Consider the following 56,145-nt stretch of genomic DNA (forward strand, 5'->3'; position numbering starts at 1 on the left):
CAACTTGAAGTTTTCGTGCGTCCCCATCGTCTAGAGGCCTAGGACATCACCCTTTCACGGTGGCGACCGGGGTTCGAATCCCCGTGGGGACGCCAATTCTTGAAAACCCCGACCCTGGTCGGGGTTTTTCTTTGCCTGTGATTCCTGGGAAGGCCCTATCCACGCCATGCGTGGATGGCTTCACCCCGCTCATGGCTCAGAACCGCCGGTACATCCCGATCGACGCCGGTGCCGTCGGCGCAAACCCGAACTGTGCATACAACCGATGTGCCTCGCCGTCGGCCAGCAGGCTGACATACGCCGATGGCGGCAGGTTGGCCTGCATCCAGCCATCCAGGCGCCGCATCACCTCCTTGCCCAGTCCCTGCCCCTGCAACCGCGGCAGCACCGCGATGTCGCAGACCTGCAGATGGCAGCCGCCATCTCCCACGATGCGCCCCATCGCCACCAGCTCGGACCCTTGGTACGCGCACACGCCGAACAGCGTGTTCGGCAGCGCGCGCGTTGCCGCTTCCCGGCTCTTGGCACTGAGGCCTGCAAGCACACGCAACCGGCAGTAGTCCTCGACCGTGGGCACCGCTTCGCGGAACAGGCAGGTGACGGAATCGTTCATGCGGTATCTCCTGTGGGTCGGGCTATCCTGCCGCATCCACGTCGCAACCGCTGCGACCCTCGCCCGCAGAGTCCCCATGTGCTATTCCGCCCTGATCCGCGCCGACTACGCCAAGCTGGTGCGCGAGTTCGGCGCCATCCTGTCGCTGGAAGAGTTCGCCGAACTGTATGCGCACGATCCGGGCAAGAAACGGCCCAAGACCCCGAAGGCGATGGATGACGGGTTCGCCGGGGCACGTACCGAACAGGGCCGCGACATCGTGGCGAAGATCCAGCAATGGCACGCGCAGGAGCAACAGGCACTGGAGGCCGAACTGGCCCGCCAGCGCGAGCGGCGCGACATCGCCCATGCTGCCCTGGCCACCCGTCCCACCCAGAAGGCGCGCAACGACCTGCGCGTGGCCGGCAACCGCATCGAGCGCGCGCAAGCCCGGCTGGAAGACCTGCATCGGGTACAGCTGCTGCCGCGCGACAACCGCATTTTCCCCGGCACCTACGCGCCGGTGATGGTCAGCGAGCACGGCCAGCGCGTGATCCGCCCGATGCGCTACCAATGCCGGCTCCCGGACAAGCCGGCACGCAACGACGTGCTATACCCCGGCACCTACAACGCGAGGCGTGACAGCCTGGAAGGCTACTGGCGCGGTGCGTTCGGACTGCGCCACGGGGTGGTCGTGGTGCAGGCGTTCTACGAGCACGTGCCGCGCCACGCGATGGCGGGCCGCAGCCTGGAGGCCGGCGAGAAGGAACAGGACGTGGTACTCGAATTCCGTCCCGATCCGCCCCGCGACCTGCTGCTGGCCTGCCTCTGGGCGGAGTGGGAGGGGCCGGAAGGCCACCTGCTGTCATTTGCTACGATCACCGACGCTCCTCCCAGCGATGTCGCCGCTGCCGGGCATGACCGTGGCGTGGTACCGATCCGCAGGGAACACCTGGACGCCTGGCTCAATCCCGACCCGGAAGACCTCGCGCGCCAGTACCGCATCCTGGATGACCGCGAGGAGATCCGCTACGTGTACGAAGAAGCGGGTTGAGTGCCACGCCCTGGCGGCCAGCAGTGGGGGCTCAGGCCTTGACGCTGGTGCGGCCCACTGCACGCGCCAGTGCACGTGACAGATCGGCCGACAGGTACGGCTTGACCAGCAGCAGGCCGGCCAACATCGGCGCTGGCAGCTGCTCGGCCAGCATCCCGGTGGCCAGCACGAAGGGAATGCCACGCGCCGAAAGCGCCGCGGCGACAGGCTCGCTGGTTTCGTTGCGGGCCAGCCGGTAGTCCAGCAGGGCCACGTCCGGGGCACTCTGTTCCAGCAGCCGCAGGGCTTCGGACACACTCGCTGCGAGCCCGACCACGGTCGCACCGGCATGCACCAGCTGCATCTGCAGGAGGGCCGCGCTCATCTCGTCGTTCTCGACCACCAGCACCCTCAGGTCCTGCAACACTGTCATCGGCTACCGCTCCTGGTGGCAATTGCACAGGGAGTATAGCCACCAAGGGGCCGATACCGACAGGAACCGGCCTGATAGGCCATCCCCCTAGGCATCTCCCGCCCACCTCGGTTACACTCGCACGCTGCCTGCCGGTGTGGCGGAATGGTATACGCAGCTGACTCAAAATCAGCCGGGGGTGACCCCATGAAGGTTCGAGTCCTTTCACCGGCACCACTGCATCAAAGGCCAGGTCCCCGACCTGGCCTTTTGCATGTTGCGGGCCGGGACGCCCGGCACCGACGAGGATGCCAACGCCAGCCCCACCCACGCTCGCCGCGGCCCTGCCCGCGCGGCTGCGCGCCCTGCCCCTGGAATCGACCTGCCGCATCGCCGCGGTGAACCCGTCCATGACCTCGATCCGCCTTGGCAGGGCCCGGTGCCGGGCACGCAGGCAGCCCACGCGGACAGCGCTGCGTCCCCCTGTTGCCACACAACTGCGACCTCCGACAAGGTTATAGATAGACGTAGCGCACACTTTTCTTGCCAGCCTCACGTACTTCTGCCTATCGTGATCCCAGCTGGATCTGGGGGCGGGGGAATGCATGACGTTGCGTGCGGCACTGTTTTTCATGGTCGCGCATGCGCTCGTCATTGCCCTGATCGGCCCGCAGGACCCGGTGGGCTCGTACCTGATGCTGATCACCGCGCCGCTGCTGGCCGCGCTGGCCTGCGTGCGGCGGGCTCGGGGCAGCCGCCGGGCGGCGTGCAAATGGCGGACGCTGGGCGCTGCCGTCAGCCTGTTCGCGCTCGCCCTGCTGGCCCTGCTGTATCGCAACGTGGCCGGCCTCACCCCTGCGCAGATGACCGCTTCGTCGCTGATCCTGTACGTGTTCTACCGGATTCCACTGACCTACGTCGCTGCCAGCCCGGGTGGCGGCAACCGCTGGATCCGTGCGGTGGACCTGCTGATCATCACGCTGCTGTGGTTGCTGTACTTCGTGCATGCACGCGCGATGGCGCCGTTGAACAGCGCGCTGTGGACACACTGCCTGCAGACGATGAGCAGCGTGCAGAACAGCCTGGTGTTCTGCTTCGCGCTGATCCGCTTCCTGGCCGAGGACGATGCCGATCGTCGCGACTTCTTCCGCGCGCTGTCGATCTACGCGCTGGGCTACTTCCTGCTGGCGCTCTACATCACCACCTGGCAGCCGCAGGTGCCCGACGGCGGCTGGGGAGACCTGCTGATCAGCGCACTGTTCGTATCGCTGGCGGTGATGGCTGGCAGCACACGACGCCGACCGGCGCCCGGCGTACCCCGCAACCTGCGGCGCATTGTCGACGCCGCCGGGCCGCTGATGCTGCCGTTGCTGTTGATGATGGTGGCGCTGCTGGTTGCACGCCTGCAGCCGACGCTGGCCACCGTGGGTTTCATCGGCGCGATGCTCGGCTATGCCCTGCGCAGCGTGCTGACCCAGGTCCAGATCCAGCGCGAGCGCGACGAACTGGCGTTGCTGGCCCGCCGCGATCCGCTGACCGGGCTGGGCAACCGCCGCAGCTTCGATGAATCGCTCGGCAGCGCACATGGCCGTGCGCGCCGCCATGGCATGGGACTGGCGGTGCTGATGATCGACATCGACCACTTCAAGCGGCTCAACGATACGTACGGCCACCCCGTGGGCGATCGCCGCCTGCAGGCGGTCGCGGCCATCCTCGACGCCTGCCTGCAACGCGGTGATGACCTGCTGGCCCGCTACGGCGGCGAGGAGTTCATCGCGGCGCTGCCCACGCACGGCCTGGACCACGCCATTGGCCTGGCCGAGCGCCTGCGCACCGCCGTGGAAGCCGCTGCCCTGCCCGCCGCCGAGGCCCGGGTCACCATCAGCATCGGCGTGGCCTGGCAGGCCGCGCATGACCAGGGTGACCCGCGCAGCCTGGTCGAGCGCGCGGACCAGGCCCTGTACCGGGCCAAGCATGCCGGCCGCAACTGCGTGCACGCCGCCCCGGCCGTCGAGGCCGGGGAACAACAGGTCGACCGCCGCGCCTAGACCGCGCGCAGCACCGCCGCATGCGGCTGGCCGGCAACGCCATGGACGCGGAAGCTGGCCACGGTCTGCAGCAGCTGCGCCGACTGCTCTTCCATGCTGCGCGCCGCCGCCGAGGCTTCCTCGACCAGCGCGGCGTTCTGCTGGGTGCCCTGGTCGATCAGATCGACGGCCTGGTTCATCTGCTGGATGTCGTCGCTCTGCTGCTGCGCGGCCGTGCTGATCTCGGACATCAGCTCGCTGACCCGGCGCACGTTGGTGACGATCTCGTCCATGGTGCGTCCAGCGCTTTCGACCTGCGCGGTACCGGCGCCGACGTTGGCCACCGACGCATCGATCAACTGCTTGATCTCCTTGGCCGCGCTGGCAGAGCGCTGCGACAGTTCGCGAATCTCGGTGGCGACCACGGCGAAGCCACGGCCGTGTTCCCCTGCCCGCGCTGCTTCCACCGCCGCGTTCAACGCAAGGATGTTGGTCTGGAAGGCGATACCGTCGATCACGCCGATGATGTCGACGATGCGCCGCGAGGACGCGTTGATCACCGCCATGGTCTCGACCACCTCGTGCACAACGCTGCCGCCTCGCGCGGCGACATCGGCGGCGCCACCGGCCAGCTGGCTGGCCTGGCGCGCGTTGGTCGCAGTGCGCTGGACGGTCTCGGCCAGGCCCTTCATCGACACTGCGGTCTCCTCCAGTGACGCTGCCTGCTGCTCGGTGCGCTGTGACAGGTCGCCGTTGCCCTGCGCGATCTCGGTGGCGCCGACGGCAATGGTGTCGGCGGCGAATTTGATCTGGCCGATGATCGCGCCCATCGCCTCGACCAGCGCATTCACGCCCTCGCACAACTCGGCGATCGGGCCGTTCTTGTCGGCGGTGGCCACGCGCCGGGTCAGGTCGCCCTGCTTGGCAGCCGCCACCACCTCGCGGGTCTGCGCCACGGCGCGCTGCATGGCCTGGTTCTCATGCACCTGCGCGGTGATATCGGTGGCGTACTTGACCACCTTGAACGGCTTTCCGTTGAGGTCCAGGATCGGGTTGTAGGACGCCTGGATCCAGACCTCGCGCCCGCCCTTGCCGAGCCGCCGGTATTGGCCGGCATCGTATTCGCCACGGCCGAGCTTTTCCCAGAACTGGCGATACTCGGCACTGTCGCGATGGTTGGGCTCGATGAACAGCGCGTGGTGCTGCCCGCGCACCTCGTCCAGGCGGTAACCGGTGGCGGCCAGGAAGTTGTCGTTGGCCGACAGGATGTGCCCATCCATGCTGAATTCAATCACTGCCTGCGACTTGTCGATCGCCGCCAGCTGCCCGGCCGAGTCGGCCGCCTGCAGCTTCTGCGCCGTGATGTCGGTGGCGAACTTGACCACCTTGTACGGGCGCCCCTGCCGGTCCAGCACCGGGTTGTACGAGGCCTGGATCCAGATCTCGCGCTGGCCCTTGCCGAAACGCCGGTACTGGCCCGCGTCATATTCGCCGCGGCCCAGCCGCGCCCAGAAGTCGCGGTACTCGGCGCTGCGCGCGTGCTCCGGGTCGACGAACAGGGAATGGTGCTTGCCCTGGATCTCCTCCAGCCGGTAGCCCATCGCCTGCAGGAAGTTGTCGTTGGCCTGCAGGATGGTGCCATCGAGGGCGAACTCGATGACCGCCTGGACCCGGTGCAGCGCCGCGACCTGCGCCTCGAGTTCGGAACGGGCATCGGCCGCCGCATCGACGGCGGCGCGGGGATGGGGGGCCAGCGCGCCCAGCAGGGCACGCCACGGCGACCAGCGGGTATGCAGCTCGGCCGGCGCCTGCGCGCCTGCCGTGAAGCCTGGAATGAGCATTGTCTGATCCTCGGTGTCCGGTAAGCGGTTGCGACCCGACGGGCGGGATGCCCGGCGGCAACTTCAGTTGCTTGGGACTACAGGTGCCTGCAGGCACCCCGCGAGCGGCTGGCAAGCACGCCTGCTGCGGGCGCGGCCTGCATCCGGGAGCGGCGGAACACACAGCGCGGGCCACCCGTCAGGGGCAGCCTGGGGTCCTGCAGCGGGCGACGGGAGCGGGATCCAGAGGGAGTATCGGCGACGTGATCGTTGGCTTTAGCCGGATTACGCGACGTCCGTCGCAACTTCAGATGCAACGGCAGGGATGCGATAGACAATCGCGATCTTCATCACATTCCGCTCACGCACGCGGAAAGCGGGGATGCCGTTCAAGCAAGGAAGGTTTACATGACCAACGGGAGATTCCCGGCCCACGGGGAATGGCCAGCATGCAGCGGACTGCAGGACGTCACCTGACACGGAGATCGCATGTTCCCACGCTTGGCCAGCCTCCTGATCCTGGGCCTGTGCAGCGCCGGCGCGCTTGCCGCCGACGGCACCTATCGCCCGGCCTTCCAGCCGGACCAGCTGAAAGGACCACCACCCGGCCCCCCGAACCAGGTGATGGTGCTGGGCAGCCCGCATCTCTCCGGCCTGCCGAAGACCTTCACGCGGGAGCATCTCGAGCCGCTGCTGGAGCCGCTGCTGGCGCGCCTTCAGGCATGGCAACCGACGGCCATCGCGGTGGAGAACCTGTCCGGCATGCAATGCGACTTCATGCGGCGCAACCCCGCGCGCTACGCTGACAGTGTCGAGACCTACTGCATCGACCCGGCACCGGCCCACGCCGCGACCGGCCTGGACGTTCCCAGCGCCAATGCCGAGATGGAGCGCCTGCTCGCGGATTGGCCGAAAGCCCCGACACCGGCCCAGCGCCGCCGCCTCGCGGCCGTGTTCCTCGCCGCAGGCGAGAACGGTTCGGCCGTGGTGCAATGGCTGCGCCTGCCCAGCGATGAACGTCGCGCCGCAGACAGCCTGACGCCGGAGCTGGTGCAGTTCCTCGACAGGCGCTTGGCCAGGCGCGACGAGGCCGGCATGATCGCCGGCGTCCTCGCGGCACGCCTGGGCCTGGAACGGCTGTGGTCGGTGGATGACCACACCGCCGACACGCCTGTCCCGAAGGACCGGGAGAAGGCCTATGGCGCGGCGCTCCAGGCGGCCTGGGACAACCCGGCGACCACGGCGCGGTTCGTCGCCGACGAAGCGCTGCACGCCCACCTGTCCAAGCCCGACGGCCTGCTTGCGCTCTACCGCAACTACAACGCTGCGGACACGGCGATGACCGTCTACCACAGCGACTTCGGCGCGGCCCTGGGCGAGCCGTCACCCGAGGCCTTCGGGCGCAATTACCTGGGCTATTGGGAAACACGCAACCTGCGCATGGTCGCCAACATGCGCGACGTCCTCGGCCAGCATCCGGGCACCCGCATGCTCACCATTGTCGGTGCCTCGCACAAGGGCTACTACGAGGCCTACCTCAACCAGATGCATGATGTGCAGCTGGTCAGTACGGACGCCGTATTGCGCTGACGGCCGGGGTGCCGGCGCATGGCCGGGCCGCGCCGCCCCGGACATCCACTGCGCCAGCGGGCATCTCCAGCGGCCGCTGCCGCAGATCACTGCCTTCCAGCGCGCGCCATGCCGGCGCGTGCTGATGGATGCCGCGCTGGCATCGTGCCGGAGGCGATACGCCCACGATCACAGCGGCCATGCCGCCACAGCAACAGGCAGGCCGCAAACGTGCAGGCCAGACTGAGCAGCAGCAGCGCGAACGCTCCCCGCTGCAACACGGGCAACAACGCCTGTGCGTGCTGGTCGCCGTGCAGCTGTTCGGTACGCAGGCAAGCGGCCAGCGCCAGGCACCAGCCAATCAGGGCCGGGATGAACATGCGTACCGCAGCCGGGTTCCAGGCATTCATGGGGTCACCTGCGTGAGTGGAGATGCGCGCAGTATTCGCGCGCGTCCTCTCACAGGCTGAGATCAGTCCTCGGCGGCGTCGGGATCGTCACCCGGACGTTCGGACAACTCGCCCTGCACCTGCACGTTGTTGCGCCCCATCGCCTTGGCCCGGTAGCACTGGGCATCGGCCGCAGCGACCGCCTGGTCCACGCTCATCCCGCCCGCCAGGGGCGCAATGCCGATGCTGGCTCCGACCCGCAACCGGTGCTGGTCCCAGGGAATGGACAGCGCGGCCAGGGTCTGCAGCAGCTCGCCGCCGATGCGCGCCGCACGCCGCGGCGTGCAACCGGACAGGATGACCGCGAATTCGTCACCGCCCAACCGCGCCACCACGTCCGAATCGCGCACGCCGTGGCGCAGCACGCTGGCCACCGCCCACAGCACGGCATCGCCGGCCAGGTGGCCCCAGGTGTCATTGACCGGCTTGAAGCGATCGAGATCGATGTACATCAACGAAGCCGCCTGGCCGGTGCGCTCGACGCGGGTGATCGCCTGCTGCAGGTGCACCTCGAAGCCGCGGCGGTTGCTCAGTTCGGTCAGCGGGTCGATCTCGGCCAGGTGGCGCGCTTCGCGCTGGCGCGCGCGCTGCTGGGTGTCGTCGCGCAGCACCCACACCGCGCCGCGCACGTGGCCTTCGTCATCGCGCAGCCAGGCACGGGTCAGGTCCACCGGCACCGTGGCCGTCCCCAGCCGCAGCAGCAGGTCGGCGTGCAGGTCCACCGCATTGCTCTCCGGGTCCAGCAGCACCGACACGTCCAGCACCGAGCCGGGTGCGTACTCGGTGGTCAGCGCCAGCACGTCCTGCACCTTGTGCCCGGCCAGCGACAATGCGCCATCACCGGCCAGGGTGCGCACCGCAGCCGCATTGGCGTAATCGATGCGCCCGTCCAGGCTGACGCTGATCACCAGGTCGGCAACTGCGTCCAGGGTGATGCGGCTGCGCTGTTCACTTTCGAACAGGCGCTGCTCGCTGCTGCGCTGGGCGGTGATGTCCTGGATCTGCGACACGAAATGCAGCGGCTCGCCGTGCTCGTTGCGCACCAGCGACACCGACAGACGCGCCCAGATGATGCGGCCGTCGCGGTCGAGATAGCGCTTTTCCAGGTGGTAGTGGCTGCGCCGTCCCGCCAGCAGGTCCTGCACCAGGGCCAGATCGGTCTGCAGGTCATCGGGATGGGTCAGGCGCTGGAAATCGACCTGCAGCAGTTCCTCGCGCGGATAGCCCAGGATCCTGCACAACGCGTCGTTGACGTCCAGCCAGCGCCCCTCCAGCGAGACCAGCGCCATGCCCAGCGCGGCAGAGGTGAACGCGCCGGCGAACTTCTCCGCCGACAATCGTGCCTCCGCGCGCGCCTGCAGGATCTCGGTGATGTCGATGGCCATGCCGACATAGCCGATCCGCGCGCCCCCGGCACCGTCCATGCGGCTGATCGACAGGCGCACCTGGCGGGGCTGGCCATCCTTGCGCAGCAACGTCCACTGCCGCGAATAGGTCTGTCCATCGGCACGCGCACTGAGTGCTTCGAACACATCGGGACGGTTGCCGTCGGCATCGACCAGCGGTTGCATCCAGGCCGCCAGCTCGCCCGGATCGTGGAAAGCATCGAGCCGGCGCTGGCCGACCACGTCCACCGCGCTGTAGCCCAGCAGCCGCTCCGCCCCCGTGTTGAACAGAGTGATGGTGCCATCGGTATCGGTGGCGATCACCGCCACCTCATCGGACGCATCGACCACCGCCTGCAGGCGTTGCCGGGTCTCGGCCGCGTCCTGCCGCGCCTGCTGCAGCTCGGTCACGTCGGCGTGGGCACCGGCCATCCACAACGGCCTGCCCTGCCCGTCCCACTCGAACACCCGGCCACGGTCCTGGATCCAGATCCACTGGCCGTTCTTGTGGCGCATGCGCAGCAGGCAGGCGTAGTTGTCGCTGCGCCCTTCGAAATGGTCGTCCAGCGCCGCATCCGACAGCGCGATGTCATCGGGATGGACCAGTTTCAGGAAGGTCTTCTGGCAGATCGGTTCCAGCTCTTCCAGGCGGTAGCCGACGATCTCGGCCCAGCGCGCGTTGACCCGCATCTCGCCGGTCTGCACGTTCCACTCCCAGGTTCCCGCAGCGGTACCGTCGATGATCATCGCCAGGCGGCGACGCTCTTCCGCCAGCTCATGCAGGCGGCGCTCCAGCAGTCCATTGCCGTGGGTGCCCTGGCCCGCCATCAATCCGGTCCCCTGCCGGCACAGGCAGGCGCCGACCGCAGCAGGGTGCTGCGGCCGCCGGTACAGGCGACGGGTGGTGCTGGCGTCATGGCCCTCCCCAGCGACAGCGGGGTGGCCGAACGCCCCCCTCAGGCGCAAGTGTGCGCAATCACGGGGAAAACCGACAAGTCCCCCGCCACGAGTCAAGCGTGACGGGGGGCACGATCCTCAACTGCGCTTGGCGCGGGCGAAGGCCTCGGCCAGGGCGTTGTTGGCCGGCGGAGCAGACTGGGCGGGACGACCGCCCGCCCCCTGGCCCCGGTTCGGACCGCGGTTCTGGCCGCCTGCGTCGCGGCGCGGTCCCGGCGCCTGGCCGCGTTCATCACGCTGGCCCGGACGGCTGGTGGCCTGGCCGGGGGTGTCGTCCAGGCGACGGGTCAGGGCAATGCGCTTGCGCGCCACGTCGACCTCCAGCACCTTCACTTTGACGATGTCACCGGCCTTGACCACATCGCGCGGGTCCTTCACGAACGTATCGGAGAGCGCCGAAATGTGGATCAGGCCGTCCTGGTGGACGCCGATATCGACGAAGGCACCGAAAGCAGCCACGTTGCTGACCACGCCTTCCAGCACCATGCCTTCGCGCAGGTCCTTGATGTCCTCGACCCCCTCGGCGAAACGCGCCGCCTTGAACTCCGGGCGCGGGTCGCGGCCCGGCTTCTCCAGTTCCCTGAGGATGTCACGCACGGTCGGCACGCCGAAGGTGGCATCGGTGAACTGCTCGGCCTTCAGGCCGCGCAGGAAGCTGCCATCACCGATCAGCGCCTTGATCGGGCGCGCGGTGCTGGCCACGATGCGCTCGACCACCGGGTAGGCTTCTGGATGCACCGCCGAGGCGTCCAGCGGTTCATCCCCGTCGGCAATGCGCAGGAAGCCGGCGCACTGTTCAAAGGTCTTCTCGCCCAGGCGCGCGACCTTCAGCAGTTCCTTGCGACGCTTGAACGGCCCGTTCTCGTCACGATGGCGCACGATGTTCTCGGCCACCGTGGCCGACAGCCCGGACACCCGCGACAACAGTGCAGCCGAGGCGGTATTCACGTACACGCCCACGGCATTCACGCAGTCCTCGACCCGTGCATCCAGCGCCCGCGCCAAACGGTACTGGTCCACATCGTGCTGGTACTGGCCGACACCGATCGCCTTGGGATCGATCTTCACCAGTTCGGCCAGCGGGTCCTGCAGGCGGCGGGCGATCGATACCGCGCCCCGCAGCGACACGTCCAGCCCCGGGAACTCCCTGGCCGCGAACTCGGACGCCGAGTACACCGACGCCCCGGCCTCGCTGACCACCACCTTCTGCAGCTTCGGGTTGGCGCAGGCCTTGATCGCTTCACCGGCCAGCTTGTCGGTTTCGCGGCTGGCGGTACCGTTGCCGATCGCGATCAGTTCAACGTTGTGCTTCACGCACAGCTGCTTGATCGTCTGCAGTGACTGCTCCCACTGCCGGCGCGGTTCATGCGGATAGATGGTGTCGGTGGCGACCAGCTTGCCGGTGGCATCGACCACGGCGATCTTGCAGCCGGTGCGGATGCCCGGGTCCAGGCCGAGCACGGTCTTTGGACCGGCCGGCGCGGCCAGCAGCAGATCCTTCAGGTTGTCGCCGAACACCGCAATGGCCTCGGCCTCGGCCTTCTCGCGGGCCTGGTTGAACAGGTCCAGCAGCAGGTGCGTGTGCAGCTTGGCGCGCCAGGTGAGGCGGCAGGCATCCAGCAGCCAGCGGTCGGCCGCGCGGCCCTGGTCGGCGATGCCGGCCTTGCGTGCCACCCGACCCTCGGCGTACTGGTGGCCGGCCTCGGCATCGCTGCCCGGGTCCAGTTCCAGGAACAGGATCTCTTCGCGGCGCGCGCGGAACAGTGCCAGCAAGCGGTGCGAGGGAATCTTCGCCAGCGACTCGGCATGATCGAAATAGTCGCGGTACTTGGCGCCTTCGGTCTCCTTGCCCTCGACCACGCGGGCGCGGATCACCCCGGTCTCGCCCAGCCAGGTGCGCAGTTCACCGACCAGCGCGGCATCCTCGCCCCAGCGCTCCATCAGGATCGCACGCGCGCCTTCCAGCGCGGCCTTGGTGTCGGCCACACCCTTGTCGGTATCGACGAAGGTGGCCGCGAACGTCTGCGGGTCCTGCGTCGGGTCGGCCAGCAGGCCATCGGCCAGCGGCTCCAGCCCTGCCTCGCGGGCGATCTGTGCACGGGTGCGGCGCTTGGGCTTGTACGGCAGGTACAGATCTTCCAGCCGGCTCTTGGTATCGGCCGCCAGGATGTCGTTGCGCAGTTCATCGCTGAGCTTGCCCTGTTCGCCGATGCTGGCCAGCACGGCCGCGCGGCGGTCCTCCAGCTCGCGCAGGTAGGTCAGGCGCACCTCCAGGTTGCGCAGCTGGGTGTCGTCCAGGCCGCCGGTCACTTCCTTGCGGTAGCGCGCGATGAACGGAACGCTGGCGCCCTCGTCGAGCAGGCCGACGGCGGCGCGCACCTGGGCGGACTGGGCACCGATCTCGTCGGCGATGGTCTGGGCGATCTGCTGGGCGAGCGCGCTCTGAGCGTTCTTGGCGTCGTGCATTGCTTCAGGTCTGAACCGCGTTACGGGAAGACCCCATTCTGGCAATCCACGACGGAGCCGGACAAGGCATTGACAGGGCGCGAGGTTCAGCGGCGTCGCCGGAGTGGACGCCGGCATCCTGGCAAGGAGCGGGCTCGGACTGGCCCGGGGCTGGGATGCCGGCGCGGGCGCGCGATGGTGGGCGCGCCCTGCCGCGTGTTGCGAAGGTCAGCGGTAGTGGCGGGCGGCACGCTGCATGACGATGTCGTCACGCATGCCTTCCAGGGCCATCAGGCGGACCTTGCCGACACCCTGCAGTTCCATGAACCGCTCCGTGTAGAACTCCGGCCCCAGCGCGGTGTCGGCGCGGGATTTGCTGAAGCCGTAGGGCACCACGCCCTTCTCGCCGTCCTTGCTACCACCGACATAAAGAACGATTGCCATGTGATGTATTCCTCCAAATTGCTACTGCCTACTGCACTTGACGAGCGATGCTGCGAGCTCATCGAGGAAGAGCTTACCGCGTCGAACCTGACTGGAACGTCACGAAGGCTAATGACGATCGGTTGCATGCAGATGACTGCGGGATCGCAGCAGAATGCTTACGGATCTTTAACTTCCGGCTAACGAATCCAAGAGTGTTCCCGCCAACGGCGCAGCCCCTCGTGGGTGGTTTGGTTGGTCGCGGAAAGCCGGTTTGCTGTGGGCTGGCCGGGAGGGTGGGTAGGCCGGGGACGCCGTGAACCCATCCATGGGGGCTTGGCCGCGGCATCCATGCCGCGGACACCCCGCCCTACCCACCCTCCCGGCCGCTGACAGATTCCTGGTGGCTGCCTCCACCCACGGAGAAGAAAAAAAGATCAAAAGCAAAAGCAGCCTGGCCGGCTGCTTTGTTGCTACCTGTAGAGAGGGCCATGCTCGGCTGCGAGCAAGCGCAGCGCGCGACCCGCTTCTGCTGTTCTATTTCTTCTCCGTGGCTGGACGCGCACCGAAACTGTCAGGGGCCGGGCGGGATGGGTTCGCGGGACCGTTGGCGCCATGGATGGCGCCATCGAGCCCCCATGGACGGGTTTACGGCGTGTCCCGCGAACCCATCCTGCCCGGCCCAATCGCATGAAACGCATTCCGCGACCACGCCACGAGGGGCTGCGCCGTTGGCTGGAAACTACGGCCACCAGCCGTGCCCGAACCGGGCGAAATGATCGGCCGCGCGTTCGAACGGATTGCGCGCACTCACCCCGCCGCACAACAGGTACACCGGCAGGTACAACGGCCCCAGCACCATGTACTGGTACACGTGCGCACGTTCGTGATCATCCAGCCGGATCAGCGGTTCCACGCCCCACCCCGCCTGATGCGCATAGGTGCGGCAGGAAATGCCCAGGTCATGCCCGGTGTGCAGGATCACGTTGCCCAGGGTGATCGCCCCGCCGGGACCCCAAGGCCAGCGGTCGAACACCAGCGCGCAGTCACGCGCGCTCCAGCGCAGCGTCGCGCCACCGAGCATGCCGGCCAGCCCTCCGATCAGGCCCAGCAGGGTATTGGGCGATGTCCACGCCGCGCCCAGCACCTGCAGCGCGCGCAGCCACGTCGGCCAGGGCGTTGCTCCAGTCTTCAATCGGCCTCGTTGGGAATCAGGAGCCACAGGATCAGGTAGACCAGGATGCCAGGGAAGGCGGCGGAGGCCAGCGAAACCAGGACGTAGATCACCCGCAGCAGGGTCGCATTCCAGCCGAAGCGATGGGCAATGCCGCCCATCACGCCGGCAATCATGCGGTCGTTCAATGAACGTGACAGCGTGCGCGGCGTGGTGCTCATGGCGGTTCTCCTGGGCTACGGGGAAAGCAGTCGGGCATGGCTCGACTCTACACCGCCCCCCTGTCTACGGCGTGCGGTGGCGCAGCGCCTGCAGGCGCGCACCGAACCAGGCGGCAGCGGTCTGTTCAGGCTGCCCCGGGCACTGGATGCGATAGGCCTTGCCGCTCATGCTGCTCTGGCTGGCGGCGCGCTCGATGAACTGCTCGGCGCTGTCCACCATGTCCTTCTTCAGCAGGTAGTCGTACTTGCGCTGCAGGTGCGCGCGCGCATCGCTGCCGTCGTACCAGCGGCCATTGCGCTGGAACCGGCACTGGGAGCCGTCCAGGCTGGAGATCAGCTGGGCGATCTCCCGCCGCGCGTCTGCACCGGGTGCCGCCTGGGCGACCGGGGTGGCCAGCAGCAGCGCAGCCAGCAGCATTGAAATCCTGTGCGACATCATCATTCTCCCTGCCGTCGAGCATGGCTCGACGCTGCAAAAACGAAGCAGGCGCTACGCGTCGCGTGCCTTCAGCCACCCATCGATCGTAGCGGGGACTTCACGCTGCGCGCGACCGGACACGTAGATACCGATATGCCCGCCGCGGAAACTGGACTCGGTGTAGTCGTCCGTGCCCAAACGCCCACGCATCGCGCGCGAGGCGTCCGGCGGCACCAGATGGTCCTGCTCGGCGTAGATGTTCAGCACCGGCAGCGTCACCTGCGACAGATCCACCGCTTCCTCGCCGATCCGTACCGTGCCCTTCATCAGGCCGTTGGCCTGGTAGAACTGCTTGATGAAATCGCGGAACGCCTCGCCCGCCAGGTCCGGCGAATCGAAGATCCACTTCTCCATGCGCAGGAAGTCCTCCAGCGCCGCCTTGTCATCGAGGATGTCGAGCAGGCCGACGTACTTCTGCACGTTCAGGCGGAACGGCTTGAGCATCAGGTAGCTGGCGTTCATCAGGTCGGCCGGGATGTTGCCCAGCGTGTCGACCAGCAGGTCCACGTCCACCTGCCGCGCCCAGTGCGAAAGCATGTTGTCGGCGGTCTGGAAATCGACCGGGGTGACCATGGTGATCAGCTTGCCCAGCTTCCGCTGGCGCAACGCTGCGTAGCAGAGTGCGAACACGCCGCCCTGGCAGATGCCGAGCAGGTCGACCGGGCCACCACTGCGCGCACGCAGCGCATCAACCGCGCCGTCGATGTAGCGCAGCAGGTAGTCCTCCAGGGTCTGGAAGCGTTCGGAACGATCCGGGTAGCCCCAGTCCAGCACGTACACGTCCTGGCCCAGCGCCAGCAGCTTCTGGACCAGCGAACGGTCGGCCTGCAGGTCGACCATGTACGGCCGGTTGACCAGCGCGTAGACGATCAGCAGCGGCGTGCGCCGGGTCGGCGCCTGTTCGCCGACAAAGCGGTACAGCACCACCTTGCCGTCGCGCCAGACTTCCTCGCGCGCGGTCGCGCCATAGTCCACGTCTTCCACCTGCGGCAGCAGCTTCAGCCCTTCCATCAGCTTGCGCTGCATGGCCAGGGTTTCCTGCAGCAGATCATCGGCATTGAAGCCCAGTGGTCCCTTCATCGGTCACGCGCCCGTGCGGAAGTGCGAGGCGCGGCCTTCTTTGCAGACGTCTTTTCTGCAGCCGCCTTCTTCGCCGGTGCCGCCTTCTTCGCGGCCTTGCGTGCGACCGGCTTCACCTTCGCTGGCGCCGGCTGTGCCACGGGATCCACTTCGGCGGTCCCGGCCAGCACCGCCACCTGCGCCTGCAGGCGACGCAGGCTGCGCTCCAGCTCGGCGATGCGGCGGTGGGCGGCGTCCATCTCGCTGCGGGTCGGCAGGCCGATGCGCTCGCTCATCTGTTCCACCTCGCGCTGCAGCCCGGCGCGCAGGCGCATCTGCGCGTTGCCCAGCGAGGCGTACACCTGCTGGAACGGTTCGGACATGGCGACCTTGGCGTAGGCCTCCTCGGCCGCATCGATCCACAGGTCGAACATCGCACGCGCACTGGTCAGCTGGCTGCCCGGCTGTTCGTGCTGGGCCAGGCGCTGCTCGAACAGCGCGAAGGCCTCGTCCAGCGCCTGCTTGATCTGATCGACGTAGGCCCGCGAATGCTGCTGGTATTCCTCCTGCGCCCGCAGCAGGGCCTGCCAGCGTGCCTGGTGCTCGCGACCGGGGCCGAACGCCGGGCTCTGCAGCCACGGACCGGCCTGCAGCTGGAACTGCTGCAGCCATGCGGCGAATTCGGGCACGGCGGCGCCGGCATGGGTGCTGCCACGGGCACCCTGCAGCATCCACTGCAGCATGCCGTCGCCCTGCGCCTGCACCGCCTCGCGCCAGGCCTGGGCCACTTCAGCGCTGCTGGCGTCGCGGCCTGCGAAACGTGCGGCGACGTCCTGCATGGTGCCGTACCAGTTGCCCGCCTGTTCGCGGAAGCGCCGCACGGCATCTTCCGGTGCGCCCTGCGCCTGCTCGGGCAACAGCTGGCCCCACCAGTCGAACAACCGCTGCCAACTGCCGGGATCGTCACCGGCGGGTGCGCCGGGAGTGCTCGCATGGCGCAGGGCGTCGCCCCAGGCGCCGAAGTACTGCCGGGCCAGGGTTTCGAAATCGCTGCTGCCGGCGTCGTGGGCCGAGCTGGTCATCGCAGGCCTCCGCTGGGCTGGCTCATGGCTTGGGGATGCGCAGGGTCTTGCTGATCATCAGCGACCCGGACAGAGCGAACAACAGCACCATCGGATGCAGCTGCCAAGGGCCGATCTGCCACTGGCCGAACCAGATGTGGTCGCCGATTGCATCGGTGCCGGCAGCGATGGCCAGCACGATCACCAGCACCAGGCTGGTCGGGATCGGGGTGCCCTCGAAGTACGTGACCTTGCCCTCGTCGCCGCTCAACGCCTCGGCGGTGACGTTGTAGCGCGCCAGGCGGCTGACGCCGCAGCAGACGAAGTAGCTCAGCACCAGCCAGTCCCAGCCGCCCTGCATGCCGCAGGCATAGGCCAGCGCCGCCGGCGCCACGCCGAAGGAGATCACGTCGGACAGCGAGTCCAGCTCACGCCCCAGGGTCGAGCTGGACTTGCGCCAGCGCGCGATGCGGCCGTCGAGGGCGTCGAAGATGAAGGCCAACGGGATCAGCGCCATGCCGAAAAGCAGGTAGCCACGCTCGCCGTCCTGCAGGAAGCGCATGGCGGCAAACACCGCACCGGTGCCGCAGAAAGCATTGGCCAGGGTGAACCAGTCGGCCAGCTGGAATTCGCGCAGCATCGAGAAGTGACGTTTCATGGGGTCTCACGGAGCATCAAGGCCCACAGGTTACCGCGAGCGCCGCCGCTGGCGACAGCGCTGACGGGGCCCACCCTTCACCGCCCCCTCACCCGCCCTCACCGGCGGTGAATTTTTCGCCACCCATCTTGACAGCCTAGGGGGGTGGCGCCTGTCGCGGCTTATCCACAAAGTTGCCCACGCGTAATCCACACCCCCTGTGGACAACCGGATCTCACCGACTGCGACCGTGGACATTTCCTCATCACCCCACAGCGGGGTTTCCCTACTTCCCAAGCCGCGAGGTCGGCGCTATGGTCACCGGCGGGCCCGCCGCCACGTCCGATTCCTGGTGACCGGCGATGATGATGCCGGATGCTTCCACCTGCTGCTGGCGCAGCGGCCCTGAAGTGGTAGAGCCGGCCGCTGGCCGGCTGCCCCTGCCCTGACGTGGTAGAGCCGGCCGCTGGCCGGCTGCCCCTGCCCTTCCGGAATGCCGGCCGCCGGCACTACCCAGCGTGCACCCGCCGCCACCGGGCGAAACACATCACCTGCATCACCAGCATCGCCGCCAATCCGAGCGGCCACGCCCACCACAGGCCCGCCAGGCCGTGCCGCGCCTGCAGCCACATCGCCAGCGGCAGCTCCACCAGCACGACCGCCGTCATGCCCAGCAACGCTGGCCGCCATACCGTGCCGCTGCCGCGCATTACTCCCACCAGCACGGCGCTGACTCCCATCGCCAGTACGCCCCACACCACAGTGCGCAGCTGCGACGCAGCCAGCTCGCGCACTTCGGTCGCCGCCAGGATCAGCCCGGTCAGCCCGGGCGCCAGCACCACAACCAGCACCACCACCATGCCCAGCGTCGCCAGTCCAAGCAGCACCCCGGCGCGGGCGATGGCCGGCAGCCGTGCCGTCCGCCCAGCACCCACCGCATGCGCCGCGAGAATGGTGGCGGTGATCCCCAGCGACATCGCCGGCAGCTGCACCCAGCTCATCAGCTGGTTGACCACACCGTAGGCGGCCGTAGCGGTGTAGCCGTAGCGGTTGATCCAGGCCAGCAACACGATTTCGGCGATGGCCAGGCTGAGCATCTGCAGCGAAGACGGTAGGCCGATGCGCAGCATCGAACGGATGAGTACGCCATCGAAACGAATCGCACGCAGCAGCTCACGGCCCGGTGCCAGCGGATGCCCTATCCGGCGCCAGCGCCACAGCAGCCAGCCCAGGGCCAGCAGGGAGGCCAACGCCGCCGATACGGCCGCACTGGCTGCGCCCTGCCGTGGCAGGCCGGCCCATCCCAGAATCAGCAGCGGCGTGCACAGCAGGCCGATCAGGGTGGCCAACAGCAGCGCCTGCAGGGGCGTCTTCGCATCGCCCACCGCGCGACTCACGGCGGTGGCCAGCCACAGCAGGAAGAACGCAGGTGCAGCCAGCAGCAGCACGCGCGCGTAGACGATGGACTCGCCGAGGATCGGTGCCGGTGTGCCCAGCGCGGTCAGCAGGCGTGGCGCAACACCGCCGCCCACAGCCATCACCAGCACCGACAGCAGCAGGATCAGCGCCACCGCGCTGCCGGCCACCGCCCGCGCCTGTTGCGGCCGGTGCGCGCCCCAGGCCTGGCCGATCAGCACCATCGCGCCGGTCGCCAGGCCCATCACCAGGGCCAGCAGCAGGAAGAAGACCGGGAAGAATGCTGCCGCGGCGGCCACCGCCTGCGTCCCGAGCAGATGACCGAGGTAGATGTTGTCCAGCGTGCCTGCGGCCAGCTGCAGCGCGTTGGTCAGCAGCATCGGCAGCAGCAGGGCCAGGTAGGTGCGCCACAGAGGCGGCGCGGCCGGGGGCGTGGGATGTACAGGGGCGTTCATGGGGTTCTCTGGGCAAGGCGCTGCCCTGCCCGGCGTTTCCGCCAGCAAAGCAAGCACAGGGGAGCGGGCCGTGGCCCGCGATCAGGTGGCGCCGCCGCGCGACGACGGCGCGATGGTTCAGCCGTCGGCGCTGTCGAACGCCAGGCGCAGGGCGTGGTCGCGCACATCCCTGGGCCAGGAATGCAGCACCGCTTCCAGGCCCGCGCGGTCATGCGCGAACAGCATGCGGATGGCCTCCTCGAAGCCCGGCAGGTCACCGGCGATGGTCTGCAGGAAGTGATAGGCGCGCTCGGCATCGCGACGCCGGCGGTCCTTGTCCGCACCGGCGCGGCTGGCCGCCTCCACCAGTTTCCGCAGTGCCACCGAGGCGCCGCCCGGCTGCTCTGCCAGCCATGCCCAGTGGCGCGGCAGCAACGTCACTTCGCGCGCTACCACGCCCAGCTTCGGGCGGCCACGGCCACGCGGGGCCGCGGGTGCGTCTTCGGCAATGACCTCGGCATCCGTCTCCACGGCGGGAAACGCTGCACTTACCCGCGACAGCAGTTCTGCATCACTGCCGCGCGTATCGAAATCACGGGTATGGCCGGTGGCGTTGTCGAACACCAGCAACGGCCCGGCCGCGTTGCTGGCGCGCAGCTGCTTGAGGGCAAGCGCAGCCACTTCCGGGGTGCCGGAAGCGACCAGGCGATGGCCGTCGAAACAACTGAAAGGAGGAAGACGGGACGCAGGCATGGCAAGGGCATCAGAGGCGATGCACAAATATTGCCCGGGTAATTTGTCGACGTCAATATTGCCCGGGCATTAATTATCCGGAAAAGCGTGCCAGCCTCGGGTGGGCACCTCCCCGATTCGCCGGGTCACAGCCGACTGTAGGACCAACTGACCATGCGGCCGTCCTTGTACGGCATCACGCCGTGGAACGGGCGCGGGTCGGTGTCGAACACCAGCGGCAGGAAGTTGCGGTCGCCCTCCCACATCGGCAGCGTGTCCAGCTTGTCCAGGTCCACCCATTCCAGCGTGCCTTCATGGTTGCCGCCGTGCGGGGTGCCTTCGAAGGTGTCGATGACGAACACGAAGCCCAGCCAGTCTTCACCATGCTTGCCGAAACCCGGCCAGCTGAGGGTGCCGCGCAGGCGCATGCCGGTGCAGTCGATGCCGGCTTCCTCGGCGATCTCGCGACGCATGCTGGCGGCCACGTCCTCGTCCGCTTCGATCTTGCCGCCCAGCCCGTTGTACTTGCCCAGATGGTGGTCACCCGGACGGGTGTTGCGGTGGATCATCAGCACCTGGCGACGATCAGGCGACAGCACGTAGCCCAGGGTGGCGACGATCGGGGTGTACGGCATGGGGCGGCATCCAGCGGCAGGTCAGCCTTGGATTATGGCCGATCAGCGCACCAGCGACAGGCGGCGCTCGGCAGGCGCACCGGCGCCATCGGGGTCACGGCGCAGCGTGGCGACGCCGTGGCCGCGCTCGGCCAGGTATTCCAGCCACTTGCCGAGGAAGGTGTTCATCCGCATGCGATGGCTGATCAACTCCGCCGGTGGCGGATACAGGCCCATGGTGTCCTGCCAGCGACGGCCGACGTAGCAATGGGTGGTCTCGGCCTGGCGCGCATCACGGTACAGGCGGACGTAGGCCGACGGGTCCGGCTCACCGGTGACCGGGTCGGCCAGGTCGTAGGTCAGGCGCAGTTCCACCGTGTAGCGGTGGCATTCGATCACGTCCAGGCGCACATCCAGGCCGTCACCGATCGAGGAGATGTAGCTGCCCGCCACCAGTCCCGCCGGCTCGAACAGGCGTACCAGATGACGGTAGTTTTCCGCGTACAGGCCCATGAGCCAGCTCAGCCGGCTCAGGCGGGGAATGCGTTCGGTACGGGGCAAGGCTTGGGCCATGGGTCGATCCTACACGTTGGTGCTACAACGTGGGGGCGCCTCAACCCACAGCCAACCCGTCGGTCGCTTTCATCGCGGTAGTGCCGGCCGCTGGCCGGCAGCCCCCCAGCGCGGGAGTCGCTGCCACCTCGGTAGTGCCGGTCGCTGGCCGGCAGCCTCGCAGCGCGGGAGTCGCTGCCACCGCGGTAGTGCCGGCCGCTGGCCGGCAGCCCCGCAGCGCGGGGAAACGATCAATACAGCTCGCGCTGCAGCCCCAGCGTGGCCAGCACCTTGCTGGAAATCTCCTCGATCGAGGTATGGGTGGTGCTCAGGGTCGGGATCCGCTCCATCTGGAACATGGTCTCGGCCGCAGCCACCTCGCGCTTGCAGGTTTCCAGGTTGGCGTAGCGCGAGTTCGGACGGCGCTCCTGGCGGATCTGCTGCAGACGGTCCGGGTCGATGGTCAGGCCGAACAGCTTGCGCCGGTAGTTGCGCAGGCGAGGCGGCAGGCGGTCGCTTTCCAGGTCCTCGTCGGTCAGCGGGTAGTTGGCTGCGCGAACCCCGTAGTGCAGGGCCAGGTAGATGCAGGTCGGCGTCTTGCCGGCGCGCGACACCGCCACCAGGATCACGTCTGCATCGTCGTAGTTCACCGCAATGCCATCGTCATGGGTCAGGGCGAAGTTCATCGCGTTGATGCGGCGATGGTAGGTATCGAAATCGACCATGCCATGGGCCTGGCCGACCCGGGCCAGGCGCGGGCTGGCCAGTTCGCGCTCCAGCGGCTCGATGAACGGCGCGAACACATCCAGCATCAGGGCACCGCTGTCAGCCAGGATCAGGCTCAGGCTCTGGTCCACGCAGGAGTTCACCACGATCGGCCGGACCTGGTAGCGCTCCCCCGCCGCCTGGATCCGGGCACAGGCTTCACGCGCCTTTTCAGGGTCGTCGACAAATGACATCCGGTCGGTAATGAAGCTGAACCCGGAGAACTGGGTCAGCAGGCTATGCCCAATGGTTTCAGCGGTGATACCGGTTCCATCGGAAACGTAGAACACCGGACGGATGGTCGACATGCGCGCTTTTACCCCCTACGAAGCTTAAAAAGGCCGCCAGCACAAGCTTGTGCCGACGGTGCTCTGCCCGGCATCATATCGGCTTCTTCCTACGGACGCGGCCACTCAGCCCGCCTCGGGCGATGGCCAAACGGAGCATCGCGCTTGAACGAGAACATCCTGTGGTTGCACGAACTGCGTCTGGCCGATCTGGCCCGCGTAGGCGGCAAGAATTCGTCCCTGGGCGAGATGATCGGCAACCTGGCCGGTCTGGGCGTTTCGGTGCCGGGCGGTTATGCCACCACCGCTGAAGCCTTCAAGGACTTCATCGCGCACAACGACCTGTCCAAGCGCATCTTCGACAAGCTGGCCACGCTGGACGTCGAGGACGTCACTGCGCTGACCGCCGCCGGCAAGGAAATCCGCAGCTGGGTGATCGATGCACCGCTGCAGCCGCAGCTGGACCAGGACATCCGCACCGCCTACGCCAAGCTGAGCGCCGACAACGGCGGCGGCGACGTGGCCGTGGCCGTGCGTTCGTCGGCCACCGCCGAGGATCTGCCGGATGCCTCCTTCGCCGGCCAGCAGGAAACCTTCCTCAACGTCACCGGTGCCGACGACGTCGTGCACAAGGTCAAGGAAGTGTTCGCCTCGCTGTACAACGACCGTGCCATCGCCTACCGCGTGCACCACGGCTTCAAGCATGAGGACGTGTTCCTGTCCGCCGGCGTGCAGCTGATGGTGCGCTCGGGGGTCGGCTCCTCCGGCGTGCTGTTCACCCTGGATACCGAGTCCGGCTTCCGCGACGTGGTGTTCGTCACCTCCTCGTTCGGCCTGGGCGAAATGGTCGTGCAGGGCGCGGTCAACCCGGACGAATACTACGTCTACAAGCCCACCCTGCAGGCCGGCAAGCCGGCGATCCTGCGCCGCTCGCTCGGCAGCAAGGCGATCCGCATGGTGTATTCGGATGTTCCGGGTGAGCGCGTCAGGATCGAAGATACCCCGGCCGAACTGCGCAACACCTTCTCGATCAGCGACGAGGACGTGCAGGAACTGGCCAAGCAGGCGCTGGTGATCGAAAAGCACTACGGCCGCCCGATGGACATCGAGTGGGCCAAGGACGGTGTCAGCGGCAAGCTGTTCATCGTGCAGGCGCGCCCGGAAACGGTGAAGTCGCGCAGCCACGCCACCCAGATCGAGCGCTTCGCGCTGACCGAAAAGGGCGGCAACGTGCTGGCCGAGGGCCGCGCCGTCGGTGCCAAGATCGGTTCGGGCGTGGCCCGCGTGGTGAAGACGCTGGACGACATGAACCGCGTGCAGCCGGGCGACGTACTGATCGCCGACATGACCGATCCGGACTGGGAACCGGTGATGAAGCGCGCTTCGGCCATCGTCACCAACCGTGGTGGCCGCACCTGCCACGCCGCGATCATCGCGCGCGAGCTGGGCGTGCCGGCCGTGGTCGGCTCGGGCAACGCCACCAAGGTCGTCGAAGATGGCCAGCTGGTCACCGTCAGCTGCGCTGAAGGTGATACCGGCTTCATCTACGAAGGCAAGCTGAGCTTCGAGCGCACCACCACCGATCTGGGCAACATGCCGCCGGCACCGCTAAAGATCATGATGAACGTGGCCAACCCGGAACGTGCCTTCGACTTCGGCCAGCTGCCGAACGCCGGCATCGGCCTGGCCCGCCTGGAAATGATCATCGCCAGCCACATCGGCATCCACCCGAACGCGCTGCTGGAATACGACCGCCAGGACGCGGCAACGAAGAAGAAGATCGACGAGAAGATCGCCGGCTACGGTGACCCGGTCAGCTTCTACGTCGACCGCCTGGCCGAAGGCATCGCCACCCTCACCGCGTCGGTTGCACCGAACCCAGTGATCGTGCGCCTGTCGGACTTCAAGTCCAACGAGTACGCCAACCTGATCGGCGGCAGCAACTACGAGCCGCACGAAGAGAACCCGATGATCGGCTTCCGCGGCGCCAGCCGTTACGTCGACCCGAGCTTCTCGGCCGCCTTTGCGCTGGAGTGCAAGGCCGTGCTGCGCGTGCGCAACGAAATGGGCCTGGACAACCTGTGGGTCATGATTCCGTTCGTGCGCACCCTGGAAGAAGGCCGCAAGGTCGTCGAGGTGCTGGAGCAGAACGGCCTGAAGCAGGGCGAGAACGGCCTGAAGATCATCATGATGTGCGAAGTGCCGTCCAATGCACTGCTCGCCGATGAGTTCCTGGAGATCTTCGACGGCTTCTCGATCGGCTCCAACGACCTGACCCAGCTGAGCCTGGGCCTGGACCGCGACTCGTCGATCGTCGCGCACCTGTTCGACGAACGGAACCCGGCAGTGAAGAAGCTGCTGTCGATGGCGATCAAGGCTGCACGCGCCAAGGGCAAGTACGTCGGCATCTGCGGCCAGGGCCCGTCCGATCACCCGGATCTGGCCGAATGGCTGATGCAGGAAGGCATCGAGTCGGTGTCGCTGAACCCGGACACCGTGGTCGACACCTGGCTGCGCCTGGCCAAGCTGAAGGCCAACGGCTGATGCTGTGAGAGGCTGACGTCGCTTTCATCGACGTCCGCCCATACTGCTGCTGCACGCAAGCCCCGCCTTTGCGGGGCTTGCTGTTTCTGGCGTCACGCACGCCCTGCCCCACGCAGACATCGCTACGCAGCAAAGGACTTCCGCATGATCGCCGCCGCACCACCCGCCCCCGCCGCAACGCCCTGGTTCCACTCGCTCGACTGGGAGCGGCTGCTGGAAACCTACGGCGTGCCGTTGCTGGCCGCCATCGTAGTGCTGCTGGTGGGCCTGTGGGTGGCACGTCGCCTGTCCAATGCCATGCCGCGCGCCACCGCGCGCATGGGCGTGGACCCGATGCTGGGCAGCTTCCTGCGCAACGTGGTCTATGCCACCTCACTCGTGATCGTGGCGCTGCTGGCCATCGACACGCTCGGCGTGAAAATCACCCCGCTGCTGGCCGTGCTCGGCACGGCCGGTCTGGCGGTAGGCCTGGCATTGAAGGATTCGCTGTCCAACATCGCCTCGGGCGTGATGCTGGTGACGCTGCGACCGTTCCGCGTGGGCGATGTGGTGACCGTGGCCGGGCAGACCGGCACGGTGCGCGAAGTGCGCATCTTCCAGACCGTGCTCACCGGTGCCGACAACCAGCACACCACCATTCCGAACACGCTGATCACTGCCGCACCGATCATCAACCTCACCGCCGAACCGACGCGCCGCGTCGAGCTGGTGATCGGCATCGGCTATGAGGACAACATCCAGCTGGCACGCGATACCGCGCTGGCGTTGATGAAGGCCGACCCGCGCGTGCTGCAGACCCCCGCACCGGACGTGGTGGTCTACGAGCTGGGCGCGCACGCCATCAACCTCGGCATCCGCTGCTACGTGAAATCGGCCGACTGGTTTGGTACCAAGGTCACGCTGCTGGAGCAGCTGAAGCTGGGCTATGACAAGGCCGGCATCAACATCCCCTACCCGCAGCAGGACATGCATCTGTACCTGCACGGCAAGGATGGCGGCGTGGTTGAGGCCGACGCGTTGGTGCGCGACAAGCCGTGATCCGGCAGTGGAATGCCGGCCAGCGGCCGGTACTACCCCCTCGCCGCCTGACTGAAATGCCGGCCAGCGGCCGGCACTACCCCTCGCCGCCTGACTGAAATGCCGGCCAGCGGCCGGCACTACCCCCTCGCCGCCTGACTGAAATGCCGGCCAGCGGCCGGCACTACCCCCTCGCCGCCTGACTGGAATGCCGGCCAGCGGCCGGCACTACCCCCTCGCCGCCTGACTGAAATGCCGGCCAGCGGCCGGCACTATCCCCTCGCCGCCTGACTGAAATGCCTGCCAGCGGCCGGCACTACCCCCTCGCCACCTGACTGAAATGCCGGCCAGCGGCCGGCACTACCCCTCGCCCACTGGTAGTGCCGGCCGCTGGCCGGCAGCGCCCAGGATCAGGCCGCGACGCTCTCTTCCAGCGTCGGGTAATCGGTGAAGCCGACCGCGCCACCGCCAAAGAACGTCGCGCGATCCGGCGGATTCAGCGCCGCACCGGTACGCAGTCGCTCCGGCAGATCCGGGTTGGCGATGAACGGACGGCCGAAGCCGATCAGGTCAGCCCAGCCTTCCGCCAGTGCCTGCTCGGCGCGCTCGGCGGTGTACTTGCCGGCGTAGATCAGCGTACCCGGGTAGACCATGCGCAGCGCCTGCTTGAACGCCACCGGCATCAACGGTGCATCGTCCCAATCCGCTTCGGCAACGTGCAGGTAACCCACGCCCAGCTCACCCAGCAGATGCGCGGCCGCCAGATAGGTCGCCTGCGGCGTATCGTCCACCGCGCCCTGCAGCGTGGTCAGCGGCGCCAGGCGCACGCCGACGCGGTCACCGCCGGCCACCGCGACCACCGCCTGCACGACCTCGCGCAGGAACCGCAGCCGGTTCTGCAACGCGCCGCCATAGCCGTCAGTGCGCTGGTTGGCCTGCGAGTCGATGAACTGGTTGATCAGGTAGCCATTGGCACCGTGCAACTCCACGCCATCGAAGCCTGCGTCCAGCGCATTGCGCGCGGCCTGCGCGAAATCGGCGACGACGCCCGGAATCTCATCTTCGCGCAGCTCACGCGGCATCGAATGCTGGATCATTTCGCCCACCCCGGCTTCGGGACCTGCCCCGGTCGGGTCGACGAATACCTTCACGCCTTCCGCCAACAACGCCGACGACGACACCGGCGCGGCGCCACCCGGCTGCAGCGCCACGTGCGAGACCCGGCCGACATGCCACAGCTGGGCGTAGATGCGGCCACCGGCGGCGTGCACGGCGTCAGTCACCTGGCGCCAACCCTGCACCTGTTCCGGGCTGTGGATGCCCGGGGTCCAGGCGTAGCCCTGGCCCTGCGCGCTGATCTGGGTACCCTCGCTGACAATGAGGCCGGCGCCGGCACGCTGCGCGTAGTACGTGGCCATTTCGGCAGTGGGCACGTTGCCGGCCGACGAGCGCGAGCGGGTCATCGGCGGCATCACAATGCGGTTGGGCAACGTCAGCGCGCCCAGGCGGTGGGGAGTGAACAGCATGGCGGCAATCTCTTGCAGGGGACTGCCGGCAAGGATGGGGATGGCGGCGGCCACGCAACAGGCACGCACTGGCAAAACAGTTGTTCCCTCAAGGCAAGGATGGCCGGCCGGGGCTCAGAGCCCCTTCCTGCGGAACGGGCTCCGACCCCGAAGCCGGTTATAGCGTGGGTTCGATCAGCACGCCGCCATGCGCCACGCGGTCATAGCAGGTGCGTACCACGTCCTCACCATACTTGCGCTCCAGCCGGCGCACGATGAAGTGGCCGCGCGCCATGTCCTGGTAGTAGTCAGTGAACATGGTGTTCAGTGTTGCGCCGGCAGCGGCACCGACGATCGGCACCGCCTGCGCGGCGAACTTCTCGGTAACGACCACGCCAAAGCGCGCCGCCACCTTCTCCACCAGCTTCGCCAGCAGCTTGCCGGCTTCCTTCGGCGCCACGCCCAAGGTCAGGTCGCGGCCGGTCACCACCCGCCCGGCCAGCTCGGCCGAGAGATGGCGCATCACATCGGTCGTGAAGCCGCGGGCCAGGTAATAGCCCGTCTCGCTGGCGTCATCACGCGGCGAGTTGCCGCCCAGCGCGAATACCTCAAGGCACGCCTGGCGGGTGCTGAACTCGGACAGGTCAAAGCCCTCGCTGCGGGCCACGTCGGCCACCGCCCGCATCATGATCGTGGTCGATACCGGCAGTTCGATGAAAAGTGCCGCGAAGCCAAAGGCGCCTCCGACCGCGCCTGACGTCGCCGCCGCCACCTTGTGCCAGCGCGTGGATGCGCCCTTGCCAGGGGTGTTGTCCATGCTCCACAGGGCCGCCTGCGCGGACTTGGACAGCGCCGCCTGCACCGCACCGTGGATGCGGCCCGAGACCGCCTTGGGCAGCGCCTTCACCGCGAACTCCAGTGGCATGCCGACCAGGTTCGCCATGCGCGCGGTCAGGGTCGGCGCTTCCAGCAGCGCCACCGCCCGCTGCAGGTCGGACCAGTCGCGGGCGTCGTGGGCAATGTCGCGGGGAAGCAGGATCGGCTCGTTCATGGCGCCGATCTTAGCGCCCGGTAGTTGAACGGTTCGTCGCGGGTCACGCCAGAAGGGGCGGATCCGGTGCCTTGCCGGCCAGCGGCCGGCAACTACCCCTTGGCGTGTCACCCGGTGGCGTCGTTCAGGCAGCCGGCAACCCCGACAGCGCGCCCATGAACTGGCGGTAGTGGCGCAGTTCGGCGATCGAGTCGTGCACGTCGCTCAGCGCGGTGTGGTTGCTGTTCTTGCCGACGCCGGCAGCCACGCTCGGCGCCCAGCGCTTGGCCAGTTCCTTCACCGTGGACACGTCCAGGTTGCGGTAGTGGAAGTACTTCTCCAGCCTCGGCATCTGGCGGTGCAGGAAGCGGCGATCCTGGCAGATCGAGTTGCCGCACATCGGCGAAAGGCCTGCCGGGATCCACTGCGCCAGGAAGTTCACCGTCTGCGCTTCGGCCTGGCCCAGCGTGGTGGTGCTGTCCAGCACGCGCTGCCACAGGCCGGAACGGCGGTGCTGATTGCGGTTCCACTCGTCCATCGCTTCCAGCGTTTCCAGCGGGTGGTGGATGGCGAATTCCGGACCCTCGGCCAGCACGTTGAGCTGCGCGTCGGTGACCACGGTGGCGATCTCGATGATCGAATCGTTATCGGTATCCAACCCGGTCATTTCCAGGTCGATCCAGATCAGCCGCTCGTTGGCCGCGCCGTTGTCCGCCATGTGTCGCCTCGTTGCTGGGCAGGCGCACGGCCTACCGGTGAAGGAAAGGGGCACCCATCATACCCTGTCGCTCCTCAGCGCTCGCCGGCGTGGTCTTCCAGCAACAGCGGCGGCTTGCCGCGCTTGGCGCGGAAATAATTGGTCAGGCGCGTGCTCGCCTCCTTGGCCAGCACCCCGCCGTGGATTTCCACCCGGTGGTTGTGGCGCGCATCGCCCAGCAGGTCGAACACGCTGCCGCAGGCACCGGTCTTGGGGTCGCTGGCGCCGTAGACCAGGCGGGCAACGCGTGCATGCACGATCGCCATCGCGCACATCGCGCAGGGTTCCAGGGTCACGTACAGAGTGCTGCCCAGCAGCCGATGGTTGGCCAGCCGCGTGCCACCGGCCCGCATCGCCACGATCTCGGCATGCGCGCTGGGATCGTGCGAGGCGATGTTGAGGTTCCAGCCCTCGCCCAGCAGCTGGCCATCGGCGCCCACCAGTACCGCACCGACCGGAATCTCATCGAACTCGCGTTGCGCGCGCTCGGCCAGGGCCAGCGCGTGGCGCATCCAGCGTTCATCGGCGTCGTGCACCGGTACACCCAGGGCATCGGTCATGGCGGTTCTCGCGTGTCTGCAGGGCCAGGATGGCCGCTGGGGCCGCATTGTACGCCCGCGGCCGTGCAGGCGCCGCTAGCGTGCGTCGAAGCGCTCGCGGGCGGCGTCCAGTGCCGGGAAGTTGTGCTCGGCCCAACGGTCCAGAGCGGACAGCGTGTCAACCAGGCCACGCGCGACTTCGGTCAGCCGGTACTCCACATGCAGTGGCTTTTTGCCCAGCTCACACCGCTCGACCAGGCCATTGCGCTCCAGCTGCCGCAGGGTCTGGGTCAACACCTTCTGCGAGATGCCTTCGATCTTCCGCAGCAGCGCGCCATTGCGCAGCGGCCCCTGCGACAGTGCCGGCAACAGCAGCATCACCCACTTGCCGGAGATCAGCGCCAGCGCATCACGTGCCGAACAATCGGCGGCATAGACATCGCCCGGACAGGCCATGGTTACCTCAAGGTGCGTAATTGCCGGGGCACTCCGGCATCGCGAGGATGGTCGCACACTCCACCAACACCTCGCCCCATGCGCGCCCTGATCCTGCTTGCCCATCCCGAACCCCGCTCGTTCAACGCCTACCTGGCCGCGCAGGCCGCCGAACAGCTGCGCCATGACGCCCTGCAGGTGGACGTGGTCGACCTGTATGCGGAAGGCTTCGATCCGCTGGAAGCGACCCATCATCATGCAAGGCGCCTGCAGCCCGACCGCTTCGATGCCCAGCGCGAACAGCGTCATGGCGCCGAACAGGGCCGGCTACCCGCCGATGTGCAGCGCCATCTGCAGTTGCTGCGCGCTGCCGATCGGGTGATCCTGCAGTTCCCGCTGTGGTGGTTTTCGGCACCGGCAATCCTCAAGGGCTGGCTGGACCGCGTACTGGTCTACGGGCCGATGTACAACAGCCGCCTGCGCCACGAAGACGGCGCGATGCGCGGCAAGCGTGCCCTGCTCAGCGTCACCACCGGCGCTTCGGCGCGGGCCTGCGCGGTGGATGGCCGTGAGGGTGATACCCGCCTGTTGCTGTGGCCGTTGATGTACAGCCTGCGCTACGTCGGCTTCGATGTGATGGAACCGCATGTGGTGCACGGCGTGCGTTCCGGGCTGGCACCGGAGCGCGCGCAGGCACACGACGAGGCACTGGCTGCAGCAACGCACTACTACCGCGAACGCCTGGCGCACTGGACGCAGTGGCCCACCGTGCCCTTCAACGACAGCGCGGAATTCGAGGACGGCGTGGTGCTGCGCGCGGAGGCCACCACCTACAGCTCCTTCATCCGCCATCGCAACGCCGGATGAATCCAGGTCTGCACGCTGGATCGGGACGCGCGATACTACGTGCCCATTGAAAGCACCTTGGTGAACCCATGACCACCCTTCGCGCCTCGCGCGCCGACGACGGCGCCGCCCTCGTCGACCTCTGGCGCCGCGCCGTCGACGCCACCCACGACTTCCTCAGCGCAGAAGACCGCCAGGCCATCGACGCCGAAGTCGCCGGTTTCCTGCCGCTGGCGCCGATGACCGTGGCCGTCGACGCTCAGGACCGCCCCCTTGGCTTCATGCTGATCGATGGTACGCACATGGAAGCGCTGTTCATCGATCCTGACGTGCGCGGTACCGGTATCGGCCGGCGACTGCTGCAGCATGCGCTGGCCCTGCATCCGCAGCTCAGTACCGACGTCAACGAACAGAACGCGCAGGCCGTCGGCTTCTACCAGCGCATGGGCTTCGTCGAAACCGGACGTTCACCGCTGGATTCGCAGGGCCGCCCGTATCCACTGATCCATCTCCGGTACGACGGCTGAGATCAGCCCCGGCGGCGGGGGTCAATCCACGGGCGGGGCGTTTGCCTCGAATGCCGCTGAGTAGCGCACTTCGCCCTGCGCGATCGGCGGCACCAGAGAGACGGCCTGGAAGTACGCTGCTGGAACACCCGGCAGTACCAGGCCCGGTTCGGCATGGAACCCGAACCGCCCGTAGTAGGACGGCTCCCCCAGCACGACGCAGCCCTGCGCGCCCTGCCTACGCAATGCGTCGAGCGCCGCGTGCATCAGCGCTGCGCCAATGCCCTGCCCCTGGCATCCGGGCAGCACCGAGATGGGCCCCACGCCAAACCAGCCGGTGCTGCCATCGGTGATTGTCACCGGCGACAGGGCGATGTGCCCGACGACCTGCCCGTCCTTCTCGGCGACCAGCGAAAGATTCAGCTCTCCACGCGAACGCAGCGCATCGACAATGAACTGCTCGGTGTGGCTGCTGTGCGGCACATCGCGGAAGGCCGCCTCAGTGAGTGCGTGGATGCTTGCCCGATCTTTACTGGACTCAGGCCGAATCGTGTAATTCATGGCGCCCGTCTCTGTGATGGAAATGTGAATTATTGATTTGAATCACACATCTGCAGAAAAGCCTGCGTCGCACGCAACGCCAGCGAAAGCGCCGGATCGCCCACGGCGCAGGCGATACGCACGAGGTAGCACCCGCCGGCGCGTCAAAAACATGGCGCGCCTGGTGGCAATGGCTTGCCGGCACGCTCCATAATCGGAAAACCTGTCACCCAGGAAGGATATATGGACATGGACGCGCCATGCAGGACCGGGCCATGGATGTAGCACAGCGCGAACACAGGGGACGGCCGTTGTTGGCGTTGATCGCGCTATTGCCGCTGGCCGCGTGCTCACCTTATGCCGATGCCGAGCGCGACGTTGCTGCGGGTGGACGCGGCCTGGCCAGGCTCAACCCGGCGCCGAAGCAGGCCTACGAACTGGTGCTGACAGTGAAGGACGCACCGGGCCCGTTCGCGGTTGTTGAGGGCGTGGCCCAGTATGACGTCAGCAACTACGAAGACTGCGGGCGGGTCATCTGGTCCACCGGTACGGCCAGCCGCATCACCAGCCAGGAACCGGTGGAGCTGCGCAGGACGGGCGAGAACGAATACCGCGGTACGTTCTACCTCGACCGCATGCAGGACCAGGACTATTACGATCGCGGTACGTGCCACTGGACGCTGACCGGCGTTGGCGCGATGTTGCGTGCCACGACCGGCGAAGCTGATACGCGATTCCTTACGTTCATCGACAAGAAGCGCATGGACGCGGGATCGCCGTTGACTCTCTACTATCCGAAGACTGCTTATCCCCGCGCCGAGCTCGCTGCCAACTTCCCTGCCAGCGGCAAAGAAGATCCGTCGGCCTACAAGGAGGAACTGCGCGACGCGCTGTTCTCGACCACAACCACTGTGCGGACGCTCGCGCCATGAGCTGCCAGTGCCACATTTCCCCCTACACACCAGGAGGCCGACATTGCGCCACAAGATGATTCCGTGCCTTGCTCTGCTTCTGTTGACCGCCTGCCATCCGGAGACCGCCATGAACCAGGAACGTGCCGCTGCTGAAGCCGATGTCGCCCAGGGTGGGCGCGGCCTCGCCAAGCTCAACCCCAGCCCGCGCAAGGCCTATGAACTGGTACTGCGCCTGAAGGACGCCCCCGGCGATTTTGCGGTGGTCGAAGGCGTCGCACAGTACGACGTCACCAACGAAGACCAGTGCGGCCACATCGAGCCGGCCACCGGCACGGCCGCACGCATCACCAGCCAGGAGCCGGTGGAACTGCGCAAGGTCGCCGATGGCGAGTACCGGGGCACGCTCTATGTGGACCGCATGCTGGATGAGGACTACTACGGCCGCGGCGTGTGCCACTGGGAGTTCACTGGTGCTGGGGCGATGTTGAAGGCGACGGGCGCTGAAGAAGAGACCCGCTTCCTAACCTTCGTTGACGCCAAGCCACTGACCGAAGGTGGCGCGCATACGCTCTACTATCCGGATCTGGTCTATCCGAAGGCAGATCGCGTTCCCAATTTTCCCGCCAGTGGCGAGCCCGATCGCAGCAATTACGCCCCTGATCTTCAGGACAAGCTGTTTACGATCACCCTCTCCGCAAGTGAGGTGGCGCCGTGACCATCACCTCCCAGGATTACGCTGCGTTATCTGATGACGCCTACAAGGATCGGGCCGTCGGCCGACGTGAACCCGGCCAAGAAGAGAAAGTCACCTTAAACGGCCATGAGTACAAGATTCTTGAGCATGTCAATAATCGTCTCAACGGCTATCAAGGGACCGTCTATCAGCGCGTAGACAGCAAAGAGATCGTCATTGCGCATCGTGGCACCGAGCAGATAGCTCGCGACGCGATTCTGACCGATGGCGGCATGGTGGTTGCGCGCACCAATGTGCAGGCGCCGGACGCGATCGCGTTGACACAGAGAACACTCGAAACTGCCGCATTGCAGGGACGCTTGAATGGCGGACATGCCCCCCAGGTCACCGTCACCGGTCACTCCCTCGGCGGCGCGCTGGCCCAGATCACCTCGCACCATTTCAACGTCAAGGGCGAAACCTTCAACGCCTATGGCGCGGTCAGCCTCAGCTACCGCATCCCGGAAGGCGGCAACACCATGATCAACCATGTCATGGCCTCCGATCCGGTCAGCGCGGCGTCGCCGCACTTCGGCCAGGTGCGCATCTACGCCAGGCCGAACGAAATCAGCACGCTTGCCGCGAACGGCTTCAGCAATCACTCATTGCGCGCCCTGATCCCCGACCGGCCGATCATCGCCGCAGGCAGCTCGTTCGGCGCGCACAAGCTGGGCAACTTCCTCGGTGACGGCTCGGTGCTGCAACACCCGGAAACGCAGAAGCTGGCAAAAGACAACGCCAGGATGATCGAGGAGTACCGCGACGACGTTGAATCACTGCGCCGCGGTGTCACCCGCGCGGCGCGCGGCATTCCGGGCGGCGCCGTCGATCTGTACGACCACATCCGCGGCCCGCTGCAGCCCGGTGAGCCGGCACGTCGCGAAGCCGAGAAGAATGGCCATCACACCAGCATGCTGCGCATGGACGATCCCAACCATGTGGGCAACCCACTGTTCAACGACGCGATCCGTGGCGTGCATGCGCAGGACGTCCGCGTCGGCCGGGTACCGGACGTAATGAGCACGCAGCTGGCCGGCAGCCTGGCCGCCGAAATGCACGCAGCGGGCGGCAAGCGCATCGACGAAGTGGTCATGAATGCCGATGCCTCGCGCAGCTTCGCCGTGCAGGGCCAGGGCGGCGATCCCGCCCACCTTCGCGTGTCGGTGGATACAGCAGTGGCGATGAACACCCCACTGGAACAGAGCAGCCAGCGCATCGACCAGCAGGCCGCAGGCCAGCGGCTTGCGCTGGAGCGCGACCAACAGCTGGAACAGCAGCAGCATCAGACCCGCAGCCTGCAGGCCTGATGGCGGCGCGGGAGCCACTCACCCCGGCTCCCGCACCCTTCGGCACGCCGGCTCAGGGGCTGGAGGCCGCCATTGGCACGGCTCCTCCGGCAGTCACGAACGGATCCGGGCCGGAATCCGGGAATGCACCGCAGGCACGATCGCCGGGTGCCACCGGATCACAGGGCCACTGCGCGCGTGCGACCTTCTCGCGCAGCTCGAAGCGATCGCCGGTCCAGACCACGAACGCGATGTGCTCGCGGTTCCAGTCGCTGTAGGCGCGCGGACCGCCCTTCTGCGCCGTTTCCGGGTACTGCACGAACCAACGCAAGGCCGGGCCGTACTGCAACTTGCTGTGGTCCAGATTGAGCCGGCCCTCACGCGACAGCTGTCGCGCACGGTCGGCGTCCGTCACCGGCGGCATGGCCGGCAACGCATCGGCAGTCACATCCCGCGGCGCCGCGTCCCCGCGGACCTGGTACACGCGCTGTGCCACATAGGCCTCGCGGCAATCACCCGCTGGCACGCGGACCGGCTCCGCGCCGTACTCACCGCGGTTGGCGACCTGGTCGCTGCAGGTGAACGGCGCCGACACCAGATAGAACGTGCTGTCGGCATCGCGCCCTTCCAGCGAGCGCACCCAGATATCACCCATCCGCGCGATGAAATCCGGGCGTTGGCCGTAGCCCGGCACCGCCTTGAACCAGGCCTTCTGCCGCACCTCGCGCTCGCGCCAGGCGCGCGGCAAGTGGATGTCCTGCTCGGGCAGCGCGACCAGCAGCGCGGCCAGATGCGCCGGCATCGTGCCCTGGCAGGCGCCGATCAGCAGGTCGCCCTGGGTCGCCAGCCGCCCGGCCAGATCCACCGGGCAACGGGCACCGAGCGCCCGCCCGGTCGCCTGCTCGGGCGGCAACGGCACGATGGCCAATGCGGGCGGAGCGGGTGCTACCGCCGGAACGGTTGGCTCGACGGCGGCAGGCGGTGCAGCCACAGGCGCCGCCGCTGCGGGCGCAACGGGCGCGGGCGCCGGGTCCGAAGCCGGCGCCGGCTGCGTGTCCACCACGGGTGTCGCAGGGGGTATCACGGCAGCCGGTACTTCGGGAGCCGGCGCCACGACAACGGCGTCGGCCGCCGCGGGCGCTGTAACGGGCGCCGCCCCTGCAGGCGCGTCGACAGTTGCCTCTGCAGCGGGGTGCGTCTCCACGACGGGCGCCGCTGCCTCCTGAGCCTGTGCCGACGCTGCGGCAAGTCCAAGTGACAGCAGCCAGAGCGGCGGCAGGCGGCGCACGGATGCATTGCAGCGGGCCGCGGCGTGCCGGGCATTCGGGGGAACGATTCGCATGTGGTGTCCTTACGGGTGGGTTTCCATGTCGGCGCCACAGGGCGCCACGCGTCGTACGTAAAGCACCAGCGGGCACCCTGCCCGCCGGCATCGGTGTTACAGGGATCGAGAACGCTGCTCCTGCTCGCGGGCGAGCGCGGCCGCCGGGTCCTGCTGGGCGACGCTGGCCGCCAACTGCTGGCTGCTCTGCGCCAGCGGCTGCTGCGCCGCCTGTTCGCGATCGACCGAAGCGCGCAGCATGGCCGGGTCACCCAGCGCGCCCTGCACGGCAAACAACGTGCGGCCGTCGTTGCCAGCCAGGAGATGATCGATGCGCGACATCCCCGCCTTCTGCGCGCTCAGCGCCAGTGCGCCGGCTGCATTGTCCAGTTCCTGCACGCTGCGCAGACCGCTTTGCGGCCCCATCTGCTGCAGGTGCTGGCGCGCTCCCGAGAACAGCGTGTATCCCGGCTCGCCCGGTTGCGACATGTCGCGTCCCGTTGCCTGCTGGGCAGGCGCCCCCACTTCGCCGCGCTCCAGGCGCGCCATCACATCGGGGGTCAGCTTCTGTTGCCACACGTCAAAACGCTGCTGGCGGGCTTCGATGCCGTTGAGCGCGCCATTCAGGGCACGCGTGGCTTCGCGCACATCCTCGCGTGCCGCCTCCGGCACCCGCGTCTGCCACTGCCACACGGCAATGCGACCTGCGTGCTCGGGCTGCGCGGCCAGTTCCGGGTGATTCACCAGGTCCAGTTCCAGCGCCTTGCCGGCACGCTCATAGTTCTCCTTGCCGACCAGCGGCAGATAGCCGCGGCCGTGATACTTCAGCGCGTCGCCAGGCGCGTCGTTGCCCATGCGCCCGCCGTACATCAGCTCAGCCAGGTTTTCCGGGCGGCCACGCAGCGCTTCCTGGCGGGCGCTCTCCAGCGCAGCGTTGCCATTGCGCCACGCCGCTTCCACCGGGATCTGCGAGATGCCCCGGGTGAAGTTGAAACTCTCGTTGAGACGGCTCAAGCCCCGGGATTCATGCCCGGCCTGCGCCATGAAGTTGGCCAGTTCCCGGGACGAAGTCATGCCGGCCTCCGTGGCCTGCCGCAACAGCAACGACTCCCTATCCTGCGACACGGTGAAACTCCTGCTCGATCATCGTTGGATACTCCCGCCTCCTCACAGGCATGGCACTCAGGGCAAGCTCACGTCGGCGACGACGGACGGATCGAAATCCTCGAACCGCACCCGGCCAAGCTCGGCCGCGGAGAAATCGCGCGTGTGGGTCGCTTCGGTTTCGGTGTCCACCACCTTGCGCTGCACGCCATGCACCCAGCACGCCTGCTCGGCAGGTGCATACCGGAAGGTGTAGACGCTGCTCCAGCGTTCGCGGCTGCCGCCGTTGGTGATCACGCTGAACGCGCCGTCTTCAATCGTCACGTAGGCGAAGGGGTCACCGGCAATGCCACCGCGCGTTGAGCACGGCACCAGCTTGTCGTTGCGTGCCGCCAGCTGCCAGCGGCCCGTGGCATCGCCCAGCAGCAACAGCAGGACCCGGTTCGGTCCGTGCTCGCCGGGCAGCAAGCCCTCCGGAGGAGGTTGGTCGATCACCAGGAGCTGGTCCTGGAAACCATTGCCGGTCAGATCGCCGCGTACGGCTTCCAGCAGGTTCGCGCCGGACGGAACGAACGCCAGGGCATTGTCCATGTGCGTGCCACTCCCCTTCTCCATCCCCTGCAACTCCTTCAATCCCGTCTTGCCAGTTCCCGAGCGGAGGCCGGAAACGGGGCGATGCCCCGCACGTGCCCGGCGGCCGCCATGGCGGATGATAGCCCCGAGCCCACGGCAACCGCGATGGTGGCAAGCGTCACCCGCACTGCGGGGGGACACAGTCCTCATGGACGGAAAAGCTCCTGCGTTCGATGGCACCGGCGCGTCGGGATTTTGACGCGCACGCAGCTTACTTCGAGGAGGCGGGGCTCGTCGAAGGGGGCTTGGGATGAAAAGCGCACTTGATCACAAAAAAGTGCGGTTAGCGCGACTAGTTGCCGAATCGAAGGCTGATAGCAGCCGGAACGGATTGAAAGTGCAAAGCCCAACGGAACTGGCCGGCGGCTTTCACAAGAGTCAATGTCAGTCTGATCTGGAACTGCATCAGAGCCCGCAGGACCCTCCCTAAGGGATGCGTCGAGGCACGTTCTGCTCAGTCACTCCTGAAGACCAATCACAAGCAAGGAGCCCCTGCCGTGTCCGCAAACACACCTGTGGACGTACCAGGACACCAGGACACGCGCGCGGAATCCGACACCGTAGAACCCCGTTCGCGCCAACGGTATAGAAGTCGAGCATCAGCCTACTTACAGCTCAAGCACTGCTGGACTACAAGTACATCGTCATTCAAACGAATAAGCATCTATCAAGCGCATCTGACCGCTCAAATCTCAGCCACTTTGTCAGTTTTGCACTCCACACTCACTCGACAGGTCACAGCCTTCTGCCGGCCATACTTCTTCAACGCTGTAGTTCACCCTCTCACTAAAACGGGGAGACTGCACGCACTGTATACGACGTGGCATCCCTTCTGGGATGGATCGGCACAGTTCTTTTTGGCCGCCACCACTGCGAGAGCCTCCGAGGAACCAGTCCCCAAACCACCTGCCGCACCCGCTCTATTCTCCGAGGGCATCACCCAAGCGGCGCATTGGTTTCTGTATTTCAGGATCATCTTGCAGTCGCGCGCCCCATTCCTACCACATTGTCGCAAGGCCTCGGACTCAGCTAGAGCCTCGCTATCGCGACCGACTACATCACCCGCGTCGCTCGTAGTCTCAGAAAACGCTATGGCCCCCCATTGATCCATATAGCGCATCCGTGGTTTCGAAGCCCCCCCTCGCTCCGTCGCCCCGGTATTGGCGCCAGGAATCGGAGCGCACCCTTGAACACCCTGTCCTCCGATTGGGTAAAAGCCAGGCGGACAGTTTCCCTCTGCAGTAGCAGTTCCCACAAAGCCCCACCCACCCATGACCATGAGAGTAAAGAGAGCGAGCAGAACCTTACGCATATAGATACCTCTCATAGCTCTTGGATCAGTTGGGGTTATGCGCATTTCCACGGCTGCCCGCAGGGGTAGTACTGACGGCGGAGAAATTCGGCGCCGCAACTACGGTTCGGGTAGCACTCACTTCGCTGGGAGCGCTAGCTTGCGCAGGCGCGCTAGCCACCGAACCAGGTGGCTGTCCTTGCGGTCCGGGTTGCGCGGCAGGCGAACCACCGATCTGCGAATAGGCCATGAAGCTACCCAAGGTGCCTTGGAAGAACATCGCAGCCATCGGCGGCGAAGTGAGAATCAACGTCGTCAAAATCAAACCCATACCGCCCTGCTGCAAGGCCATGCTGGACATGCCTTCGGTGAAGTTCTCACCCATCAGGCTGCCGAGCAGGGTCGAGCCCCAGAAGGCCAGCGCAACCTTTGCAACCATCTTCATCGCGATCGCAGTCATTGCAGCCAACACCGCCATCGAAAACATCGTGCCTATGCCATACATCAGCCACTTCTGGAAAAGTTGCTTGGTCTGATCAAATAGCAGACAAAGAATGAACAATGGCCCAAGGCCAATGAACAGGGCTAATGCAACCTCATAGAGAAGCAACATGGAGCCCGCTGTCACTGCAGGTCCGCCGGTTCCCATGCCGATGAACCACATGGCCCGCGTCTTGGCGTTGTCCAAGGTCACATCACCCACCACGTCCAACGTGTCCACTGAAGCCAAGGCAAGCTGCATATAGCCAAGATTCTCATCGATGAGATCCTCCGGAGAGTCCTTCTTGCCGGTGATGACCTGAGTAATCTCGTTCTTCACATCCTTATTCAGGAACGTATGAAGGTCGCGACCGAACATGGCCATGGTAGTAGCTACCGACACGATCAACGCTGCCCTCGCCATGTTGGTGACAAGGATCATCATCGAGTCCCGGCTGCGACCCGTCGCTATCCGGAAGCCCTGGATAAGAACCCAAAGCGTCATGAGCGTCAGCGCGATGGCCCCAACCCACTTCATCATTCTCCCGAGCAATGCGATACCGAAATCCGCAATCTCCTTGTGGAGATAATCGAGGATCAGACGAAAGAACATGAAGTCGCCAACCGACGACGTCACGTGCAGGTTTTGCAGCATATCCAGCGCACTTGAACCAAACATGCCGCCCACCATCCCTAGACTCATGACTTCACCCAATAATTGAATACGACCCCGGAAGGCCGATTTCGGTATTACAGCGACAGTGCACCCTTGAGGGCCGCAGCCTTTACCACAGTTCCAAGCGGAGAGCGGGTACCTTTAAGTGCTCGTTCCGTCAGGAACTGCTGCTGGCTCTCCAGCGCGGAGATCTGGCGGTCATACATCTTTATCTGGGTTTCCCAGGCCGCAAAATCCGCCTTCATATAGGCATCGGACACCTGGGTATTCGCCATTGTCTCGGTCATCCCACCTTCAGTGGATGTCAGATTCCGGATGTCCTTGATCTTGTCGAGCACGGAACGCATTTGCGGCAGCGTATCCTGAACAACAGCAATGGTTTCATTGTACTTTTTGTTTTCAATCATCTGGATCGCTGCACATATCTGCTTCTGCTGCGCAGCGATGTCCCCCTTGGGGTTGAGCTTCATCGCCGAAAGCAGATCGCCGATGCCGCCGACCACCCCGAGACCGCATCGCTCAGCCACATTCCAATCCGCCTCAACAGGCGTCAGCTTGATGCCACCGGGCATATTAGGAGACGCAATGATCTGCTGGAATTTGGCAAGCTTCTGCAGCCAGTTCTGAGTGGTCTCGTAGAAGCGTTGGTACTGGAGGCCATACTCGGCGAATGCCTCTGCCTGCGACGCAAGGGTATGAACCTCCGTCATCGTGCCGTTGAAGAGATTCATACCGATCTCGACAACAGGAAGTGTGTAGGCCTGAACAGGAACAGCCATCATCCCGGCCAGTGACAGCGCCAGCATCGTGTTCCTGACGCGGTTGGTGGCACTTGATGATTTTCTGATACGAATGGCGGCCATGTTCTTCTCCATGAAATTCAAGGAATTCACGCTTTTCACACCGTCGGCAGCACTCATGCCGCGACCTCACTGTTGTTCGTTGACTTTCCCGAACCCTTCCGGTTCTTGTAGAAGTCTTCCAACCACTGTTCCGGCGTGAGCTCGTCCACGGTGATCCGGTTGCGGACTGCAGCGGTCTGCAACACCCGATGCATGATGTCGATGTTGTCGGTCGAGGCCGAGATCACTGAAAGGATGTCGTCCATGCCACGCAGGTTGAGCTGGCACACGCTGGAGGCATGACCCTGCTTGACCAGGAAGCAGCGCGAGCGCTCGTCCAGGGCGGTAACCACCCTGAACTCGGCCTCGGTCAGCTTCAGGCCATCCATGTAGTCGCTCTTGCTGGCATTCGGGTTCGGCAGCAGGATCAGCGTGGCGGTCTGTTCGATCAGCGCGGCGGAGATATCACTCTTCAGCGCGTCCTCCGGGCTCTGCGTTGCGAAGATGCCGAGACCATTCTGCTTACGGATGGTCTTCTGCTTGTTCTTCGCGAATTCCTTCAGGCCACCCTCGCCGTCCAGGATCTTCCAGAACTCGTCCATCACGTAGATCAGCGGACGACCATCGATCAACGACTCCAGGCGGTGCAGCAGGTAATTGATGACCGGCACGCGCACTTCGGGATTGTCGATGATGTCGGTGTAGTCGAAGCCGATGATGTTGGCCTTGCTCAGATCAACGGTGTCGACCGGATTGTCGAAGACCCAGCCCAGCGAGTTGCCCGAAGTCCAGCGGCGCATGCGCGCATAGAGCCCATCGTCGCCCATATTGGGCAGGCTCTTCTGGAAGTTGGTCATGCTGCGCAGGTGCATCGGCGTATCGAGCATGCTTTCCACTGCGCGGTAGATGTCCTCTTCCTCGCGCGCACTGTACTCACGCTTGCCGGCCAGTACCTTGATCAGGTCGGCCAGGAACTGCACGTTGGATTCATTGTTCTCGCACTGGAACGGGTTGAACCCGGTCGGCGCGCCGTTCTCCAGGGCCAGATAGTTACCACCGCAGGCGCGGACGAAAATCTCAGCACCACGGTCCTTGTCGAAGAAGAAGATGGTCGGTGACGGCTCGTACTTCTGAACCTGGCTGAGCAGGAAGTTGATCAGCGCGGTCTTACCGGTACCGGACTTACCAATCACCATGGTGTTGGCGATCGCCTTCTCGCCCAGCGAGTTCTCCGACGGATGGGTCGCGTGGAAATTGAAGTAGTACGGCTGGCCGTTGGTGGTCTGCAGCGTGGTGACGCAGTCGCCCCACGGGTTGTTGTGCTGCTTGCCGGTCGCGAAGTTGTGCAGCGGCGACAGGCCCAGGAAGTTCAGCGAGCTGACATTGGCCAGGCGGGTGCGGTAGCGCCAGTTGGCCGGCAGCTGCGAATAGAAGGACGAGGTAACCGCCAGGTCTTCCTTGGTCGACACGAAACCGGCATTGGACAGCTCGGCGCGCGTCGTGGCCACGTTCTGCGACAGCTTGGCCTGGCTGTCGCCGTAGACTGCCATGATGAAGTGGTACTCGCCCAGCACGAAATTACCCGACGACAGCTGATCCATCGCCTGGTCCAGCTCGACGATCTGGCTGACTGCCTTGTCACCGGAGGAGATCATCATGCCCTTGGTGCGGTCGAGCACCTTGAGTGCGTCCTGACGCCCCATCGGGCTGAACGAATGGGTGATGACGTACTCGTAGTCCAGGTACTTCAGGCCGTTGAGGATGCCCGGGTAAGTCCCCTCGGCATACTCCTTGATATTCAGGATGGCGCCGAAGTGGTTGGCACCATTGGGGGTATTGATGACGAAGTCACCGGTCTTGGACGAGAACATGTGCCGGCTGACCGGCAGGTAGTCCTTGATGGGTGCCGACAGCACCGGGACCGGCTCGTCAATGCGATTGATCAGGTAGCCGAACAGCTCCAGCGTTTCAGAGAACACCACGCCGTTCTTTGCCTCGTACATTCCGAGGCGGTACGGCGCATAGTCGCGGATGACGGCCTCGACGTTGCCGGCCAGCTCCATCAACTTTTCTACTGCCTGCTCCTGCTCGGCGCGCAGCTTGTCCACGTTCGCCGACTTCTCGACGAAGCGCTTACCCGCCACCACGGGGCGGTAGATCATGGTCAGGTACAGCTCGTTCTGCATGATGCGCTGTGAGGACAACATGCCCATGTACTGATCGGACACATCCTGGTTGAAGCGCTGCTTGTAGTTGCTCTTGCCCTTCAGGGTGCGGCGACGACGGATGTCATGCACCCAGAACGCCACGTTCACGAAATCGGGTGCGCGCAGCGTCTGCAGCAGGCGGTTAAACGTGTTGTGGCGATGCTCCAGCTCCCACTCCTCGCGGCCGACGAACGGCAGCCCTTCCAGATGCCAGGTCAGCAGGTAGTCGCCGCCCGTGGTCTTGACCACGTTCGGGGAGACATGCGACGACAACGGGATGAACTCACTGATGGAGGTGTCAGGGCTGAACATACGACTGCTTCCAAAGAGGTAGTGCCAAGGAGTTACAAAAGACCCGGCGGGCGCGGACGCCCGCCAGGCCGGATCCGGACCTCAATCCATTCGGGCCGGCTTGTCGCGGTAATGGTTGGGGTTGAATACCCACATGCCATCGTGCTCCTGCACGTTGCGGACTTTCAGCTTGAACATCAGGCGCAGGCCCAACAGGCGGAAGATCATTTCGTCACGCTTAGCCATCTGCCGCATGATGAAGACCGCCACCGGAATGGTGAGCAGGAACCAGAAGTTCGTGTACATGCTGAGCAGCAGCAACCCGCCTGCCACCATGAAAAATGGCAGGTAGGGCACGCCCAGGAACATTGCGGGGCGCGTGCAGCCGCGGAACACGACGTTCTTATGCACTGTAGTACTGGATCGCGTTGTTGATCAGGTAGTAAGTCGTGCTGCCGCCGGTGCACTTGCCGTCGCTGCCCTCGCCCAGCAGCATGCGCGCGATCTGGCCAGCGGCACCGATCAGCACGCCACCGATCAGGATCGGCGCGACGTCACCGATGCGCTTGTGCGCGAAGGCGATCTGGTAGCCGGCGAAGATCACCGCGATGGTCACGACGGCGATCGAGGCCATGTTCAGCAGGCCGTTGATGTTGGAGAAGAAACCGCAGACCTTCTTGTCGGTGCCGCCGAAGTCGGTGCCGGTGGCGAACACCTGCGGGGCGAACAGTGCGCCAACGAAGATCGTGGCCATCAGCAGGGTCTTCAGCGTGCGCTGGGCCTGGACGAGGTCGAGATTGGATCGCTTCATGGATTGATTTCCTTGTTGATGGACTAACACAACTGAATCGACCAGCCGGGGGACTGGCCGTACCACGACTTCGTCAGAACACGAAGGCCGCATCCCCTGCGGGAATCTGCTGCACCGGCGCAGCCTGCACCGGTGCGTTGAATGAATTGTCGCCACCGGCGACAGGCTGGTTGCGCTCGCTCCAGGGCCGCAGCATCACGGGCCCCTCATTGCCGGCGCCGGCAGCGCCTGGCAACTGCTGCGGCATGGCCATCGCCTGCGCAGCACCCTGCTGAGGCAGCTGCTGCGGCATGCCACCGGCCTGTTGCTGGGGATAGCTGGCCCCTTGGGTGGGCTGCACCTGGGGCTGCATCATCCTGTCCACTGAACCCAGCACCACCTTGGACAGCGCCTGGTCGGCGAGATTCAGCAGACTGCCCCGCGCCATCGCACCGGTGGACGGGTACACGACATAGGCGCGTGCGGGATCTTCCGACGGCACGTACACCGGACCATTGGACTGTGCAACGATGCGCGCCTGCGCCGGCGAAGCGAGCTGCGGATGATGCTCGACCTTCACTGTACGGCGCTCGCCGCGACTGACCACGTCGATCGGTGCGACACCATTGCTGGCGACCTGCTGGCCGCGGCGGATCGAGTCGTAGATCTTCTGCACGTAGCCGTGACGGAAGCCGGTCTCGAAGTTGCCCGAGTAGTAGCAACTGAAAGACTTGCCCCAGTCACCGCCGGAGCGCTTGTAGCACTCGGCGAGGATGCGCGAACCGGCCTGCAGGTTCGGGCACTGCTGGAAGGCCTTCTCGTAGGAATCCAGCCCGTACTTGCCCAGGTTGTAGCGATTGACCTGGGCCAGCCCGATCGAGAAGTTGTAGCCCTTCTCTTCCAGCATCCGTACCGTCGCAAGCGCTTCGTCCAGCGCCTTGGGCTGGCGCACCAGTGCACCGCCCACCACACCGATGGCGTAGGGATTGCGCGATGACTCGACGTTGATGACGTGCTGCATCACCTCCATCGATACGGCCATCTCCGGGCACGCCATCATTTCCAGTCCTGGCAGCATCCTTCAGCCCTCCTGCCCCTGGGCACGCCCAGGATTGAAGTCGATGCCGGTGATGTAGCGCGAACCGGCATGCGCCTTGATATGCACGACGATGTCGATGGTCATCATCAACAGCCGCTTGATCACGTTGAACTCCAGGCCCGAACCCTCGGCCGAAGCCTTCACCATCAGCGCCAGCTGGTCCCAGGTCTGTTCCGGACTGCCGGCGTGGCAGCTGGTGATCGACCCTGGGTGGCCGGACGCGCAGTTGCGGATGAAGTAGAACGCCTCGTCACCGCGCAGCTCGGCGAGGATGATGCGTTCGGGCTTCATACGCAGGCAGGCTTCCATGCAGCTCTTGGCGCTGACATTGCTGGTGCTTTGTCCACCCTTGGAATACAGCAGGTGCACGACATTGGGTTGGGTCAGAAACAGTTCGCGCGCGTCCTCGATCGTGACCAGGCGCTCGTTGTCCGGGATATGATTGACCAACGCTTTCATGAAGGTGGTCTTGCCGCTACCGGTCGCACCGGATACCACGATGTTCTTGCGGTACATCACCGCACGCCGGAAGAACTCGGCGTATTCGCGCGAATGGCGCAGCTCCAGCAGCTCACGATCCTGCTCGCTGATGCTGCCATCGCTTTCCAGGATCTGGTTGAAGAAACCATCTTCGTGATACTGGCTGAGCGACTTGGTGTGCTTGGACGGCAAACGGATGGTGATCGACACCTTCCCCGCGTCACAGGCCGGCGGAATCACGAACTGCGCACGCTGGCCGGTGGGGAACGTGAGCGACACCACCGGATCGGCATCGGTGATGCGCTGGCCGGTGTTGCTCTCGTTCACCACTGCCGTGCAGAACTGCCGGGCCCGCTCGAACGTCAGGCTCGGCACGTCCACCCGCTGCCACCCTGCCCGGGTTTCCAGGTACAGCTCGCCGGGACGGTTGATGCAGATTTCCGTCACTTCCGGAGAAGTCATGTACTCGGCGATGCCCAGCACTTCGTACTGATAGCGCAGGAAATCGCTGGAGACGAGGGCGAGGGGTGACACTTCGGCGTCCATGATCGTTCGTTGGGTTACCGGCGGGGGTTCAGCACGTTGGTGAAGTCAACGTCCTTTGCAACGTAGACGTTCACGATCGTGCCCTGGTTGATGGTGACGGTCGGCGGACGACGGGTGCTGCTGAGTGCCTCGTTGGCCAAGCGCTCCATCGTGCGGGCGGTGGCGCTTTCATAGGGCGACTGCACCGTCATGCCATTGTTGGCGATGGTGGTGGTCTCCGGGCCGTGCTCTGCGGCAGCGTACTTGAATGCATCGGAAATCAGGCTGATCATCAGCGCCGAGGCGATACGGCTGCCCCAGTGTGCGCTGTATTGGCCCGGATGACCGGCGCCACCCAGCTGATCCACGCCCGGGCTGGACATCGCAACGTCGATGCCATTCGGAGTGGTGATGCGATCCCAGATCACTTCCACACGCTTGCCAGTAGGTCCACCGCCATAGGCACCGTAGATCTTGGAGCCCTTCGGAAGCAGCAGGCTGCGGCCATTGATCGAGTACACCGGCTCGGTCAGCAGGCACGAGGTGTAGCCGGCGAGGTCGGTGATGATGCGGGTTTCCAGCACGCAGCGCAGGTAGGTGCCGCGCACCAGCAGCGCATCGGGGCTTTGGATGTAGGTAGCACTCGACACATCTTCAACGTCCGGGCCCCGGCGAATCTTCTGCTGACCCTGCTGGTTCGGCATCATGTTCGCAAGCAGGGCTTGACGGGTCTGCTCGTCAATTGCACTGCGCTGAGGCTGTGCGCGGCTCCCTGCCGCAAGCGCAGCGTCATCCACACCTGCCATGCGGCGTTCAAGCAGCGTCGGCCCACGAGGCTCCGCTACTTCCGGACGGGAAGCGACAGGCACCAGTTTCGGGCCATCATCCTGCGGCATCGGCGGGAGCATGGGAATCGGTTCGGCGGCAGCCGGCGGCGCTTGGGGCGGAGGAGCAACGTCCGGCAACGCCGGCGTGCTGGTACGTGCGACATCCGGCACCTTCTGTGCAGCGTCCTTGTCATCCTGGCCCTTGCGGAACAGCAGGAAGCCCATGACCACCAACAGCAGCACGATGCCACCGAGGAACAGCAGCGCCTTCCGGTTCAGCCGCTGCTCTTCGGCCGAGCGCAGCTGCGGCGCGGCCGCGTCCAGATCCGGCGCCGGCTCGGCCTGCGCCGTGCCGAAGTAGGGATTCGACGGCGCGTCCGCGGCACCCTGTGCGCCGTACGGGCTCTGGCTCTCGTCGCGTCCGTTGTTCGGGTCGTTTCCGGGAGTGTTCTGCTGGCTCATTTCTTCACGTTCCTTCGCAGGCCGACGACGAAGTCGCCGTGGCGGATGACCAGGTACGGGTGCGTCCCGTGCACGATCAGCGTATTGCCTTCAACCGTGGTGTTGACCACAAAGTCTTCACCGTATTCCGTTTCGCGACCAAACACGGCCGGGAAGATGCCGGTCTTGTACTCCGGCGAGTTCGGCAGTTTCAGGTAGGTGAAACGGCCATCGTCATAGGCGTTGACCGGGATCAGCCACCCCATCTTCTTCGCCTTGCTGGTCGAATAGGAGTAGTTGAAGTTGTACTGGCGGTCCTTGGCCAGTTCCGAGCTCAACAGCGGTTTGGCCTCTTCCTCCACCGCTTCCTGGGCGACACCGAACACGGTGTCGTTGGGATAGACGAAGGCGATCTTGTACTGCACGCCTGCACGACGGGCCTGCTCCAGCTGGCGCCAATCGGTGGCCACCACCTTCAGTTCGAAGATGTAGGAATGGGTCTCGGTGCGCACCATCATGTTGGTGTCGACGTCGACGTTCTTCGGCTTGAGGTAGAACACGTTCTCGCGACGGGTCAGTTCCCAGCCGCTGCTGAAGCCGGTGCTGTAGTCGAGGATCTTCTCGTTCGGGCTCAACTCGATCTGGGTGGTGAGGCCCAGGCCGGTGCGAACCGGATAGATACGGTCCTTCTCGTACTCGTAGTGGTCAACCGCCTGCGCCATCGCCGCTGCTGAGAACAGCAACGACAACATCGACAGCAGCGCCAGCGCGCTTCCCCTGATATTTCGACTACTCATCGGTTGCTTGCTCCATCAGCAGTTCCGGTGGAATTGTTCTGCGCCGGCCTCATGGCCGGCTGTCCGGGCATGGCCTGCCCCGGCATTGCTTGCCCCTGCACCGGCTGACCCGGCATCGGTTGGCCCTGTACAGGCTGTCCCGGCACTGCCTGGCCCGGTACCTGGCCGTTGGCTGGCACCGCGACCGGCTGGCCGGTGGCCGGGTCGATCATGGTGGCTGCGGCCGGATTGTTGGGATCGTAGACACCCTGTGCCTGCTGCGCCGCCTGTGCGGCCTGTTGCGCCTGCGCCTGCATGGCGCCGTCATCCGGCACCGGCACGCCACGCGAATAGTCGTTGTCGACGCGGTACTCGGTGACCTGGAAGGCCAGCGGATTGAGGATGCGATCCTGTTCGGACAACGCCAGGTTCTGGTTGTACTCGAAGCGCATCGTCACCAGCTGGTTGTCCAGGTAGGTAGAGACGCCGGTGCGCTTGTCCAGCAGGCTGCGCTGGATGCGCACCGAAGCGCCGCGGAAGCTGCCGTTCGGCTCGGCACCCAGTGGCGTGATGCTGAGGATCTTGACCCGGATGGCGCGCTCGCGACCGTACATCACGAACGGGTTCTGCGGATTGTTGCCGGCATAGCGGACACGCATGGACTGCGCCACCGGATCGGTGGACATCACGAACACCAGCTCCCAGTCACGCAGGCCCATCACCGCCGAGTCATACGATTCGCGGGCGAGCACGTACTGGGCGACGTTGCTGCGATTGATCGCTTCGTTGGTGGTGATCGTCTCGCCCTGGAAGGTGCCACTCAACCGCGCGACGGTCGCCGTACCCGTGTAGGCATCGGCCATCACCAGGAACGGCACCTTCTCCTTCAGCGGCAGCATGTAGTAGTAGCCGCCCGCCAGTGCGAGCGACATCAGCAACGAGCCTGTGGCGACCCACCATGCGCGCCGCTCGCTGCGGCGTGCCATGTCGGCCACGGTGATCTCGTAGCTGACCGCCTTGGCGACCGACTGCTCGACCTTGGGACTATTGCCGGGATCCTTCTTGCGGAACATGGATTCTTCCGTACTGCTGAAACATCAATGGGCGTGGCACCCCTGCGACAGGCGCGGGGAGCGGCACGTTCGATGATTTCGAGGTGGACTCAGGTGCCGCTGTTGGAATCAGCGCCCTGTGCCGACGCGGTCGGCGTCGAGCCAGCGCTCTGCACAACGATCTGGTTGCCAACGATGGAGACGGAGATGCCCTGCGCTGCGTAGGCCGCCGTCAGATCGATCACGGCCTGCTGAGCGTTGGTGGTGTCGATGTTGGAGACCGCGCCGTACAGGGTGAAGTCCGAGCTCAGGCGGTAATCCAGCGTGCGTCCGGAATCCTTGGCCCAGCGCTCGAGCATGGCTTTGAGCGTGCCATCCATCGGCGAGGCCTGGTAGACGTAACTGGAGTACAGCGGGATCTCGGTGGTTGCCGCAGCAAAGCGGTTCACCGGCTTCCAGCGGCCTCCGAAATCGGGAGCGGACTTGGTGGCGCAACCGGCCACCATCAACGCCGCCACTGCGGCGATGGACATTTTCGCGATAAACGCCTGATTCATACGGGCTTCACTTTGACGTACGAAAAAGCAGTCCCGAGCATTGGTCCCCTGGTCGTCCGGCGCTGCGTCGCGCACGCCGGAATCGGAGCGACGCACTGACTGGCAGCACACCCGCTCCGGCTCCCCTGCAGCCAACGGCTGCCAACCAAGTCGCGGGGCCGCCAGACACTGCCGACGACACACCCGCATACCTCACCAACGTCGAAACCATCCTTGTTTCATGGCACAAACTCCTGGCCACCCTGCTCTACAACATCTGCCATCCATCACACATTTCTGAACGACATGCACAGGGTCGCACAACCACGCGTCAATTCCATGTCAGACAAGTCTGAAAATCCATGAACAAATGCCAAATTCTTGACCGAAATCACGAATTCACCTTCATAACTGGGAATCAAGTTCACAAATTAAGCGTCGTGAATTAGACGTTCAGCATCGGAACATCCACCTTTGGTAGCAACCGGGCGGTGAAGTAGCGATCCTTGTAGTAGCGGATCTTGTCGCATTTCACCGGATGCGGAATGCCTTCGTACAGGAACACTTCCATGTCCGGCCCCATCGCCTTCAGCTCCTGCGGCAGCATCAGCGCGCGCCGCTCCTCGGTGAAGTTGTGGGTCTTCTCGCGGGCATGGGTAACGTTCTTCTTGCGCACCGTGGTGTAGCCCAGCATGTCCGAGTAGTCGTTGGCATCCTGCTGTTCACGCGGCGCGTACAGAATCTGCAGGGCGTGGTTGGTGATGATCGTGCGCGAGACCTCCCGCCCATAGGTGGCATCGAGCTGGGACATGCTCTGGATGATCGGCAACAGGCGGATGTTGTAGCCGGCCATGTAGGACACCGCCGAGGCGATGATCTCGACCTTGCCGATCGAGGTGAACTCGTCCATCAACAGCAGGCACTGGTACTTCAGGTCCGGGTTGGACTTGGGCAGTTCCTTGGTGTTGAGGTTGATCAGCTGGCTGAAGAACAGGTTGATGATCAGCCGGCTCTCGGCCAGCTTGTTCGGCTGGATGCCGATGTAGATGGTCATCTTCTTCTTGCGGACGTCGGTCAGCAGGAAGTCGTTGCTGCTGGTGGCCTTGTCCAGCACCGGGTTGATCCAGGGATTGAGCGGCTCCTTGAAGGTGCCCAGGATCGAGGCGAAGGTCTCATCGGCCTGCGACAGCATGTTGGCGAACGCCGACCGTGCGTTGGCACTGAGGAACGGCCGCTCCGACAGGGTCTTGAGGTACTTCTTCAGGTCGGTGCCATCACCCGAGGACAACCGGTACACCGCGCCGAGCGTGGGCGTGCCGGCGCCGCCCGGGAAACCGCTGCTGCGTTCGTCGTCCCAGTTCTCGAACAGGTACAGGGTAAAGGCCATGAAGGCGTTGCGTGCCTGGCTGACCCAGAACTTCTGGTCCTCGGCCCCGTCCGGATACAGCATCGCGGCGATGCTCATCAGGTCCGACACCCGAAAGGCCGGATCGTCGGAGACGTAGCTGAGCGGGTTCCAGCGGTGCGTGCGCCGGTCCTCGGCAAAGGGATTGAACAGGTAGATCTCCTGGCCCTGGCTGGCGCGCCAGCCGCTGGTCAGGTCGAAGTTCTCCTGCTTGATGTCCAGCACCACCAGCGATTCGCCGTACTCCAGCAGGTTCGGGATGACCACGCCTACGCCCTTGCCCGAGCGGGTCGGCGCGGCCAGGATCACGAACTGCTGGCCGTCCAGGCGCACCAGCTTGCCGCCATGGCTGCCGACCACGATGCTCTGCCCGGTCTTCTTGAACATGCCGTGCTTGGCCAGGTCGGCGCCGGTGGCGAAGCGCGCGTCGCCGTGCAGCGAGCGCTTGTCCTTCTTCAGCAGCAGCACCAGGCCGGCCACCAGCAGCACCAGCAGCGGCAGGCCGAAGCCCACGTAGCCGGCCCATTTGATCTTGCCCACGAAAGGCGCGACCTGCGGTTGGCCGATGGCGTGGACGTACTGGTAGTAGGTGTTCCAGGTGAACAGCTGGGTGTCCAGCCCGAGGAACAGCAAGGTCAAGTAGCCGGAAAACACGAAACCAAGCAGCAGGGTCGCCAGCGTGATGATGGCGATGAGCAGATACTTCTTACTGGGCAACACCCGAATCCTCCATGATGCGCACGCGGCGCGACGGCTAGCGGTGGCGCCAGCGCGACGCCTTCTTCCGCAGGTGGTTCTCGTTTTCCAGCCCGGGCTCCTCGCCCTCTTCACGCACCAGTTGCAGCAAGCGTTGGCGCGCTTCGGCCAGTGATATCAGGTCGGTCAGACGATCCCCATCGTCGGCGACGACCGCATGGCCGACCACATCGCCCGGAGCGTACACCGGCTCGTAGGACACCGCTACCAGCTGATAGCGGCCACGGGTTTCCAGCACGTGCCTGAATTCCTGCATCGCATTCCTCCTTGTCGGGGCAGCACTGTCCCCCCTGCCCCCCATCATGCCCGTCGCAGTGTCATCGGCGTATGCACAAGCGCTGCGGTTTTGCGCGAAACTGTCCGCGGATATCCAAGGAGACTGCAATGGACTGGGTAGCACTTGCACGCACGCTGGCCACCGAGGCCCACGCGGACCAGGTGGACAAAGCCGGCCAGCCTTACATCGGCCACGTGGCGCGGGTGGCAGCTGCGGTGCGCGGCGACGATGACGCCGAAGTGGTGGCCTGGCTGCATGACGTGGCCGAAGACTGCCCGGCGTTTGCCGCGCGGATCGAGGTCTTTCCCGCCCCGCTGCGGGAGGCGGTGCACCTGCTCAACCGTGACGCGGCCCCCGACGCGGACAGCTACTACGCGCGCATTGCCGCCCACCCGCTGGCACTGAAGGTGAAGCAGGCCGATCTGGAGGACAACGCCGATCCGCAGCGGCTGGCCATGCTCGACGCGGCGACGGCCGCGCGCCTGCACGGCAAGTACGCGCACGCCCGGGCAGCGCTGGGCATCTGAGCGGGCCGGGCGGTGCCGCGGAGGGCCGGCGTGTCACCGATCAAACGCTGATTTACCCTGAGTGTGGCTGCCCTTGTTGCGGTGCAGCAGTACAATGGAGGGCTCCCCGCCCCATCGCGCCCCCGCATGAGCCCCACCTCTTCCCTGGCTGCGCGGCTGACGCCCCGTCAGCGCACTCTGATCATCCTCGCCCTTTCACTGGGCGGCTTCGCCATCGGCACCAGCGAGTTCGCCAGCATGGGCCTGATGCTGGAGATCAGCCGTGGCCTGTCGATCTCCGAGACCCAGGTCGGCCACCTGATCAGCGCCTATGCCATCGGCGTGGTGGTCGGTGCGCCGATCCTCGCCTTCGTCGGTGCCAGTTTCCCGCGCCGCAAGCTGCTGCTGGCGTTGATGGGGTTCTACGCAGTGGGCAACCTCGCCAGCGCGCTGGCACCGAACTACGGCACCATGCTGGCGGCACGCTTCGTTGCCGGGCTGCCGCACGGTGCGTATTTCGGCGTGGCGATGCTGGTGGCCGCCGCGATCAGCCCCGCTGGCCAGCGTGGCCAAGCCATGTCCCGGGTTCTGCTGGGCCTGTCGATCGCGATCCTGGTCGGCAACCCGCTGACCACCTGGCTGGGCCAGCAGCTGAGCTGGCGCACAGCCTTTGCCCTGGTCAGCGTGCTGGCCATCGCCACCGTGGCGATGATCGCCCGCTTCCTGCTGCCGGATCCGGACGAAGTGCGCACCTCGCCGATGCGCGAGCTGCGCGCCTTCAACACGTCCCAGGTGTGGCTGGCGCTGGCGATCGGCGCGGTCGGCTTTGCCGGCATGTTCTGTGTGTTCACCTACCTGGCCCCCACCCTGGTGCAGGTCACCGGTGTGGCCGAATCGTGGATGCCGCTGGCGGTGGGCGTGTTCGGCATCGGCGCGATCATCGGCAACATCGCCGGTGGCTGGCTGGTGGACAGGTTTCACTTCAAGGCCGCCGCCGTGGTGCTGGTATGGTCGATCGTGATGCTGCTGCTGTATCCGCTGGCCGCACAGTCGGTGTGGACCATCGGCCCGATGATCATCGCCGTCGGCACCATGGGCGCGCTGGCGGCGGTACTGCAGACACGCCTGATGGACGTGGCCGGTGAAGCGCAGACGCTGGCGGCGGCCTCCAACCATGCTGCGTTCAATACTGCCAATGCACTTGGCCCTTGGCTGGGCGGCATGGCCATCAGCGCCGGCTTCAGCCCGGCCAGCACCGGCTATGTGGGTGCGGCCACCGCCATCGGCGGCCTGCTGCTGTGGTGCGTGGCGGTGACGCTGGACAAGAAGCGCAGGACCGCCGTCGCCGGCAGCCACTGAACATTGCGCCGGATCGTCAGTCGCTGCCTCTGCGGTGACGGCGATCCGGTCGCAGCAACGCTGTATCGCCGGCCGCCAAGGTCGGCCTCGCCAGTTCCCCACGCTTTACGCGCTCGAGCACCCGCCGCGAATTGGCCGCGCAGTCAATGCCGTCCGGCCGCGCCTGGATGTCCTGGACCAGCGCCAGCAGGTGCGCCCGGCTGTGCGCCAACCGTGCCTGCAGCGCCTCGATATCGGCCACCTTCTGCTGCAGACTCGAGATCAGCGCATCGTGCTGCCACTGGCCCAGGTGCGGCGGCAGCAGGGCACGGATCTCTTCCAGGCTGAAGCCGGCGCGCTGCGCGCCGGTGATCAGCTCCAGCAGCAGCACCGCCTGCTCCGGGTAGTCGCGGTAGCCGTTGGCCTGTCGCGGCACCACCAGCAGCCCAGCTTCTTCACCAGCAGCCCAGCTTCTTCATAGAAGCGGATGCGCGAGGCCGCCAGACCCGTGCGGCGGGCCAGCTCACCAATCTTCATCTGTATGAATCCTCGGCACCCAGGCCTGTTGACCTTCAATCAAACTTGAAGGTTAGCGTAGCGTCATTCCCCTGTCCTGGAGCTGTCCGATGTCGCTGTTCTCCCCACTGGTGTTGCCCTCCGGTGCCGTCGTCCGCAACCGCATCGCCAAGGCGGCGATGGAGGAAAACATGGCCGACGCCGATCACGCGCCCTCTGCGGCGCTGTTGCAGCTCTACCAGCGCTGGGCCGATGGCGGCGCCGGACTGATCATCACCGGCAACGTGATGGTCGATGGCCGCGCCATGACCGGCCCCGGCGGCGTGGTGCTGGAAGATGATCGCCATCTTGATCGCTTCATCGCCTGGGCGGACACGGCGCGCTCGCGGGGCGCGCAGATGTGGATGCAGATCAATCATCCCGGGCGGCAGATGCCGGCTGCACTCGGCCAACCCGCACTCGCTCCGTCCGCCGTCCCATTGCAGATGGGTGCGCTGTCCAAGCAGTTCGCCCCGCCCAAGGCGATGACCGAGGACGACATCGCGTCGGTGATCGCACGCTTCATCCGCAGTGCCGAGCTGGCCGAGCGCGCGGGATTCACTGGCGTGCAGATCCATGCCGCGCATGGCTACCTGCTCAGCCAGTTCCTGTCGCCACTGTCCAACCGCCGCGACGACCGCTGGGGCGGCAGCCTGCACAATCGTGCGCGGCTGTTGCTGGAGATCGTGCAGGGCGTGCGCGCTGCCGTGTCACCCGCCTTCGCCGTGGCGGTGAAGCTCAAC

Annotated in this window: 54 protein-coding genes, 2 tRNA genes and 1 pseudogene (1 of these 57 cut by a window edge); 15 read left to right on the plus strand and 42 right to left on the minus strand. The window is 65.8% G+C overall.

From position 1 onward, the window contains the following. Positions 1 to 19 precede the first annotated feature (19 nt). Positions 20 to 95: transfer RNA gene (locus BLS66_RS05790), tRNA-Glu, on the plus strand. Positions 96 to 196: 101 nt separating this feature from the next. Here BLS66_RS05790 and BLS66_RS05795 read toward each other — a convergent pair. Further along, entirely contained in the window at positions 197 to 613 is a 417-nt protein-coding gene (locus BLS66_RS05795; protein WP_053462922.1) for a GNAT family N-acetyltransferase, read from the minus strand. A gap of 76 nt (positions 614 to 689) precedes the next feature. On the opposite strand from BLS66_RS05795, the gene BLS66_RS05800 reads away from it, so the two are divergent. Next, on the plus strand, positions 690 to 1,646 hold the full coding sequence (locus BLS66_RS05800; RefSeq protein WP_053462921.1) for an SOS response-associated peptidase family protein: 957 nt from the start codon (positions 690 to 692) through the stop codon (positions 1,644 to 1,646). A gap of 31 nt (positions 1,647 to 1,677) precedes the next feature. On the opposite strand, the gene BLS66_RS05805 is transcribed toward BLS66_RS05800, so the two are convergent. Continuing rightward, positions 1,678 to 2,058 (minus strand): response regulator, encoded by a 381-nt coding sequence (locus BLS66_RS05805; RefSeq protein ID WP_049471469.1) that lies wholly within the window; start codon positions 2,056 to 2,058, stop codon positions 1,678 to 1,680. A 130-nt stretch (positions 2,059 to 2,188) separates the two neighbouring features. Between BLS66_RS05805 and BLS66_RS05810 the strand changes: the two genes are divergently transcribed. Next, a tRNA-Leu gene (locus tag BLS66_RS05810) sits at positions 2,189 to 2,274 on the plus strand. 368 nt (positions 2,275 to 2,642) lie between these two features. Next, on the plus strand, positions 2,643 to 4,085 hold the full coding sequence (locus BLS66_RS05815; protein ID WP_064238768.1) for a GGDEF domain-containing protein: 1,443 nt from the start codon (positions 2,643 to 2,645) through the stop codon (positions 4,083 to 4,085). Here the strand turns inward: BLS66_RS05815 and BLS66_RS05820 are convergent. Continuing rightward, positions 4,082 to 5,905 (minus strand): methyl-accepting chemotaxis protein, encoded by a 1,824-nt coding sequence (locus BLS66_RS05820; protein WP_074725383.1) that lies wholly within the window; start codon positions 5,903 to 5,905, stop codon positions 4,082 to 4,084. The two genes, BLS66_RS05815 and BLS66_RS05820, sit on opposite strands and share 4 nt — an antisense overlap. Positions 5,906 to 6,373: 468 nt before the next feature. On the opposite strand from BLS66_RS05820, the gene BLS66_RS05825 reads away from it, so the two are divergent. Beyond that, positions 6,374 to 7,474 carry a DUF5694 domain-containing protein gene (locus tag BLS66_RS05825; RefSeq protein ID WP_074725384.1) on the plus strand — a complete coding sequence of 367 codons (1,101 nt, stop codon included), beginning with the start codon at positions 6,374 to 6,376 and terminating at the stop codon, positions 7,472 to 7,474. Between the two features lie 86 nt (positions 7,475 to 7,560). On the opposite strand, the gene BLS66_RS05835 is transcribed toward BLS66_RS05825, so the two are convergent. From BLS66_RS05835 to ppsR, 15 genes are all read right to left on the minus strand, one after another. Continuing rightward, positions 7,561 to 7,863: a hypothetical protein gene (locus BLS66_RS05835; RefSeq protein WP_064238771.1), complete on the minus strand. Its 303-nt coding sequence runs from the start codon at positions 7,861 to 7,863 to the stop codon at positions 7,561 to 7,563. Between the two features lie 62 nt (positions 7,864 to 7,925). Continuing rightward, the gene (locus BLS66_RS05840; protein WP_049469873.1) at positions 7,926 to 10,115 is read right to left on the minus strand and encodes a PAS domain S-box protein; all 2,190 of its coding nucleotides are present in this window, start codon (positions 10,113 to 10,115) and stop codon (positions 7,926 to 7,928) included. Positions 10,116 to 10,322: 207 nt separating this feature from the next. Further along, entirely contained in the window at positions 10,323 to 12,710 is a 2,388-nt protein-coding gene (locus tag BLS66_RS05845) for a Tex family protein (protein WP_049468728.1), read from the minus strand. Positions 12,711 to 12,917: 207 nt separating this feature from the next. Beyond that, a complete protein-coding gene (locus tag BLS66_RS05850) occupies positions 12,918 to 13,133 on the minus strand; it encodes a hypothetical protein (RefSeq protein WP_005417149.1) in 216 nt (71 codons plus the stop codon). Positions 13,134 to 13,854: 721 nt separating this feature from the next. Next, positions 13,855 to 14,307 carry a hypothetical protein gene (locus BLS66_RS05855; protein WP_057494650.1) on the minus strand — a complete coding sequence of 151 codons (453 nt, stop codon included), beginning with the start codon at positions 14,305 to 14,307 and terminating at the stop codon, positions 13,855 to 13,857. Next, a complete protein-coding gene (locus BLS66_RS05860; protein ID WP_057494651.1) occupies positions 14,304 to 14,507 on the minus strand; it encodes a PspC domain-containing protein in 204 nt (67 codons plus the stop codon). Before BLS66_RS05860 ends, BLS66_RS05855 begins: the two co-directional genes overlap by 4 nt. Positions 14,508 to 14,571: 64 nt before the next feature. Beyond that, entirely contained in the window at positions 14,572 to 14,946 is a 375-nt protein-coding gene (locus BLS66_RS05865; RefSeq protein WP_370596843.1) for a YfeK family protein, read from the minus strand. Between the two features lie 51 nt (positions 14,947 to 14,997). Then, entirely contained in the window at positions 14,998 to 16,065 is a 1,068-nt protein-coding gene (gene phaC / locus BLS66_RS05870) for a class III poly(R)-hydroxyalkanoic acid synthase subunit PhaC (protein WP_074725385.1), read from the minus strand. Next, complete coding sequence (gene phaE / locus BLS66_RS05875; protein WP_074725386.1) at positions 16,062 to 17,126, minus strand: class III poly(R)-hydroxyalkanoic acid synthase subunit PhaE; 1,065 nt, start codon at positions 17,124 to 17,126, stop codon at positions 16,062 to 16,064. Before phaE ends, phaC begins: the two co-directional genes overlap by 4 nt. Before the next feature lie 22 nt (positions 17,127 to 17,148). Next, positions 17,149 to 17,763: a CDP-alcohol phosphatidyltransferase family protein gene (locus tag BLS66_RS05880; protein WP_049466577.1), complete on the minus strand. Its 615-nt coding sequence runs from the start codon at positions 17,761 to 17,763 to the stop codon at positions 17,149 to 17,151. Between the two features lie 488 nt (positions 17,764 to 18,251). Then, positions 18,252 to 19,613, minus strand: a complete 1,362-nt coding sequence (locus tag BLS66_RS05885; RefSeq protein WP_074725387.1) for an MATE family efflux transporter — start codon at positions 19,611 to 19,613, stop codon at positions 18,252 to 18,254. 117 nt (positions 19,614 to 19,730) lie between these two features. Next, positions 19,731 to 20,345, minus strand: coding sequence for a DUF2239 family protein (locus BLS66_RS05890; RefSeq protein ID WP_049466581.1), 615 nt, complete (start codon positions 20,343 to 20,345; stop codon positions 19,731 to 19,733). Positions 20,346 to 20,470: 125 nt separating this feature from the next. Then, complete coding sequence (locus tag BLS66_RS05895) at positions 20,471 to 20,959, minus strand: NUDIX hydrolase (RefSeq protein ID WP_049466582.1); 489 nt, start codon at positions 20,957 to 20,959, stop codon at positions 20,471 to 20,473. Positions 20,960 to 21,001: 42 nt separating this feature from the next. After that, positions 21,002 to 21,511, minus strand: a complete 510-nt coding sequence (locus tag BLS66_RS05900; protein WP_074725388.1) for a DUF1249 domain-containing protein — start codon at positions 21,509 to 21,511, stop codon at positions 21,002 to 21,004. A gap of 230 nt (positions 21,512 to 21,741) precedes the next feature. Beyond that, positions 21,742 to 22,563: a posphoenolpyruvate synthetase regulatory kinase/phosphorylase PpsR gene (ppsR, locus tag BLS66_RS05905; protein ID WP_049464808.1), complete on the minus strand. Its 822-nt coding sequence runs from the start codon at positions 22,561 to 22,563 to the stop codon at positions 21,742 to 21,744. 144 nt (positions 22,564 to 22,707) lie between these two features. Between ppsR and ppsA the strand changes: the two genes are divergently transcribed. Both ppsA and BLS66_RS05915 read left to right on the plus strand, forming a co-directional pair. Further along, positions 22,708 to 25,086, plus strand: a complete 2,379-nt coding sequence (gene ppsA / locus BLS66_RS05910) for a phosphoenolpyruvate synthase (protein ID WP_074725389.1) — start codon at positions 22,708 to 22,710, stop codon at positions 25,084 to 25,086. Between the two features lie 144 nt (positions 25,087 to 25,230). Further along, a complete protein-coding gene (locus BLS66_RS05915) occupies positions 25,231 to 26,124 on the plus strand; it encodes a mechanosensitive ion channel family protein (protein WP_074725390.1) in 894 nt (297 codons plus the stop codon). 389 nt (positions 26,125 to 26,513) lie between these two features. Here BLS66_RS05915 and BLS66_RS05920 read toward each other — a convergent pair whose 3' ends face one another. The 5 genes from BLS66_RS05920 to BLS66_RS05940 form a co-directional block, all read right to left on the minus strand. After that, positions 26,514 to 27,629: an alkene reductase gene (locus BLS66_RS05920; RefSeq protein WP_074725437.1), complete on the minus strand. Its 1,116-nt coding sequence runs from the start codon at positions 27,627 to 27,629 to the stop codon at positions 26,514 to 26,516. A gap of 157 nt (positions 27,630 to 27,786) precedes the next feature. Further along, entirely contained in the window at positions 27,787 to 28,659 is an 873-nt protein-coding gene (locus BLS66_RS05925) for an EcsC family protein (protein ID WP_074725391.1), read from the minus strand. A gap of 124 nt (positions 28,660 to 28,783) precedes the next feature. Continuing rightward, positions 28,784 to 29,356: an oligoribonuclease gene (orn, locus tag BLS66_RS05930; protein ID WP_053462697.1), complete on the minus strand. Its 573-nt coding sequence runs from the start codon at positions 29,354 to 29,356 to the stop codon at positions 28,784 to 28,786. 74 nt (positions 29,357 to 29,430) lie between these two features. Continuing rightward, on the minus strand, positions 29,431 to 29,955 hold the full coding sequence (gene tadA, locus BLS66_RS05935; protein ID WP_057494658.1) for a tRNA adenosine(34) deaminase TadA: 525 nt from the start codon (positions 29,953 to 29,955) through the stop codon (positions 29,431 to 29,433). Between the two features lie 75 nt (positions 29,956 to 30,030). Continuing rightward, positions 30,031 to 30,390 (minus strand): winged helix-turn-helix transcriptional regulator, encoded by a 360-nt coding sequence (locus tag BLS66_RS05940; RefSeq protein ID WP_057494659.1) that lies wholly within the window; start codon positions 30,388 to 30,390, stop codon positions 30,031 to 30,033. Between the two features lie 78 nt (positions 30,391 to 30,468). Here BLS66_RS05940 and BLS66_RS05945 point away from each other — a divergent pair, with 78 nt between their 5' ends. Together BLS66_RS05945 and BLS66_RS05950 are read left to right on the plus strand one after the other, a co-directional pair. Beyond that, a complete protein-coding gene (locus BLS66_RS05945) occupies positions 30,469 to 31,236 on the plus strand; it encodes an NAD(P)H-dependent oxidoreductase (RefSeq protein ID WP_074725392.1) in 768 nt (255 codons plus the stop codon). A gap of 68 nt (positions 31,237 to 31,304) precedes the next feature. Further along, entirely contained in the window at positions 31,305 to 31,742 is a 438-nt protein-coding gene (locus BLS66_RS05950) for an acetyltransferase (protein ID WP_074725393.1), read from the plus strand. Positions 31,743 to 31,763: 21 nt separating this feature from the next. Here BLS66_RS05950 and BLS66_RS05955 read toward each other — a convergent pair whose 3' ends face one another. Beyond that, entirely contained in the window at positions 31,764 to 32,282 is a 519-nt protein-coding gene (locus BLS66_RS05955) for a GNAT family N-acetyltransferase (protein WP_074725394.1), read from the minus strand. 254 nt (positions 32,283 to 32,536) lie between these two features. On the opposite strand from BLS66_RS05955, the gene BLS66_RS05960 reads away from it, so the two are divergent. From BLS66_RS05960 to BLS66_RS05970, 3 genes are read left to right on the plus strand one after another with little or no spacing between them, the layout of a single operon-like run. Further along, a complete protein-coding gene (locus BLS66_RS05960; RefSeq protein ID WP_074725438.1) occupies positions 32,537 to 33,193 on the plus strand; it encodes a hypothetical protein in 657 nt (218 codons plus the stop codon). 43 nt (positions 33,194 to 33,236) lie between these two features. Continuing rightward, entirely contained in the window at positions 33,237 to 33,890 is a 654-nt protein-coding gene (locus tag BLS66_RS05965; RefSeq protein WP_053462701.1) for a hypothetical protein, read from the plus strand. Beyond that, positions 33,887 to 35,215: an XVIPCD domain-containing protein gene (locus BLS66_RS05970; protein WP_074725395.1), complete on the plus strand. Its 1,329-nt coding sequence runs from the start codon at positions 33,887 to 33,889 to the stop codon at positions 35,213 to 35,215. The genes BLS66_RS05965 and BLS66_RS05970 overlap by 4 nt, the downstream gene beginning before the upstream one ends. A gap of 52 nt (positions 35,216 to 35,267) precedes the next feature. Here the strand turns inward: BLS66_RS05970 and BLS66_RS05975 are convergent, their stop codons facing one another. The 17 genes from BLS66_RS05975 to BLS66_RS06055 form a co-directional block, all read right to left on the minus strand. Continuing rightward, on the minus strand, positions 35,268 to 36,536 hold the full coding sequence (locus tag BLS66_RS05975; RefSeq protein ID WP_425513286.1) for a hypothetical protein: 1,269 nt from the start codon (positions 36,534 to 36,536) through the stop codon (positions 35,268 to 35,270). 96 nt (positions 36,537 to 36,632) lie between these two features. Next, a complete protein-coding gene (locus BLS66_RS05980; protein WP_074725397.1) occupies positions 36,633 to 37,640 on the minus strand; it encodes an XVIPCD domain-containing protein in 1,008 nt (335 codons plus the stop codon). Positions 37,641 to 37,697: 57 nt separating this feature from the next. Next, positions 37,698 to 38,234 (minus strand): hypothetical protein, encoded by a 537-nt coding sequence (locus BLS66_RS05985; RefSeq protein WP_049408130.1) that lies wholly within the window; start codon positions 38,232 to 38,234, stop codon positions 37,698 to 37,700. A 793-nt stretch (positions 38,235 to 39,027) separates the two neighbouring features. Next, entirely contained in the window at positions 39,028 to 39,609 is a 582-nt protein-coding gene (locus tag BLS66_RS21045) for a DUF4189 domain-containing protein (RefSeq protein WP_143025129.1), read from the minus strand. After that, complete coding sequence (locus BLS66_RS05995) at positions 39,590 to 40,702, minus strand: TrbL/VirB6 family protein (RefSeq protein WP_244152957.1); 1,113 nt, start codon at positions 40,700 to 40,702, stop codon at positions 39,590 to 39,592. Before BLS66_RS05995 ends, BLS66_RS21045 begins: the two co-directional genes overlap by 20 nt. 71 nt (positions 40,703 to 40,773) lie before the next feature. Beyond that, positions 40,774 to 41,619: a hypothetical protein gene (locus tag BLS66_RS06000; protein ID WP_074725398.1), complete on the minus strand. Its 846-nt coding sequence runs from the start codon at positions 41,617 to 41,619 to the stop codon at positions 40,774 to 40,776. After that, positions 41,616 to 44,060, minus strand: a complete 2,445-nt coding sequence (locus tag BLS66_RS06005) for a VirB4 family type IV secretion/conjugal transfer ATPase (RefSeq protein WP_074725399.1) — start codon at positions 44,058 to 44,060, stop codon at positions 41,616 to 41,618. The genes BLS66_RS06000 and BLS66_RS06005 overlap by 4 nt, the downstream gene beginning before the upstream one ends. 81 nt (positions 44,061 to 44,141) lie before the next feature. Then, the gene (locus BLS66_RS06010) at positions 44,142 to 44,450 is read right to left on the minus strand and encodes a VirB3 family type IV secretion system protein (protein WP_019660289.1); all 309 of its coding nucleotides are present in this window, start codon (positions 44,448 to 44,450) and stop codon (positions 44,142 to 44,144) included. Continuing rightward, the gene (locus BLS66_RS06015; protein WP_049444299.1) at positions 44,443 to 44,850 is read right to left on the minus strand and encodes a TrbC/VirB2 family protein; all 408 of its coding nucleotides are present in this window, start codon (positions 44,848 to 44,850) and stop codon (positions 44,443 to 44,445) included. Before BLS66_RS06015 ends, BLS66_RS06010 begins: the two co-directional genes overlap by 8 nt. Positions 44,851 to 44,923: 73 nt before the next feature. Continuing rightward, positions 44,924 to 45,907 carry a lytic transglycosylase domain-containing protein gene (locus BLS66_RS21050; protein WP_074725400.1) on the minus strand — a complete coding sequence of 328 codons (984 nt, stop codon included), beginning with the start codon at positions 45,905 to 45,907 and terminating at the stop codon, positions 44,924 to 44,926. A 3-nt stretch (positions 45,908 to 45,910) separates the two neighbouring features. Then, positions 45,911 to 46,954, minus strand: a complete 1,044-nt coding sequence (gene virB11, locus BLS66_RS06025) for a P-type DNA transfer ATPase VirB11 (RefSeq protein ID WP_049471359.1) — start codon at positions 46,952 to 46,954, stop codon at positions 45,911 to 45,913. A 14-nt stretch (positions 46,955 to 46,968) separates the two neighbouring features. After that, a complete protein-coding gene (locus BLS66_RS06030) occupies positions 46,969 to 48,222 on the minus strand; it encodes a TrbI/VirB10 family protein (protein WP_074725401.1) in 1,254 nt (417 codons plus the stop codon). Continuing rightward, positions 48,219 to 48,998 (minus strand): TrbG/VirB9 family P-type conjugative transfer protein, encoded by a 780-nt coding sequence (locus BLS66_RS06035; RefSeq protein WP_014037652.1) that lies wholly within the window; start codon positions 48,996 to 48,998, stop codon positions 48,219 to 48,221. The genes BLS66_RS06030 and BLS66_RS06035 overlap by 4 nt, the downstream gene beginning before the upstream one ends. After that, positions 48,995 to 50,050, minus strand: a complete 1,056-nt coding sequence (locus tag BLS66_RS06040; RefSeq protein WP_074725402.1) for a VirB8 family type IV secretion system protein — start codon at positions 50,048 to 50,050, stop codon at positions 48,995 to 48,997. Before BLS66_RS06040 ends, BLS66_RS06035 begins: the two co-directional genes overlap by 4 nt. Before the next feature lie 89 nt (positions 50,051 to 50,139). Then, on the minus strand, positions 50,140 to 50,586 hold the full coding sequence (locus BLS66_RS06045; RefSeq protein ID WP_012480646.1) for a hypothetical protein: 447 nt from the start codon (positions 50,584 to 50,586) through the stop codon (positions 50,140 to 50,142). 424 nt (positions 50,587 to 51,010) lie between these two features. After that, a complete protein-coding gene (locus BLS66_RS06050) occupies positions 51,011 to 52,690 on the minus strand; it encodes a type IV secretory system conjugative DNA transfer family protein (protein ID WP_053462705.1) in 1,680 nt (559 codons plus the stop codon). Positions 52,691 to 52,724: 34 nt separating this feature from the next. Next, positions 52,725 to 52,982, minus strand: a complete 258-nt coding sequence (locus BLS66_RS06055) for a hypothetical protein (RefSeq protein WP_005417248.1) — start codon at positions 52,980 to 52,982, stop codon at positions 52,725 to 52,727. Between the two features lie 128 nt (positions 52,983 to 53,110). Between BLS66_RS06055 and BLS66_RS06060 the strand changes: the two genes are divergently transcribed. Both BLS66_RS06060 and BLS66_RS06065 read left to right on the plus strand, forming a co-directional pair. Next, positions 53,111 to 53,530: an HD domain-containing protein gene (locus BLS66_RS06060; protein ID WP_057494668.1), complete on the plus strand. Its 420-nt coding sequence runs from the start codon at positions 53,111 to 53,113 to the stop codon at positions 53,528 to 53,530. Between the two features lie 126 nt (positions 53,531 to 53,656). Then, positions 53,657 to 54,868: an MFS transporter gene (locus tag BLS66_RS06065; protein WP_057494669.1), complete on the plus strand. Its 1,212-nt coding sequence runs from the start codon at positions 53,657 to 53,659 to the stop codon at positions 54,866 to 54,868. Positions 54,869 to 54,884: 16 nt separating this feature from the next. On the opposite strand, the pseudogene BLS66_RS06070 reads toward BLS66_RS06065, so the two are convergent. Beyond that, a pseudogene (locus BLS66_RS06070) lies at positions 54,885 to 55,384 on the minus strand (MerR family transcriptional regulator). 89 nt (positions 55,385 to 55,473) lie between these two features. Between BLS66_RS06070 and BLS66_RS06075 the strand changes: the two are divergent. After that, positions 55,474 to 56,145 carry the 5' portion of an NADH:flavin oxidoreductase/NADH oxidase family protein gene (locus tag BLS66_RS06075; RefSeq protein ID WP_053506468.1) on the plus strand. Its footprint extends 567 nt past the window's final position, so 672 of the gene's 1,239 nt are visible here — the first part of the coding sequence; its start codon is at positions 55,474 to 55,476; its stop codon lies off the right edge, out of view.

It is taken from the genome of Stenotrophomonas pavanii (genome assembly GCF_900101175.1).
Taxonomy (GTDB): Bacteria; Pseudomonadota; Gammaproteobacteria; order Xanthomonadales; family Xanthomonadaceae; genus Stenotrophomonas; species Stenotrophomonas pavanii.

What these genes read in the sequence shown, in the direction of transcription:
- BLS66_RS05950 (WP_074725393.1), top strand. Translation starts at nt 31,305, where the DNA reads ATGACCACCCTTCGCGCCTCGCGCGCCGACGACGGCGCCGCCCTCGTC.
- BLS66_RS06030 (WP_074725401.1), bottom strand. Translation starts at nt 48,222, where the DNA reads ATGAGCCAGCAGAACACTCCCGGAAACGACCCGAACAACGGACGCGAC.
- BLS66_RS05850 (WP_005417149.1), bottom strand. Translation starts at nt 13,133, where the DNA reads ATGGCAATCGTTCTTTATGTCGGTGGTAGCAAGGACGGCGAGAAGGGC.
- BLS66_RS05815 (WP_064238768.1), top strand. Translation starts at nt 2,643, where the DNA reads ATGACGTTGCGTGCGGCACTGTTTTTCATGGTCGCGCATGCGCTCGTC.
- BLS66_RS05795 (WP_053462922.1), bottom strand. Translation starts at nt 613, where the DNA reads ATGAACGATTCCGTCACCTGCCTGTTCCGCGAAGCGGTGCCCACGGTC.
- BLS66_RS21050 (WP_074725400.1), bottom strand. Translation starts at nt 45,907, where the DNA reads ATGCTGCCAGGACTGGAAATGATGGCGTGCCCGGAGATGGCCGTATCG.
- BLS66_RS05940 (WP_057494659.1), bottom strand. Translation starts at nt 30,390, where the DNA reads ATGGCCTGTCCGGGCGATGTCTATGCCGCCGATTGTTCGGCACGTGAT.
- BLS66_RS05975 (WP_425513286.1), bottom strand. Translation starts at nt 36,536, where the DNA reads ATGCGAATCGTTCCCCCGAATGCCCGGCACGCCGCGGCCCGCTGCAAT.
- BLS66_RS05890 (WP_049466581.1), bottom strand. Translation starts at nt 20,345, where the DNA reads ATGCCTGCGTCCCGTCTTCCTCCTTTCAGTTGTTTCGACGGCCATCGC.
- BLS66_RS05880 (WP_049466577.1), bottom strand. Translation starts at nt 17,763, where the DNA reads ATGAAACGTCACTTCTCGATGCTGCGCGAATTCCAGCTGGCCGACTGG.
- ppsR (WP_049464808.1), bottom strand. Translation starts at nt 22,563, where the DNA reads ATGTCGACCATCCGTCCGGTGTTCTACGTTTCCGATGGAACCGGTATC.
- BLS66_RS06060 (WP_057494668.1), top strand. Translation starts at nt 53,111, where the DNA reads ATGGACTGGGTAGCACTTGCACGCACGCTGGCCACCGAGGCCCACGCG.
- BLS66_RS05865 (WP_370596843.1), bottom strand. Translation starts at nt 14,946, where the DNA reads ATGATGTCGCACAGGATTTCAATGCTGCTGGCTGCGCTGCTGCTGGCC.
- BLS66_RS05885 (WP_074725387.1), bottom strand. Translation starts at nt 19,613, where the DNA reads ATGAACGCCCCTGTACATCCCACGCCCCCGGCCGCGCCGCCTCTGTGG.
- BLS66_RS05960 (WP_074725438.1), top strand. Translation starts at nt 32,537, where the DNA reads ATGGATGTAGCACAGCGCGAACACAGGGGACGGCCGTTGTTGGCGTTG.
- phaE (WP_074725386.1), bottom strand. Translation starts at nt 17,126, where the DNA reads ATGACCAGCTCGGCCCACGACGCCGGCAGCAGCGATTTCGAAACCCTG.
- BLS66_RS05955 (WP_074725394.1), bottom strand. Translation starts at nt 32,282, where the DNA reads ATGAATTACACGATTCGGCCTGAGTCCAGTAAAGATCGGGCAAGCATC.
- BLS66_RS05820 (WP_074725383.1), bottom strand. Translation starts at nt 5,905, where the DNA reads ATGCTCATTCCAGGCTTCACGGCAGGCGCGCAGGCGCCGGCCGAGCTG.
- BLS66_RS05895 (WP_049466582.1), bottom strand. Translation starts at nt 20,959, where the DNA reads ATGCCGTACACCCCGATCGTCGCCACCCTGGGCTACGTGCTGTCGCCT.
- BLS66_RS05915 (WP_074725390.1), top strand. Translation starts at nt 25,231, where the DNA reads ATGATCGCCGCCGCACCACCCGCCCCCGCCGCAACGCCCTGGTTCCAC.
- BLS66_RS05835 (WP_064238771.1), bottom strand. Translation starts at nt 7,863, where the DNA reads ATGAATGCCTGGAACCCGGCTGCGGTACGCATGTTCATCCCGGCCCTG.
- phaC (WP_074725385.1), bottom strand. Translation starts at nt 16,065, where the DNA reads ATGAAGGGACCACTGGGCTTCAATGCCGATGATCTGCTGCAGGAAACC.
- BLS66_RS21045 (WP_143025129.1), bottom strand. Translation starts at nt 39,609, where the DNA reads ATGCGCATAACCCCAACTGATCCAAGAGCTATGAGAGGTATCTATATG.
- BLS66_RS05800 (WP_053462921.1), top strand. Translation starts at nt 690, where the DNA reads ATGTGCTATTCCGCCCTGATCCGCGCCGACTACGCCAAGCTGGTGCGC.
- BLS66_RS05995 (WP_244152957.1), bottom strand. Translation starts at nt 40,702, where the DNA reads ATGTTTGGTTCAAGTGCGCTGGATATGCTGCAAAACCTGCACGTGACG.
- BLS66_RS05920 (WP_074725437.1), bottom strand. Translation starts at nt 27,629, where the DNA reads ATGCTGTTCACTCCCCACCGCCTGGGCGCGCTGACGTTGCCCAACCGC.
- BLS66_RS05805 (WP_049471469.1), bottom strand. Translation starts at nt 2,058, where the DNA reads ATGACAGTGTTGCAGGACCTGAGGGTGCTGGTGGTCGAGAACGACGAG.
- tadA (WP_057494658.1), bottom strand. Translation starts at nt 29,955, where the DNA reads ATGACCGATGCCCTGGGTGTACCGGTGCACGACGCCGATGAACGCTGG.
- BLS66_RS05845 (WP_049468728.1), bottom strand. Translation starts at nt 12,710, where the DNA reads ATGCACGACGCCAAGAACGCTCAGAGCGCGCTCGCCCAGCAGATCGCC.
- BLS66_RS06005 (WP_074725399.1), bottom strand. Translation starts at nt 44,060, where the DNA reads ATGTTCAGCCCTGACACCTCCATCAGTGAGTTCATCCCGTTGTCGTCG.
- BLS66_RS05985 (WP_049408130.1), bottom strand. Translation starts at nt 38,234, where the DNA reads ATGGAGAAGGGGAGTGGCACGCACATGGACAATGCCCTGGCGTTCGTT.
- BLS66_RS05925 (WP_074725391.1), bottom strand. Translation starts at nt 28,659, where the DNA reads ATGAACGAGCCGATCCTGCTTCCCCGCGACATTGCCCACGACGCCCGC.
- BLS66_RS05825 (WP_074725384.1), top strand. Translation starts at nt 6,374, where the DNA reads ATGTTCCCACGCTTGGCCAGCCTCCTGATCCTGGGCCTGTGCAGCGCC.
- BLS66_RS05840 (WP_049469873.1), bottom strand. Translation starts at nt 10,115, where the DNA reads ATGGCGGGCCAGGGCACCCACGGCAATGGACTGCTGGAGCGCCGCCTG.
- BLS66_RS06045 (WP_012480646.1), bottom strand. Translation starts at nt 50,586, where the DNA reads ATGAATCAGGCGTTTATCGCGAAAATGTCCATCGCCGCAGTGGCGGCG.
- BLS66_RS05900 (WP_074725388.1), bottom strand. Translation starts at nt 21,511, where the DNA reads ATGGCCCAAGCCTTGCCCCGTACCGAACGCATTCCCCGCCTGAGCCGG.
- BLS66_RS06065 (WP_057494669.1), top strand. Translation starts at nt 53,657, where the DNA reads ATGAGCCCCACCTCTTCCCTGGCTGCGCGGCTGACGCCCCGTCAGCGC.
- BLS66_RS06000 (WP_074725398.1), bottom strand. Translation starts at nt 41,619, where the DNA reads ATGAGTGCTGCCGACGGTGTGAAAAGCGTGAATTCCTTGAATTTCATG.
- BLS66_RS06015 (WP_049444299.1), bottom strand. Translation starts at nt 44,850, where the DNA reads ATGAAGCGATCCAATCTCGACCTCGTCCAGGCCCAGCGCACGCTGAAG.
- BLS66_RS05945 (WP_074725392.1), top strand. Translation starts at nt 30,469, where the DNA reads ATGCGCGCCCTGATCCTGCTTGCCCATCCCGAACCCCGCTCGTTCAAC.
- orn (WP_053462697.1), bottom strand. Translation starts at nt 29,356, where the DNA reads ATGGCGGACAACGGCGCGGCCAACGAGCGGCTGATCTGGATCGACCTG.
- BLS66_RS05860 (WP_057494651.1), bottom strand. Translation starts at nt 14,507, where the DNA reads ATGAGCACCACGCCGCGCACGCTGTCACGTTCATTGAACGACCGCATG.
- BLS66_RS06055 (WP_005417248.1), bottom strand. Translation starts at nt 52,982, where the DNA reads ATGCAGGAATTCAGGCACGTGCTGGAAACCCGTGGCCGCTATCAGCTG.
- BLS66_RS06040 (WP_074725402.1), bottom strand. Translation starts at nt 50,050, where the DNA reads ATGTTCCGCAAGAAGGATCCCGGCAATAGTCCCAAGGTCGAGCAGTCG.
- BLS66_RS06035 (WP_014037652.1), bottom strand. Translation starts at nt 48,998, where the DNA reads ATGAGTAGTCGAAATATCAGGGGAAGCGCGCTGGCGCTGCTGTCGATG.
- virB11 (WP_049471359.1), bottom strand. Translation starts at nt 46,954, where the DNA reads ATGGACGCCGAAGTGTCACCCCTCGCCCTCGTCTCCAGCGATTTCCTG.